The 57,671-nt window shown below is 35.3% G+C and carries 59 protein-coding genes (1 of these 59 running past the window's edge); 39 read left to right on the top strand and 20 right to left on the bottom strand.

Annotated elements, in window-relative coordinates; all coding sequences use genetic code 11:
* Both aroQ and ABS916_RS04150 read left to right on the top strand, forming a co-directional pair.
* Positions 1-280: the 3' portion of a type II 3-dehydroquinate dehydratase gene (gene aroQ, locus ABS916_RS04155; RefSeq protein ID WP_350450717.1), read on the top strand. Its footprint begins 170 nt before the window's first position; only the last 280 of its 450 coding nucleotides appear in the window; its start codon lies off the left edge, out of view; the stop codon is at positions 278-280.
* The gene (locus ABS916_RS04150; protein WP_350450716.1) at positions 277-1,113 is read left to right on the top strand and encodes a prephenate dehydrogenase; all 837 of its coding nucleotides are present in this window, start codon (positions 277-279) and stop codon (positions 1,111-1,113) included. Before aroQ ends, ABS916_RS04150 begins: the two co-directional genes overlap by 4 nt.
* Positions 1,114-1,266: 153 nt before the next feature.
* Here ABS916_RS04150 and ABS916_RS04145 read toward each other — a convergent pair whose 3' ends face one another.
* Positions 1,267-2,127 carry an SDR family oxidoreductase gene (locus ABS916_RS04145; RefSeq protein ID WP_350450715.1) on the bottom strand — a complete coding sequence of 287 codons (861 nt, stop codon included), beginning with the start codon at positions 2,125-2,127 and terminating at the stop codon, positions 1,267-1,269.
* Between the two features lie 158 nt (positions 2,128-2,285).
* On the opposite strand from ABS916_RS04145, the gene ABS916_RS04140 reads away from it, so the two are divergent.
* The 3 genes from ABS916_RS04140 (at position 2,286) to ABS916_RS04130 (ending at position 3,730) form a co-directional block, all read left to right on the top strand.
* Positions 2,286-2,633 (top strand): winged helix-turn-helix transcriptional regulator, encoded by a 348-nt coding sequence (locus ABS916_RS04140; protein ID WP_023179373.1) that lies wholly within the window; start codon positions 2,286-2,288, stop codon positions 2,631-2,633.
* A gap of 33 nt (positions 2,634-2,666) precedes the next feature.
* Entirely contained in the window at positions 2,667-3,059 is a 393-nt protein-coding gene (locus ABS916_RS04135; protein ID WP_350450714.1) for a DUF1398 family protein, read from the top strand.
* A 125-nt stretch (positions 3,060-3,184) separates the two neighbouring features.
* Positions 3,185-3,730 carry an NADPH-dependent FMN reductase gene (locus tag ABS916_RS04130; protein ID WP_023179369.1) on the top strand — a complete coding sequence of 182 codons (546 nt, stop codon included), beginning with the start codon at positions 3,185-3,187 and terminating at the stop codon, positions 3,728-3,730.
* A gap of 188 nt (positions 3,731-3,918) precedes the next feature.
* Here ABS916_RS04130 and ABS916_RS04125 read toward each other — a convergent pair whose 3' ends face one another.
* Positions 3,919-5,265, bottom strand: a complete 1,347-nt coding sequence (locus tag ABS916_RS04125) for an FAD-dependent oxidoreductase (RefSeq protein ID WP_350450713.1) — start codon at positions 5,263-5,265, stop codon at positions 3,919-3,921.
* A 388-nt stretch (positions 5,266-5,653) separates the two neighbouring features.
* Between ABS916_RS04125 and ABS916_RS04120 the strand changes: the two genes are divergently transcribed.
* From ABS916_RS04120 to ABS916_RS04100, 5 genes are all read left to right on the top strand, one after another.
* Entirely contained in the window at positions 5,654-7,498 is a 1,845-nt protein-coding gene (locus ABS916_RS04120) for a beta-glucoside-specific PTS transporter subunit IIABC (protein ID WP_251165837.1), read from the top strand.
* Positions 7,499-7,500: 2 nt separating this feature from the next.
* On the top strand, positions 7,501-8,964 hold the full coding sequence (locus ABS916_RS04115; RefSeq protein ID WP_350450712.1) for a glycoside hydrolase family 1 protein: 1,464 nt from the start codon (positions 7,501-7,503) through the stop codon (positions 8,962-8,964).
* A 23-nt stretch (positions 8,965-8,987) separates the two neighbouring features.
* On the top strand, positions 8,988-9,836 hold the full coding sequence (locus tag ABS916_RS04110; protein ID WP_350450711.1) for a PRD domain-containing protein: 849 nt from the start codon (positions 8,988-8,990) through the stop codon (positions 9,834-9,836).
* Between the two features lie 155 nt (positions 9,837-9,991).
* On the top strand, positions 9,992-10,444 hold the full coding sequence (locus tag ABS916_RS04105) for a MarR family winged helix-turn-helix transcriptional regulator (RefSeq protein ID WP_350450710.1): 453 nt from the start codon (positions 9,992-9,994) through the stop codon (positions 10,442-10,444).
* Positions 10,445-10,458: 14 nt separating this feature from the next.
* Positions 10,459-10,968, top strand: coding sequence for a GNAT family N-acetyltransferase (locus tag ABS916_RS04100; protein ID WP_350450709.1), 510 nt, complete (start codon positions 10,459-10,461; stop codon positions 10,966-10,968).
* 70 nt (positions 10,969-11,038) lie between these two features.
* Here the strand turns inward: ABS916_RS04100 and nrdF are convergent, their stop codons facing one another.
* From nrdF to nrdI, 4 genes are read right to left on the bottom strand one after another with little or no spacing between them, the layout of a single operon-like run.
* Positions 11,039-11,995, bottom strand: a complete 957-nt coding sequence (gene nrdF / locus ABS916_RS04095; RefSeq protein ID WP_301426220.1) for a class 1b ribonucleoside-diphosphate reductase subunit beta — start codon at positions 11,993-11,995, stop codon at positions 11,039-11,041.
* Between the two features lie 39 nt (positions 11,996-12,034).
* Positions 12,035-12,994: a ribonucleotide-diphosphate reductase subunit beta gene (locus tag ABS916_RS04090; protein WP_350450708.1), complete on the bottom strand. Its 960-nt coding sequence runs from the start codon at positions 12,992-12,994 to the stop codon at positions 12,035-12,037.
* Positions 12,995-13,007: 13 nt separating this feature from the next.
* Positions 13,008-15,206 (bottom strand): class 1b ribonucleoside-diphosphate reductase subunit alpha, encoded by a 2,199-nt coding sequence (gene nrdE / locus ABS916_RS04085; RefSeq protein ID WP_350450707.1) that lies wholly within the window; start codon positions 15,204-15,206, stop codon positions 13,008-13,010.
* A gap of 22 nt (positions 15,207-15,228) precedes the next feature.
* On the bottom strand, positions 15,229-15,693 hold the full coding sequence (gene nrdI, locus ABS916_RS04080; RefSeq protein ID WP_350450706.1) for a class Ib ribonucleoside-diphosphate reductase assembly flavoprotein NrdI: 465 nt from the start codon (positions 15,691-15,693) through the stop codon (positions 15,229-15,231).
* Positions 15,694-15,994: 301 nt separating this feature from the next.
* Here nrdI and mgrA point away from each other — a divergent pair, with 301 nt between their 5' ends.
* Complete coding sequence (mgrA, locus tag ABS916_RS04075) at positions 15,995-16,984, top strand: L-glyceraldehyde 3-phosphate reductase (protein ID WP_350450705.1); 990 nt, start codon at positions 15,995-15,997, stop codon at positions 16,982-16,984.
* An 832-nt stretch (positions 16,985-17,816) separates the two neighbouring features.
* The gene (locus ABS916_RS04070) at positions 17,817-19,610 is read left to right on the top strand and encodes a purple acid phosphatase family protein (protein ID WP_350450704.1); all 1,794 of its coding nucleotides are present in this window, start codon (positions 17,817-17,819) and stop codon (positions 19,608-19,610) included.
* A gap of 95 nt (positions 19,611-19,705) precedes the next feature.
* Here ABS916_RS04070 and ABS916_RS04065 read toward each other — a convergent pair whose 3' ends face one another.
* The 4 genes from ABS916_RS04065 to bsh all read right to left on the bottom strand — a co-directional run bounded on the left by ABS916_RS04065 (position 19,706) and on the right by bsh (position 25,039).
* Positions 19,706-20,950 carry an MFS transporter gene (locus ABS916_RS04065; RefSeq protein ID WP_350450703.1) on the bottom strand — a complete coding sequence of 415 codons (1,245 nt, stop codon included), beginning with the start codon at positions 20,948-20,950 and terminating at the stop codon, positions 19,706-19,708.
* Positions 20,951-21,214: 264 nt separating this feature from the next.
* Positions 21,215-22,231, bottom strand: a complete 1,017-nt coding sequence (locus ABS916_RS04060; RefSeq protein WP_350450702.1) for a N(5)-(carboxyethyl)ornithine synthase — start codon at positions 22,229-22,231, stop codon at positions 21,215-21,217.
* Positions 22,232-22,448: 217 nt separating this feature from the next.
* Positions 22,449-23,912, bottom strand: coding sequence for a PTS transporter subunit EIIC (locus ABS916_RS04055; protein WP_350450701.1), 1,464 nt, complete (start codon positions 23,910-23,912; stop codon positions 22,449-22,451).
* Positions 23,913-24,064: 152 nt separating this feature from the next.
* On the bottom strand, positions 24,065-25,039 hold the full coding sequence (gene bsh, locus ABS916_RS04050) for a choloylglycine hydrolase (RefSeq protein ID WP_350450700.1): 975 nt from the start codon (positions 25,037-25,039) through the stop codon (positions 24,065-24,067).
* A 699-nt stretch (positions 25,040-25,738) separates the two neighbouring features.
* Between bsh and ABS916_RS04045 the strand changes: the two genes are divergently transcribed.
* The 3 genes from ABS916_RS04045 (at position 25,739) to ABS916_RS04035 (ending at position 27,878) form a co-directional block, all read left to right on the top strand.
* Positions 25,739-26,371: a TetR/AcrR family transcriptional regulator gene (locus ABS916_RS04045; protein WP_350450699.1), complete on the top strand. Its 633-nt coding sequence runs from the start codon at positions 25,739-25,741 to the stop codon at positions 26,369-26,371.
* A gap of 93 nt (positions 26,372-26,464) precedes the next feature.
* On the top strand, positions 26,465-27,175 hold the full coding sequence (locus tag ABS916_RS04040; RefSeq protein ID WP_350450698.1) for an ABC transporter ATP-binding protein: 711 nt from the start codon (positions 26,465-26,467) through the stop codon (positions 27,173-27,175).
* A gap of 1 nt (position 27,176) precedes the next feature.
* The gene (locus ABS916_RS04035; RefSeq protein WP_350450697.1) at positions 27,177-27,878 is read left to right on the top strand and encodes a hypothetical protein; all 702 of its coding nucleotides are present in this window, start codon (positions 27,177-27,179) and stop codon (positions 27,876-27,878) included.
* A 42-nt stretch (positions 27,879-27,920) separates the two neighbouring features.
* On the opposite strand, the gene ABS916_RS04030 is transcribed toward ABS916_RS04035, so the two are convergent.
* From ABS916_RS04030 to ABS916_RS04020, 3 genes are all read right to left on the bottom strand, one after another.
* Positions 27,921-28,367 (bottom strand): HEAT repeat domain-containing protein, encoded by a 447-nt coding sequence (locus tag ABS916_RS04030; RefSeq protein WP_350450696.1) that lies wholly within the window; start codon positions 28,365-28,367, stop codon positions 27,921-27,923.
* A 327-nt stretch (positions 28,368-28,694) separates the two neighbouring features.
* A complete protein-coding gene (locus ABS916_RS04025) occupies positions 28,695-30,086 on the bottom strand; it encodes a M24 family metallopeptidase (protein ID WP_502880582.1) in 1,392 nt (463 codons plus the stop codon).
* A complete protein-coding gene (locus tag ABS916_RS04020; protein ID WP_350450694.1) occupies positions 30,070-30,855 on the bottom strand; it encodes a DeoR/GlpR family DNA-binding transcription regulator in 786 nt (261 codons plus the stop codon). The genes ABS916_RS04025 and ABS916_RS04020 overlap by 17 nt, the downstream gene beginning before the upstream one ends.
* Positions 30,856-31,213: 358 nt before the next feature.
* Between ABS916_RS04020 and ABS916_RS04015 the strand changes: the two genes are divergently transcribed.
* Genes ABS916_RS04015 through ABS916_RS03995 form a run of 5 tightly spaced genes read left to right on the top strand, consistent with a single transcriptional unit; the run spans position 31,214 to position 33,877 of the window.
* Entirely contained in the window at positions 31,214-31,519 is a 306-nt protein-coding gene (locus ABS916_RS04015) for a rhodanese-like domain-containing protein (RefSeq protein ID WP_350450693.1), read from the top strand.
* Positions 31,519-33,171, top strand: coding sequence for an FAD-dependent oxidoreductase (locus tag ABS916_RS04010; RefSeq protein ID WP_350450692.1), 1,653 nt, complete (start codon positions 31,519-31,521; stop codon positions 33,169-33,171). The genes ABS916_RS04015 and ABS916_RS04010 overlap by 1 nt, the downstream gene beginning before the upstream one ends.
* Positions 33,171-33,467 (top strand): rhodanese-like domain-containing protein, encoded by a 297-nt coding sequence (locus ABS916_RS04005; protein WP_350450691.1) that lies wholly within the window; start codon positions 33,171-33,173, stop codon positions 33,465-33,467. Before ABS916_RS04010 ends, ABS916_RS04005 begins: the two co-directional genes overlap by 1 nt.
* On the top strand, positions 33,467-33,727 hold the full coding sequence (locus ABS916_RS04000) for a metal-sensitive transcriptional regulator (RefSeq protein ID WP_350450690.1): 261 nt from the start codon (positions 33,467-33,469) through the stop codon (positions 33,725-33,727). The genes ABS916_RS04005 and ABS916_RS04000 overlap by 1 nt, the downstream gene beginning before the upstream one ends.
* A gap of 21 nt (positions 33,728-33,748) precedes the next feature.
* Positions 33,749-33,877: a hypothetical protein gene (locus tag ABS916_RS03995; RefSeq protein ID WP_350450689.1), complete on the top strand. Its 129-nt coding sequence runs from the start codon at positions 33,749-33,751 to the stop codon at positions 33,875-33,877.
* Positions 33,878-34,443: 566 nt separating this feature from the next.
* On the opposite strand, the gene ABS916_RS03990 is transcribed toward ABS916_RS03995, so the two are convergent.
* On the bottom strand, positions 34,444-35,070 hold the full coding sequence (locus ABS916_RS03990; protein ID WP_350450688.1) for a trimeric intracellular cation channel family protein: 627 nt from the start codon (positions 35,068-35,070) through the stop codon (positions 34,444-34,446).
* A gap of 373 nt (positions 35,071-35,443) precedes the next feature.
* On the opposite strand from ABS916_RS03990, the gene ABS916_RS03985 reads away from it, so the two are divergent.
* From ABS916_RS03985 to ABS916_RS03960, 6 genes are all read left to right on the top strand, one after another.
* A complete protein-coding gene (locus ABS916_RS03985; RefSeq protein WP_350450687.1) occupies positions 35,444-36,337 on the top strand; it encodes an ROK family protein in 894 nt (297 codons plus the stop codon).
* A gap of 92 nt (positions 36,338-36,429) precedes the next feature.
* On the top strand, positions 36,430-37,032 hold the full coding sequence (locus ABS916_RS03980; RefSeq protein WP_350450686.1) for a hypothetical protein: 603 nt from the start codon (positions 36,430-36,432) through the stop codon (positions 37,030-37,032).
* A gap of 407 nt (positions 37,033-37,439) precedes the next feature.
* Entirely contained in the window at positions 37,440-37,631 is a 192-nt protein-coding gene (locus tag ABS916_RS03975; RefSeq protein ID WP_350450685.1) for a hypothetical protein, read from the top strand.
* Between the two features lie 33 nt (positions 37,632-37,664).
* Positions 37,665-37,850, top strand: a complete 186-nt coding sequence (locus tag ABS916_RS03970; protein ID WP_350450684.1) for a hypothetical protein — start codon at positions 37,665-37,667, stop codon at positions 37,848-37,850.
* Between the two features lie 144 nt (positions 37,851-37,994).
* The gene (locus tag ABS916_RS03965; protein WP_350450683.1) at positions 37,995-38,717 is read left to right on the top strand and encodes an EAL domain-containing protein; all 723 of its coding nucleotides are present in this window, start codon (positions 37,995-37,997) and stop codon (positions 38,715-38,717) included.
* A 221-nt stretch (positions 38,718-38,938) separates the two neighbouring features.
* The gene (locus ABS916_RS03960) at positions 38,939-39,874 is read left to right on the top strand and encodes a GGDEF domain-containing protein (protein WP_350450682.1); all 936 of its coding nucleotides are present in this window, start codon (positions 38,939-38,941) and stop codon (positions 39,872-39,874) included.
* 50 nt (positions 39,875-39,924) lie between these two features.
* Here the strand turns inward: ABS916_RS03960 and ABS916_RS03955 are convergent, their stop codons facing one another.
* Positions 39,925-40,527 carry a Rho termination factor N-terminal domain-containing protein gene (locus ABS916_RS03955; RefSeq protein WP_350450681.1) on the bottom strand — a complete coding sequence of 201 codons (603 nt, stop codon included), beginning with the start codon at positions 40,525-40,527 and terminating at the stop codon, positions 39,925-39,927.
* Positions 40,528-40,761: 234 nt separating this feature from the next.
* Between ABS916_RS03955 and ABS916_RS03950 the strand changes: the two genes are divergently transcribed.
* From ABS916_RS03950 to ABS916_RS03895, 12 genes are all read left to right on the top strand, one after another.
* The gene (locus tag ABS916_RS03950) at positions 40,762-41,436 is read left to right on the top strand and encodes a response regulator transcription factor (RefSeq protein ID WP_350450680.1); all 675 of its coding nucleotides are present in this window, start codon (positions 40,762-40,764) and stop codon (positions 41,434-41,436) included.
* Positions 41,433-42,674: a sensor histidine kinase gene (locus tag ABS916_RS03945; RefSeq protein WP_350450679.1), complete on the top strand. Its 1,242-nt coding sequence runs from the start codon at positions 41,433-41,435 to the stop codon at positions 42,672-42,674. Before ABS916_RS03950 ends, ABS916_RS03945 begins: the two co-directional genes overlap by 4 nt.
* Positions 42,675-42,884: 210 nt before the next feature.
* Positions 42,885-44,264 (top strand): glycoside hydrolase family 1 protein, encoded by a 1,380-nt coding sequence (locus ABS916_RS03940; protein ID WP_350450678.1) that lies wholly within the window; start codon positions 42,885-42,887, stop codon positions 44,262-44,264.
* Between the two features lie 295 nt (positions 44,265-44,559).
* A complete protein-coding gene (locus ABS916_RS03935; protein WP_350450677.1) occupies positions 44,560-45,309 on the top strand; it encodes a polyphosphate polymerase domain-containing protein in 750 nt (249 codons plus the stop codon).
* Entirely contained in the window at positions 45,306-45,989 is a 684-nt protein-coding gene (locus tag ABS916_RS03930) for a DUF4956 domain-containing protein (protein ID WP_350450676.1), read from the top strand. Before ABS916_RS03935 ends, ABS916_RS03930 begins: the two co-directional genes overlap by 4 nt.
* A complete protein-coding gene (locus ABS916_RS03925; RefSeq protein ID WP_350450675.1) occupies positions 45,989-47,890 on the top strand; it encodes a carbohydrate-binding domain-containing protein in 1,902 nt (633 codons plus the stop codon). The genes ABS916_RS03930 and ABS916_RS03925 overlap by 1 nt, the downstream gene beginning before the upstream one ends.
* Positions 47,891-48,358: 468 nt before the next feature.
* Positions 48,359-49,021, top strand: coding sequence for a deoxynucleoside kinase (locus tag ABS916_RS03920; RefSeq protein ID WP_350450674.1), 663 nt, complete (start codon positions 48,359-48,361; stop codon positions 49,019-49,021).
* Positions 49,018-50,196: a NupC/NupG family nucleoside CNT transporter gene (locus ABS916_RS03915; protein ID WP_350450673.1), complete on the top strand. Its 1,179-nt coding sequence runs from the start codon at positions 49,018-49,020 to the stop codon at positions 50,194-50,196. The genes ABS916_RS03920 and ABS916_RS03915 overlap by 4 nt, the downstream gene beginning before the upstream one ends.
* 141 nt (positions 50,197-50,337) lie before the next feature.
* Positions 50,338-51,087 carry a sulfite exporter TauE/SafE family protein gene (locus tag ABS916_RS03910; protein WP_350450672.1) on the top strand — a complete coding sequence of 250 codons (750 nt, stop codon included), beginning with the start codon at positions 50,338-50,340 and terminating at the stop codon, positions 51,085-51,087.
* Positions 51,088-51,186: 99 nt separating this feature from the next.
* Positions 51,187-51,561: a hypothetical protein gene (locus tag ABS916_RS03905; RefSeq protein WP_350450671.1), complete on the top strand. Its 375-nt coding sequence runs from the start codon at positions 51,187-51,189 to the stop codon at positions 51,559-51,561.
* A gap of 54 nt (positions 51,562-51,615) precedes the next feature.
* Positions 51,616-51,873 carry a hypothetical protein gene (locus tag ABS916_RS03900; RefSeq protein ID WP_350450670.1) on the top strand — a complete coding sequence of 86 codons (258 nt, stop codon included), beginning with the start codon at positions 51,616-51,618 and terminating at the stop codon, positions 51,871-51,873.
* Positions 51,874-52,123: 250 nt separating this feature from the next.
* Complete coding sequence (locus ABS916_RS03895) at positions 52,124-52,540, top strand: cupin domain-containing protein (RefSeq protein WP_350450853.1); 417 nt, start codon at positions 52,124-52,126, stop codon at positions 52,538-52,540.
* A gap of 122 nt (positions 52,541-52,662) precedes the next feature.
* Here ABS916_RS03895 and ABS916_RS03890 read toward each other — a convergent pair whose 3' ends face one another.
* From ABS916_RS03890 to ABS916_RS03875, 4 genes are all read right to left on the bottom strand, one after another.
* Positions 52,663-52,953 carry a hypothetical protein gene (locus ABS916_RS03890; RefSeq protein WP_350450669.1) on the bottom strand — a complete coding sequence of 97 codons (291 nt, stop codon included), beginning with the start codon at positions 52,951-52,953 and terminating at the stop codon, positions 52,663-52,665.
* Positions 52,954-53,262: 309 nt separating this feature from the next.
* Entirely contained in the window at positions 53,263-53,871 is a 609-nt protein-coding gene (locus tag ABS916_RS03885) for an alpha/beta hydrolase (RefSeq protein ID WP_350450668.1), read from the bottom strand.
* Positions 53,872-53,908: 37 nt separating this feature from the next.
* The gene (locus ABS916_RS03880; RefSeq protein ID WP_350450667.1) at positions 53,909-54,901 is read right to left on the bottom strand and encodes a ring-cleaving dioxygenase; all 993 of its coding nucleotides are present in this window, start codon (positions 54,899-54,901) and stop codon (positions 53,909-53,911) included.
* A 42-nt stretch (positions 54,902-54,943) separates the two neighbouring features.
* The gene (locus tag ABS916_RS03875) at positions 54,944-55,879 is read right to left on the bottom strand and encodes a ring-cleaving dioxygenase (RefSeq protein WP_350450666.1); all 936 of its coding nucleotides are present in this window, start codon (positions 55,877-55,879) and stop codon (positions 54,944-54,946) included.
* Positions 55,880-56,240: 361 nt separating this feature from the next.
* Here ABS916_RS03875 and ABS916_RS03870 point away from each other — a divergent pair, with 361 nt between their 5' ends.
* Complete coding sequence (locus tag ABS916_RS03870) at positions 56,241-56,891, top strand: NADPH-dependent FMN reductase (protein WP_350450665.1); 651 nt, start codon at positions 56,241-56,243, stop codon at positions 56,889-56,891.
* A gap of 134 nt (positions 56,892-57,025) precedes the next feature.
* Here ABS916_RS03870 and ABS916_RS03865 read toward each other — a convergent pair whose 3' ends face one another.
* Positions 57,026-57,343, bottom strand: coding sequence for a hypothetical protein (locus ABS916_RS03865; protein ID WP_350450664.1), 318 nt, complete (start codon positions 57,341-57,343; stop codon positions 57,026-57,028).
* Positions 57,344-57,671: the final 328 nt, after the last annotated feature.

Genomic DNA, 57,671 nt, shown 5'->3' with positions numbered 1-57,671 from the left:
CGACCGGATTCAACAAGCCCATATGGATAAGGCAGATGGGATCGTCCTCAATCCGGCAGCGTATACCCATTACAGTTATGCTATTCACGATGCAGTGAAGTCAATAATGATACCAACTGTTGAAGTGCATTTAAGTGCGATTCATGCCCGTGAATCTTTTCGTAAAGAGTCTGTTATAGCATCAGCTTGTATTGGACAAATTTCAGGTTTTGGAGCAACAGGTTATTTATTGGCAATCCAAGCATTAAAAGAAGTCAGGAATAAAGGTGGGGAAAGATGAATATTGCAATTGTTGGGTTAGGAGCCATTGGAGGCTCTTTTGCTAAAGGATTTCAAGCAGCCGGATACACAAATGTCTATGGGGTAGATGTCAACGAAGCAACAGTGAAAACAGCTGTAAATCAAGGAATAATCAAACAGGGATTTGTAGAAGCTAACGACATTTTGCAGGATATGGATGTCATTATGATTTCTCTTTATCCAAATCAAATTGCGCCATTTGTCGAACAATATAGAAATGTCTTGAAAGATGGAGCCATTTTAACCGATGTGACAGGTGTTAAAACAGCCATTATAGAAAAAGTTTCTAAAGTACTTCCTTCAACAGTCGATTTTGTTTTTGCCCATCCCATGCGCGGCAGTGAGAAAAAGGGAATCATTGGTGCGGATCATACGCGTTTTATAGGAGCCAATGCTTTAATCACTACGATTCCTACAAATAAAGAAGCTTCTCTAAAACTCATTGAAAAGCTCTATAAAGAAGTAGGATTTGATCAAGTAACACGGGTTTCTCCCGAAAAACATGATGAACAAATCGCATATGTCAGTCAATTGATACATGTTTTATCTGTAGCGGTCGTAAATAGTACACAAGCTTCAGAAGAAACACTGATGTTTGCTGGAAATAGTTTTCAAGAGCTCACAAGGATCGCTGATATAAATGCTGATTTATGGAGTGAATTATTTTTAAATAACCGAACAGCCTTGTTGAAATCGATTGAACACTTCGAAATTGAATTGGATGCTTTGAAGTACACGCTAGAAGAGAATGATGATAAAGAGCTGAAAACAATCTTTAGTCGAGCCGCCAATAAACGAAGAGAATGGTATTGAGTGAATCCGTTGCAGAAGATATATAGTTAGCTTAAGAAATAAATAGTAAAAGAAAAAGTTGCCCTAAAATGAAATATGCCCTAAAAGTTAGAGTACTAAATCTAACTTTTAGGGCATATTTCTTTATAACAAACGATTAAATTCTACTTATAGTTATTTTTTCAAAAATTCTTTTAAAGCATCAACAAGTGGAGTTAAGGATTTGCCTAATGCTTTTTCAAAATCCTCCGATGTTACATTTAATTCACCGTTACGAATATCATTTTGAATCATTAAAATGAAACTCACTGCTGCCTCAGGAACACCGTTGCTGATTAATGCAGCTTGATAATCTTCATCATTCATTGCAACAACTTCAAATTCTTTACCACTAGCAGTTTTAAGAGCTTCAGCTAGTTCTGCATAAGTAATTGGAGTACCTGATAATTCAAGTATTTCTGGTGCAGCTGCTTTTTCCGTTAACACATTGATAGCAGCCTCAGCAAATTCACGTTTTAATGCCCAACCCGTTTTTCCGTTTTCAGCAGAGTACGTAAATGCATGGCCTGCTACTGCTGCATTGAGCGTGTCTGCTTCATTTTCCAAATACCAATTGTTGCGTAAAAAAGTGTGAGAAATGTGAGATTCAGAAATTAATTTTTCAGTGAGGATATGATCTTGGGCTAATGGGCTGTTTGAGGTAGCGCCTTTAGGAAAACTGGTATAAGCGATAAATGAGACACCGGTTTCTATAGCAGCATTGACGACATTTTTGTGTTGTTCATCGCGTGAAACCACTCCACCTGGTTGTGAGGAAACAAAGAGCATGCGATCGACACCGTTGAAAGCTTTAACTAAACTAGTATAGTCACTAAAGTCAGCAATCCGTACTTCAATCCCTTGTTCACGAAGTTTAGCAGCTTTTTCTTCAGTTCTTGCCAGAGCCACAATATCAGTTAAATCAATTTGTTCTTTCAAGTAATGTAAGGCATAAGTTCCTAATTCTCCAGTTGCTCCTGTTAACAAATAGTTCATCTTATATCAACCTTTCTATTCGTGAGATTTGGTTTATAAAAGCTTGTTTTTTTCAAGTTCTAACACTATGATAGGAGTCTAAGTAACTAATGTAAAGTTAGTACTTTTAAGTTACTTAGTAACAAAAAAGTAACTATTGCGAGAGGACGAGGTTTTTAATGCGAGATAAATTATCGGCTTGCCCAGTAGAGACGACACTTTTGGTGATAAACGATCGTTGGAAAGTGTTGATATTAAGAGAACTACTAGATGGGACTAAACGGTTTGGAGAATTAAGAAAATCGATTGGTACTGTTTCACCAAAAGTATTGACGTCACATTTGCGTTCTATGGAAGAAGATGGGTTAGTTGACCGCGAAATTTTTGCAGAAGTCCCGCCACGCGTTGAATATACATTGACAGAATTAGGAGATAGTTTAAAGCCCATTTTAGATGCAATGAAAGACTGGGGCACAGATTATCAAGCAAAGGTTAAACTTAAGTTGAAAGAAACAAATGAAGATTAACATACTAACGAATATAAAAAGGAGCTAATTTAAATGAGTCTAAATTACCAAGAGATTGAAAAAGTAATAAATGCAGAAAAGAATGCTGGCGAATTCGCTCAGTTAATGCACGAACTACAGAAATTAGGTGTGAAGCGATACGATTATTTGGTTACTGAAGGGACGTATCGATATTTTGATGAGGATAATTCTGTCGACTTAAAATTGAATGGGGTCCCAAAAGTAGTTTCTGATCAAAGTGACTCTAAAGCTATCAAATCGGCTATTAAAAGAGCACAATCAGGAGAGTTTGATTTTGAAAAATTTTGTGAACTAGCTGGAGCAGCTGGCGTGCCAGTTTGGACAAGTGATTTAGTAACGAAGCAAGTCACTTATTACGATGCTTATCATCAGGCATTATTAGTAGAGCCGATTCCGGGACTATAAGGTAAAAAATGTGAAATTCATATAGAAGTAAAAGTATTTTAGTTTTTTACTTGTAAAAAGTAAGTGTAGGGTGTAGGATGTATTTATAAGGAAAAATAAAATAAATCATTTGGAGGTAATTATTCATGTCAAAAAATATTGGGATTTTAGTAGGAAGTTTACGTAAAGATTCTTTAAATAAAATTGTAGCAAAAAAATTAGCTGAGTTATTCCCAGCTGATGATACTGTAACATTTATTGAAATTGGCGACTTACCAGTTTACAATGAAGATTTAGAAGAAAATGCTCCAGAAAGTTACACTCGTTTCCGTAAAGAAATGAAAGAACAAGACGCATATGTATTCATAACTCCAGAATACAACCGTGGTATGCCAGCTTCATTGAAAAATGCTATTGATGTTGGTTCTCGTCCATGGGGAGAAAGTGTATGGCCAGGAAAACCAGTTCTCGTTGGTTCAGTATCTCCAGCAGGTATTTCTGGTGCATTAGCTAACCACCAAATTCGTCAATCACTAGTATTCGGTGACAGCCCAGTTATGGCTCAACCAGAACTTTATATTGATGCATCTAAAACAATTGGTGAAGACGGACAAGTAGTTCCAGGATCAATTGAATTCTTACAAACTGTTGCAGATGCATTCGTAGCATTCATCGACAAAAACTCTAAATAATAGATAAAATTTAAAACTGTACGAAGAAGCTGAGACATCATCTAGCTGAAAAGCGTGTATAAAACTTCAGCTTTAGAAGCACAAAAACAGCTTCACAATAGGAATTTTCCCTACTGTGAAGCTGTTTTTTATTGTATTAGTTTTTTAAATTTAGCAACTTTTTTATTTATCGTTTGTATGAAAAAGTACTATAATTTTTCACTATCAAAGTTATCATCTAAAGCTTTTTGAGCAAGAACATTTAGGTAGTTCCATGGACGGTTGAATCCTGGTTGGAAGAAGAAATCAGCAAAGGCTAATTTTTCTAAAGTCCAACCTGAAGAGATAGCTACCGATAGTACATTGATAGAAGCTGTAACGTCATAAGTTGACATCAATTGAGCACCCACAATGCGGTGACTGTCTTTTTCAAAGTGAATTTTCATCATGACTTTTTCGTCATCAATAAAAGTCGGACGAATATTTTCTACTACGAATGTGCTAGCTACTTCAGCGTCAATGGAGTCTTGATCGATGTCTTTCACACCTGTAGAAGCTAATTTGTAGTCGAATAATGTTAAACCAGATGTCCCAGATACTTCAGGCATTTTAACTTTTTTCTCTAAAATGTTTTTAGCTGCAATCACTCCTTGACGACGAGCATTAGATGCTAAAGCAATTAGTTTTGAACCATGATTTGGCGCAAAGGGAATTTTTGTAGCATCTCCCATTGCAAAAATATCTTTTTCAGAGGTTTCTAGGTAGTCGTCAATAACAACAGTTCCGTCAGGGTTTAATTCAACGATTCCTTGAAGCCATTTCGTATTTGGACGAACACCAACAGCCATAATTACCGTGTCTGCTTCGTATTCCCCTTTATCCGTTACAACTTTTTTAACGGTTCCGTTTTCGCCAACAACTTCTTTAACCATTTCGCTTGTGCGAACAGTCAATCCATTTTGATCCATATTTTCGTTCAATACATCAACAAATTCTTTATCTAGGTACGTATTCAATACGCGGTCTAAAGAATCAATAACCGTTGTCTTAATACCTACTTTAGCAAATGCTTCAGCTACTTCAATACCGATGTAACCTCCACCGACAACAACCGCTTTTTTCGATTGACCCATACGTGTTTTAACTTTTTCAGCCCAATTACGGCCACGTACATAGAAGATATTATCTAAGTCAGCACCAGGAATTGGAATTTTTACAGGCGCTGCACCAGGAGAAAGAATCAATTTATCATAGCTTTCTTCAGTTTCTCCGTCAGTTGTTTTAACAGTAATGGTTTTAGCTTTGGGGTTAATCCCAACAACGTCACTATTCATATGAACATTTACATGTTGTTCGATATACGAATCCTCTGTTGCATAATGTAAACTATCTAAAGACTCAGCAATGCCTTCTAAGTAACTTTGAATTCCACAAGATAAGAATGATGCGGTATCTCCACGTTCATACAAATGCAATTCAGCATCTGGTTGCTCCTTCAATAATGTTTGAATGGCTTCATAGCCAGCATGTGATGTTCCTACGACAATAATTTTCAAAAAAAAGGCCCCCAATAATAAGTATTTGTTACAAAATGAACTTTACCACTTATTTTGATTTTTATGAAGTAATCTGCCTATAGGGCAACTTAGGAATATTAATATTTCCGGTGTCTACTGTGTATAGAGTAGATTAGTATACCAAATTTTAAATAAAATTTATTGGAAATAAGTTACTTGAAGGAATAATAAAATTGATTTCAAATTATATGTTGACGGTTTCAAATACCTGTAGTATAGTAATGGTAACTTAATCAGGCATGTGACTGGTAATGCAGGCAGGACCTAAAACAACGAATCATTAGGAGTAAAATCCTATGAACCGTTTTTTAGGTCCTTTTTTGTATACTAAAATCTCATCTGCCACAATAAAAGGAGGAATTCATAGATGAACTATCAACAAATAGCTGCAGAAATTGTTAAACAGGTAGGTGGGAAAAAGAATATTTCGCATTTGGAGCATTGCTCTACTAGGCTTAGATTTACGTTAAATGATGATTCTAAAGCGGATGTTAAAGCATTGGAACAAATTGATGGTGTAATGGGAGTTAGGCAAAATGTTCAATGTCAAGTGATTATTGGCAATGAAGTTGTAGAAGTTTACGATGAAGTTTTAAAAGTAATTGGAGATATTCCAGCATCGAACGAACCTGGAAATAAACCTAAACAAAAATTAAGTAGTTTAATAATGGATTTCATCATTAGTATTTTTCAACCTTTAATTCCTGCAATTGCAGGTGGTGGAATATTGAAATCTATGTTGTTACTCATTTCAATGTTTGGTTGGATAGACCCAGCTTCTCAAACATATCAAATATTAGATCTTATTGGAGGAGCACCTCTTTATTTCTTACCAATACTTGTAGCTATGACAACAGCTAATAAATTAAAAGTCAATTCACTTGTTGCAGTATCTGCAGTTGGAGCGTTGATTCTTCCGAGTATGACTACATTGATTTCAGAAGGTACTTCGTTATTCTCAATTGGTGTTCCAAACGTAGCTTATGCTTCACAAGTTTTTCCAGCAATCTTATGTATTTTACTTTATGCTCAAATGGAGAAACTATTTACAAAGTACTCTCCTAAAGCTATTAGAATTTTCTTTGTTCCTATGATGTCATTGTTAATTACTGTACCAATAACGTTATTAGTATTAGGTCCAATTGGCATTACTGTTGGACAAGGATTTGCAAACGTTATCTTATTCCTCTTTAATCAATTTGGATGGGTTGCGACTGCTGCTCTTGCTGCTTTCTTACCGTTTATGGTAGTAACTGGGATGCACAAAGCGATGATTCCATATGCAGTAACTTCTATAAGTGAAATGGGTCGTGAATTGCTTTATTTACCAGCTTCTTTAGCTCATAACCTTGCTGAGTCTGGCGCCTGTTTTGCAGTTGCTGTCAAAAGCAAAGATAAAAGGTTGAAATCTACTGCATTATCAGCAGGAATCTCAGCGTTGTTTGGAATTACAGAACCAGCACTTTATGGAGTCACAATTTTGCATAAAAAAGTCTTATATAGTGTCATGCTCGGAAGTTTGATAGGCGGAGCATTTATAGGCATTATGGCGGTTGAAGCTTTTGCACTAGTTGGACCAGGTTTGGCTAGTATTACTATGTTTGCTTCTCCAGATAATAATTTGAATTTAGTTTATGCTTTTGTAACATTAGGTATCTCATTTGTAGTCTCTTTTGTTACTGTACTATTTTTATGGAAAGAAGAAGTAACTGAATCGGAAGAACAAGCTTTTGCGGAGAACGTATCAGGAAGTACAAATTTTTATAGCCCAGTTGAAGGAGAAGTCATTCCTTTAGCTGAAGTAAACGATGAAGTATTTTCGACTAAGTTAGTAGGAGAGGGCATTGGTATTATTCCTGAAATAGGAGAATTACATGCTCCTGCTGATGGAACGATCACTATGTTATTTGAAACGCATCATGCAATAGGAATGAAAATGAGAAATGGAGCTGAAGTTCTTTTTCATATTGGATTAGAAACCGTGCAATTAGAAGGGAAATACTTCACACCACACGTTAAAGAGGGTAATGTCGTTAAAGCAGGTGATAGTTTGATATCATTTGATATAGAAGCTATCAAAAATGCTGGATATGATCCGACGGTTATAGCAGTTGTAACCAATAAAGAATTGTTCAAGATCAATCAAATGATTACACATGAAAAAGCAAGCCAAAATCAAACCGTTATGACGGTAGCACAGATAGGAGAATAAACATGACTAAAACAACAAGTTTTCCAAAAGGATTTTTATGGGGCGGTGCAATTGCAGCCAACCAAGCAGAAGGAGCATGGAATAAAGATGGTAAAGGGCTATCTGTAGCAGATGTTGCAACTTATAAACCCAATTTAGATGTGAAAAATTTTGCAGGACATATGGAAATAACAACAGAAAGCGTTATAGAAGCGATGGAAGATCCTACTGATAAAATCTATCCTAAGCGTCGTGGGATTGATTTCTACCATAGATATAAAGAGGATTTAGCTTTATTCGCTGAGATGGGCACAAAAGCTCTACGCGTATCAATTGCTTGGTCTAGAATCTTTCCTACAGGAGAAGAAGCTGAACCTAATGAAAAAGGGCTAGTTTTTTATGATAATCTATTTCAAGAAATGAAACATTTGAATATTGAACCAATAGTGACATTGTCTCATTATGAAATGCCGTTAGCATTAAGCTTGGAATACAATGGTTGGGCTGACCGTCGAGTGATTGATGATTTTGTTCGTTTTTCAAACGTCTGTTTTGATCGCTATAAGGATTTGGTTAAGTACTGGCTGACATTTAATGAAATTGATAGCATTCACCGTCATCCATTTACGACAGCAGGAATCATTCCAGACAAATGTCCAGAAGGTAAAGAAGAAGAAGTTATTTATCAAGCACTGCACCATCAATTTGTTGCATCAGCTTTAGTGACAAGAGATTGTCATGAAAAAATAAAAGGCAGTGAAGTTGGCTGTATGATTACGAAATTAACAACATATCCAAGAACTTGTACACCAATTGATGTAGAGCTTACTTTGAAAAAGAATCTAGAAAACCTGTTTTATGCAGATGTTCAAGTTTTTGGAGAATACCCTAAGTTGATTGAACGTCAATTAGAAAATAAAGGGATTCATATTAAAATGGAAGGAAATGATCGAGCTATTCTAAAAGAACATACGGTGGATTTTGTATCCTTCAGCTACTATATGTCTATGACTGAATCAGGCGATGAAAATGCTGAACGTACAGCAGGAAATACTGTTTTAGGAGTGAAAAATCCTTATCTTCCATCTACTGATTGGGGCTGGCAAATTGATCCAAAAGGATTGAAAATTTCTTTACTTGAATTATATGATCGTTATCAAGTACCATTGATGATAGTAGAAAACGGCATGGGTGCAAAGGATGAAGTCGTTGAAGGAAAAATTCATGACCCTTATCGGATCAATTATTTTAAAGAACACTTTAAACAAATGGGTGAAGCCATTGATGAAGGTGTAGACCTAATTGGGTATACCAGCTGGGGTGCAATTGATATTGTGAGCGCAGGAACTTCTCAAATGTCGAAACGTTATGGATTTATTTACGTTGATCAAGACGATGAAGGTAATGGGACACTGGATCGATTGAAAAAAGATTCCTTTTATTGGTATAAAGACGTTATTGAATCAAATGGAGCAAGTATAGACTAAAAAGTAAACGGGAGTGATTTTCTTTGACACATATAAAAAAAGTACTCAACTCAAGTGTGGTACTAGTAGAAAAAGATGGAAAAGAAATGGTTGTGTTTGGAAAAGGGATTGGGTATGGTAAGAAACCTGGAATGTCTATTGAAGATAACCAAGTGGATCAATCCTTTCTTCCTGTAGAAAACATACAGACTCAACAACTTTTAGACTTGGTTGATGCAATCTCTCCCGTTTATTTTGATATCACTCAAGAGATTGTTCAGTACGCAGAACAGTATTTAGGTTCTCCATTAAATCTTAGTATTTACTTCACACTAATGGATCATTTGAATTTTGCAGTAGAGAGAGCAGAAAAGGGAATTAACATTACTAATCGAGTATATTGGGAAATAAAGAGCTATTACCCAAAAGAATTCCACATTGGCGAGTATGCTTGTACCTTGGTAAACAAGGCTTTAGAAACTAATTTACCGGAAGAGGAAGCTGCGAATATTGCGTTTCATTTGATCAATGCACAGAATTCAGATAATCAGAATGCTGATGGTATGAAATACGCTAAAATGGTTGGTAGCATCGTTAATTTGATTCGGTATAGTTTGAATACAACGGTCAATACTGAATCCATTCATTATGTACGATTTATTACTCACGTTAAATTTTTTGTAGAGCGTTTTTTTGCAGATAAATTGATGGAAAAAGGCGATAAAAATTTGTTTGAGCAAATTGCAACTCTTTATCCTCAAGCTATGAATAGTGCCTTTAAAGTTAAAGAATATGTGGAAAAAATATATGGTAAAGAAGTACCGGATGATGAATTAACCTATTTAGCGGTTCATATCAATCGATTATTAAATTATAATGAATTAGATGGCTAAAAAAATGAGCTAATGGTAGTAATGCTACTCACTTAAGCTTGTATATTAAAAAAAAAGAAGAACAACACTTAAAAAGTGTTGTTTTTCTTTTTTTGTTGCAATTGCAACAAAAATAGTTATAATAGGAATTGTTAAGAACGAAAAGGGGGAACGAAATGATAGATATTCTTCGTGACATTGGCGTGATCGCAAGAGCTTTAGACTCTATTGCTAATATAGAATTTAAAAATCACAATCTTACAAGAGGTCAATACCTCTACTTAATGAGGATTAAAGAAAATCCAGGAATTATACCGGATAATTTAAGTGAAATGATAAAAGTAGATCGTACTACTGCATCGAGAGCTATTCAAAAACTTGAACAAAATGGATTGATTGAAAAAAGAGCTGATTCAGTGAATAAAAAAATCAAAAGACTATTTACTACGCCTCAAGGTGATAAATTAGCGGAATATATTTTGAAAGAAAATCTTTATTCTAATGAGGTTGCTTTAAAAGGCTTGTCGGACGAAGAAATCAAAAATTTTTCTCAAATTTTAAACAAAATAAAACAGAATACAGAAGCTGAGTGGGATTTTGTGAAAAAAGGAAATAGACGAAATTACTAAAGGAGACTGATACTATGGAATTGAAAAAATGCACATTAGAAGATTTAGAATTACTTCAAAAAATCAGCATAGAACTGTTTACGGATACCTTTAAGGATCAAAACACTGAGGAAGACTTAAAAAATTATTTGGAAAAAGCCTATAATAGTACACAACTCAAAAAAGAACTTACAAACAAAAATTCTACTTTTTTCTTTCTATCAGATAACGAAGAAATAGCCGGTTACTTAAAATTAAACATAGGTGATGCACAAACAGAAGACATCGCTGAAAATGCTGTAGAAATCGAAAGAATCTACATTCGAAGTAACCGTAAAAGAAAAGGGTATGGAACAGTTTTGATAGAAAAAGCTGAACAATTTGCAAAAGAAAAGAATAAAGAAGTGATTTGGTTAGGCGTTTGGGAAGAAAATCTAAGTGCTCTTTCCTTTTATAAAAAGAAGGGGTTTATTCATATTAGTTCACATTCGTTCTTCATGGGTGATGATGAGCAAACTGATTTGATCATGACCAAGACAATTTAATATGGATGCAACTAGTTAGAGCAAAAATAAAGAAGAACCGTCTATTACAAGCACGGTTCTTCTTTTTGTATTAAAAATCGTAGTCTTCATCTACCATTGATTCAGCATCGCCCATAAGATATCCTGCTCCAACTTGTGAGAAGAAGTCATGGTTTGATGTTTCAATTGAAATACCATTCATCACAATCGGGTTAACATCATCTAAATCAGCATGATCATAATAAGCTGGGAAACCCATATTTTGTAATGATTTATTAGCGTTGTAACGGACAAATGTCTTAACATCTTCGGCTATACCTATTGGACTATAGATTTCTTCAGTGTAAGCTAGTTCATTTTCCATCAGATCTTCCAACAACGGGTACATCCAATCTAGCAATTTCTTTTGTTCTTCTTCAGGCAATTCATTGTAAGTTAATTGGAATTTATACCCTAAGTAAGTACCATGTACTGATTCATCACGGATAATCAATTTAATAAGCTCAGCTAGATTAGCAAGTTTATTACTGCCGCGGTACCATAATGGGGCAAAGAAGTTACTGTAGTATAAAATACCTTCTAAAAAGATACTTGCAATCTTCTTTTGCAAACCATTACCAGTTTGATAGATATCATTAATCCGTTTTGCTTTGTATTGCATCCGTTCGTCATTATTCATCCAATCATAGATCTCATTGATACTTTTGATACTGTTCAAAGAAGTTAGAATTGTTCCATAACTCTTCGCATGTATGGATTCCATAAACAAAAAATTATTAAGAATAGCAGCTTCTTTATGGGTCCGAACGTCCTCCCGCATAGCGTTAACACCTTTTTCAGATTGTAATGTATCTAGCAATGCTAGACCTCCAACGACCTTTTTAATAACTTCTTGTTCAATAGATGAAAGTTCTCGCCAGTCTGCTAAGTCGTTTGAAATAGGAACACGAGTATCTAGCCAGAATTGTGAGGTTGCCTTATCCCAAACATAATCGTCTAACTCATCTTCAATTTTATTCCAATTGATTACTTTATGTTTTGAAGTCATAATTTTTTCCTCCTTAAAATGAAATTCCGGATTTATTTGTTAAAAGTCATAGTCTTCTTCATTCATGGTATCTTCTTTATCAAATTGGAAGCTGATACCTGATTGTCTACCGACTTCATGATGAGTTACTTTAGTTAAAATAACGTTGATGGAATCAATATGGGAATTACTTGCACCTGTTTCAGGGTACAAAGGGTCGAATCCCAAACTTATAAGTGCTTTATTAGCCTGTTGATGAACAAAATCTTTAGCCTCCTCAAGCCAATCGGTTTTATAGTAAATTTGTTCTATAGAATTTAATTCATTGTTTACTAGATCAACAAACAAATCAAAAGTCCAATCTCTCAATTCTGTTTGTTCTTGTTGAGTTAATTCAGAAAAACCTGATTGGAATTTGTGACTAATATAGAAGCAGTGTAAAGATTCATTCGTGAGAACTAACTTAATCATTTCAGCAACGCTAGTGAATCTTTTCTGTGTCCAATACAGCAACGGAGTAAAGAATCCACTATAGGTTAGGACTCCTTCCAAGAGTAAGTTTGCAACTCGCTTTTGGAGTGGAGTTCCTGTCTTGTAGACTTCCAGAATTCGATCTAATCTGTATTGAAGTTCTCTATTGTTATCTGCCCAAGTTAAGAGATCATCAACTTCTTTTGGTTCGTTAAATCCTATTAGGATTGTGTTATACGCTTTAGCATGAACAGATTCAATAAATTGAATATTATTATAAATGGCAGCTTCTTGCTGAGTGTGTTTTCCTTCATTGATTACTAGGTAACCTTTTTCTGATTGAAATGTAGCTGCTGAAGCTAGTCCAGCCAACGACTTCATGAATGCTTCTCTTTCATTTTCTGGAAGAGCTTCCCATTGCGATTTTTCATTTGTAACAGGGATTCGAGTATCTAACCAAAATAATGACGTTAATTTCTCCCAAGTTGAATGATCTAAAAGATCTTCGATTTCGTTCCAGTTGATTGCTTTGTAATGTAAGTAAGACATAATTTCCCTCCTATTAAATCATGCAGGATTCACAAGTATTGGCCATTGTAAATTCATCATCTTCGGTATACGTTCTAATATAGTAAAGTGACTTTATTCCTTTGGTCCAAGCGTAATTTCTCAGACGATTCAAGTCTCTAGTTGTCAGTTTTAAAGAATCTCTTGTTTTCCATTCGTATAAACCTTCAGGAAGAGTTGAGCGCATAAATAAAGTTAAGCTCATACCTTGATCAATATGTTTTTGAGCAGCGGCATAAATATCAATAATTTTACGCTGATCATAGTCATAAGCTGATTTGTAATAGGAAAGAGTTTCATTTGAAAGGAAAGGTGCTGGATAAAAAATCGAGCCTACTTTTTTCTCTTGGCGATTCTCAATAAGTTGAGTAATCGGATGTAGGGAGGCGCTCGTTTCATTTACATATGAAATAGAACCATTGGGCGCAACGGCTAAACGGTTACGGTGATACAAACCGTGCTTAGAAATTTTTTCTTTTAGGTCTTTCCAATCTGCAACTGTTGGCAATTGGACGTTAGTAAAGATGTCCTTTACTTTTTCATTTGCTATTGTGAATTCACTTTCTAGGTAGGGTTTGAAGTATGCGCCATCAGCATATTTGGATTTCTCAAATCCGAAAAAAGTTTCTCCTCGTTCTTGAGCTATTTCGTTACTTGCTGCCAAAGAATGATAATTTAAAGCTAAGAAATAAGCTTCAGTGAATTCAATCGATTCTTCTGAACCATATTCAATCTGTTGCAAGGCTAAAGCGGTATGCAATCCCATAGCACCTAAACCAATTGTGTGGTACATAGAGTTGCCTTTGCTAACAGTAGGTACTTCTAGCACATTGCTTGAATCTGTGACAGTTGTTAACGCACGAACTGCCAAATGAACGGATTTAGCAAAATTAGGAGATTGCAGCATATTCATCATATTGCTCGAACCCAAGTTACAACTAATATCTGTGCCTGTTTGTTCATAAGATAAGTCAGCATTGAGTGTAGAAGGTTCTTGCGGTTGGAGAATCTCTGAACATAAGTTACTCATAATAATTTTTCCGTCAACAGGATTTGTGTTATTGGCTGTATCAATATTTAAAATATACGGATAGCCGGATTCTTGTTGCAAACGCGAAATCTCTTGCTCCAATTCACGAGCATTGATTTGAGTTTTTTTGATGTTCAAATTCGCAACCATATTGTCATATTCAGCAGACAAGTCTATGTATGAGAACGGAATACCATATTCTTTTTCTACACTGTAGGGGCTAAATAGATACATCGGTTTATTTGTTTTTATTAATTCATAATACTTATCAGGAACGACTAACCCTAAAGAGAGTGTTTTAACTCGTATTTTCTCATCTGCATTTTCTTTCTTAGTTGACAAAAAGCCTAAGATATCTGGATGGAAAACATTCAAATAGACTACGCCTGCGCCATTACGTTGCCCAAGTTGGTTACTATAACTAAATGCATCTTCTAGCAGCTTCATTACTGGAAGGACACCAGAAGAAGCATTGGCGATATCTTTAATTGGATCGCCAGCTGATCGGATATTTGATAGGTTAACTCCAACTCCACCACCAATTCGAGAAAGTTGCAAAGCAGAGTTTACTCCTCGGCCAATAGAAAGCATTGAATCAGCAACATCAATTAAGAAACAAGAAATCATTTCCCCGCGTTTCTTTTTCCCGGCATTTAGAAAAGTAGGAGTAGCTGGTTGATAGCGTTGAGAGATAAGTTCCTCAGCAAGTTGGACAGCTAATGTTCTGTCCCCATTGCCTAGGTATAAAGCATTAAAAGCAATACGATCTTCAAATTGTTCTAAGTATTTCGAATGATCATTTGTTTTTAATGCATACTGTGAGTAGAATTTATAAGCACCCATAAAACTTTTGAACTTAAAGTTAGCAGCATAAATTTGTTTGAATATTTTTTTAATAAATGCAAAATCATAGTCATTACTTTCACCCTGCTTATAAAGGTTTAAGACGTCTAAGTCAATGTAATTGTTATCCACCAAGAATGCCAATTTTTCTTCTAATGAAGGAAATGTTAAGGTATTGGGAATGATTTCTTCTTTAAAGTAAGCTTTTAATGCTTCCTGATCCTTTTGTAAAGGAATTTCACCATTGACTGGAATATTAACCAAGTTATTAAGGTAAAAGTAAGTTTTAGCACTTTTGATAGTAGTTGTTTGATTTGGCAAAGTTATTCACTCCTAAGTTTTTCTAAAGTTCGTTAAGAAACTCTTCTTGGTGATTAATGATTAAGTTGGCAATTCGTTTTACATCTGACTGCGTCCCACGTAATTCAAAGACATCGATTAATGGAAACCCAAATCTTTCTTTATATTGTTTAGCACTTAGGCAGAATTGATTATTGAAATTCCGATTCCCACTTCCAATAATTCCGTAACAGAGTTTAAAGTTATCGTTAGATGCTATAAAATCTCCTAGTCTAGTGGTTAATACTTCCTTATCTCCTGTATGGATTCCATTTCCACCATTTAAATAAGTCGGCAAGAAACTGACAAAGGGTTCATCCACTGGAAAAGTTTCTCCTTTTAGATCTTTAATATTCAGCGATTTTACAACTATGTCCTTAGTTGCTTCTATGTATTCGCTTAAACACTCAACAAAGTATTTCGTATTGCCGTTTAAACTGATGTAAATAATGTTTATTTTATTTGCCATTAAAAGTCTCCTTCTGGTTATTATATTTTGTTCTGTATTTCACATACATGAAATCTACATGTTGTGCTTACGAAAATATGATAACACAATATGTAGTGATTAAGGAAGTTTTTTATGGAAAAAGATAAACCCTATGTTGTAGTTGATCTAATGTCAATGTAGAGCTTGACAGAAGTGGGAATTTAAAATAAAGGTCCTGAATCAAATTATATTGGAAACTCTTACAATAGATTGTTTCCTTTGTTTGAAAGCGCTATAATGGGAAGTGGAAGAAATATACCAAAAAAACTGGAGTGGTTGAATGTATCAAGCAGCAGAAAATCGTTATGATAATATGATTTACAATCGTGTGGGGAATAGTGGATTAAAATTGCCAGCATTATCTTTAGGAATGTGGCATAATTTCGGTGATGTAGACTTATTCGAAAACAGTCGTAAAATGGTTCATCGTGCATTTGATTTAGGAATTACACATTTTGACTTGGCCAATAACTACGGCCCTCCAGCGGGTAGTGCCGAAGAAAATTTTGGGCGTATTTTAAAGAAAGATTTGCTTCCTTACCGTGATGAATTGATTATTTCAAGCAAGGCCGGCTATGATATGTGGCCAGGCCCGTACGGTGAATTTGGTTCTAAAAAATATTTGACTGCTAGTATTGACCAAAGTTTGAAGCGCCTTGGATTAGATTATGTTGATATTTTTTACTCTCATCGTCCAGATCCGGATACACCTTTTGAAGAAACAGCACATGCATTGGACTTAATGGTTCGCCAAGGCAAAGCTTTGTATATTGGAATCTCTAATTACTCAGCCGAACAAACAGCTGAAATTTCAAAAATATTTAAAGAATTAAAAACGCCTTTCATTATTCATCAACCTTCTTACAGTATGTATAACCGTTGGATAGAAGATGGTCTACAAGATGTTTTACAAGAAAACCAATTAGGAACTATTGCGTTTAGTCCCTTAGCGCAAGGTATGTTGACAGACCGTTACCTGAATGGTATTCCAAAAGATTCGAGAGCTGGTCGGACAACAAGTCAATTCTTGAATGAAGAAAAAGTAAATGCTACCATAGAGCAATCAAGAGCAATAAATGAAATTGCGAAACGCCGAGGCCAAACATTAGCTGAAATGGCTGTTTCGTGGATTTTAAGGGATGGAAAAGTCACAAGTGTATTGATTGGAGCCAGCAAGGTAAGCCAAATTGAGGATAATGTCAAAGCATTAGATAACCTTGATTTTTCTTCTTCAGAATTAGCCGAAATTGAAAAGATTTTAAAACGTTAGACAATTGTGCTTTTTTTGCTAATTACCATCTAAGAAAGATATTCTATTCAGTATCTGATCCTAGTAGGTAAAATGGGAAAAGTTGCGCAATATTTAGTTCCTTTAAATACTAAAGGCTTAAGAAAATAACCTAATACTAAAAAAGGATTGCACTTTATAAGGGCAGTTCTTTTTTTTGATATCGGTGTTATTGCCAGAATAGAAGGTAATGATCTCAAACTTACAAGAGATCAATCAATACTTCTAGTGAATGTGGTAGTCTAAAATCAGTTGAAATAAATCATCAATCATGACTTTTTGGCTGTGGCTAAAAGGATCCAATCAGATGGGATTGAATTCGGTGGAAAAGGTTGAGTGCATATGAAGGATGGAATGGCACTCATGTGGTACATAAGAACAGAGTATGATAAGACCCAACTCATAGGGTACGCAAGAACAAATATGGACTATATGTGGGGGATAAGACTCAGCACACGGTACGCAAATTATTCTTGATGACAGTAAGGTTGAAAATCTCTAACCATACAGTAGATAAAAAATAGTGCAGACTATATGGATATAAATACTAAAGGTGATGAGAAGTTAACTCAAAAAGAAATAGTAAAGGAGTAATTTCTTGATGGATTTTACAACTCATACTAAAGAGCAAGTACTTTTTTGTATGAGTTTAATAAAATTAAGAAGATTTTATTTTTATAGTTACTGTAAGATGCCATTTTTACTAGAATTTTACTTAATATTGACCAACAATAAATATTCGTCCTATAGAGTAGGAGTATAGGTTTTAACTGATGGAAGCCTATAAATCTATTTTTATTTGGGAGGAAAAGAATTGTATTTAAAAAGAAAGATAAAAAGGTTTTCTGTTCCAAGTATCGCTGTGGTAGCATTATTAGCACCTTTTATATTAGCTGGATGCCAATCCAATGCTGCATCTAGTACGGTTGATTCTTCTTCAGCGTCTAGTTCTTCAAGCAACGAGGTAGAGTTACTTGAAAGTAAGCCAGAGGTAGCTGAAGTTGAAGCAAATAATACACCCAACAGGATCATTACCACTTTGAATGGGGATACCCAAACACAAATGGGATTCAATTGGTATACGACTGATAAATTTGATGATGCAAAAGTATGGGTAAGTACTTCAGAAGATTTAAGCGACCCATTAGTCTTTGAGCCTGAAGTAGCTGAAGTTACGAATCAGTATGCAGAAAGAACAGAAGAAGGCTATTACATCTATGCAGATTTAGAAAAAGATGATGAAGGAGACCCAGTGGAAGGGGAAGATGGCGAACCGATTATCAATGGTTACTACACAGATGAGAACGTCAGTGGACCAGAATGGACCAGCGGAGACGCAGTCGGATCATTGGATTTGGTCGATGCGACAGAATATTCCTACAAAGCTTTAGCAACTGATTTAGAAGCTAGCACTACATATTACTACCAAGTGGGCAGTGAGTCTGGTGAAAAGAGTGAAATTGGAACCTTCAACACTTCAGGCGAATCAGGAGATGAGTTTACGTTTGTTCAATACACGGACACTCAAAATGCTTATTGGAATGAGCATGTATTCAATGAAGCAGCATATGGTGCAGATACGATCAAACAAGCTTTGGAAGTGGCAGATGCTGACTTCGTGCTACATACGGGTGACGTAGTCGAAACAGCTGAAGTAGAAGATGAATGGGTAGATATCTTTTCGCAATCCGAAGAATCCTGGCTACAACAACCTTTAGTAGTAGCGTCTGGAAACCACGATGAATATGCCCTGAATTATGGTGATTCGCAATTGACAGAGAAGTTTAATGAACATATTAATGTTCCTGTGACAGATGAAAAAGTTGATGGTGGATCGTACTACTCGCTGGATTACAATGGGGTACATGTAGTCGTCGCAAACACAAACGACAATAAAGAATCCGAAGACAACCCTGAAGGAAAAGCGATTGGTACAGAACAATTAGCTTGGATTGAAGAAGACATCAAACAAGCTCGTGAAAACGGTGCTAAATGGGTCGTTTTAACCTACCACAAGCCGTTGTATTCAAAATCTTATCACTCTCTTCAAGATGAAGATGTCCAAAAAGTAAGAGAAGAATTTATGCAGATGATTGATGAATTAGATGTAGATCTTGCTTTGCAAGGCCATGACCATGTTATCTCTAGAACAAAATCGTTAAATTTTACGCCAACGGAAGAAAATTTCTCTAATGCAACAATTGACCAAGCAGAAGTTGTTCTTGGCGAAGATAATGTCGAATACTACAAAAATCCTTCTGGGACAGTATTTGTCTTGCCAAATACTGGTGGAACGAAAGCCTACGATGATCTCTACGGCAAGTCATTGGAACATGTTCATGAAGTGAGACCTGATCTGAGCTGGATGACACAAGAAAATTTAGATTACTACAACAATCTCTTTGCTTTCGGTGGACAACCGCAAAAAGATGGCGTATTTGCCAATTCACATTCCAACAATCGTGATTCCACTGTGCAAAACTTTGCTGTTTACAATGTAGATGGAAATGAACTGACAGTAGAGATCTACCAAATTTTTGGTGAATTGGTAGAAGGTGAAGAACGTGCAGTTGAAAAAGTACATGAATTTGGAATTGTTAAAGAGTGAGAGAGCTGTATAAAAAAAGTGAATAAAGAAAAAAACTCGACGAGATAATCGTCGAGTTTTTTTGCTACTAGTCCGTAATATAAGATACATGTATCTTATACGTGTTTTTGAGAAGTTCGATATGCAGCAACCCATGATAAACCAACTAATGCTGAGGCAATAGCTAAAAAGATCCAGGAAACAGTATACGTGCCAGTGAAGTCAGCAATCGATGCAGCCACTAAAGAGCCTACTGTCATCCCTAATTGAACACCACTTTGTACATAACCATATGCCTTTGGAAAATCATCCGCTGAATAGATGGCAGAAGTAATTAAAGGAGGGGAAACAGTCCCTATCGCATTACCTAAACCAAACAAAATCGCCATGATAATCGCAAGAACGAAATTTCCAGCAAAAATCATTACAAGATAAGTTAGAACCAAAAGTACACTAGCATAAATCGTACTTGCGACGGTACCATAACGGTCATTGATATTTCCTAAAATGATTTTTCCTGCAATCCCAACTGCGGAATATATGGAAATAATAAGCGCACCTTGAGTAGCGCCGTGTAAGCTATTTAATACGGGAGGAAATTGACCTAAACCGCCATTATTAACGAGTCCTACTAAGACAGCTCCAAGCATTAATAGAATAAAGAAAGGTGTAATACCAGTTTTTGTTCCAGTTGCTTGTTTGCGTTTTGCTTGAGTTTGTTCTTTGTCGCCTTTGTTGCTAACGTTAAGTTCTTCTGTACCATATGCTTTTAAGTTCATCAACTCTGGTCTCGGTTTAAAAACAAACAAAACAATGGGTAAAGTAACAACCAACATAATGACACCATATATCAGATAAGTTTGACGCCAGCCAACATTATTGATTAGCGGAGTTAAGATTTGGCTGAAAATAACGCCTCCGATACCTAAACCAGATAGCGAAAGACTCAAAGCCAAACCGCGTTTTTTAACAAACCAATTATTCATCAGCATACTGACAGGAATAATGGTTGTCGTTGTATATCCAAACCCTACGAGTAAAGATAAGAGATAAAAAACATAAATATTTGGTGCAAATCCAAAGCCCATATAAGCCAAGGCGTAAACAATAACGGCAATAGAATAAATTAATCTGAAATTTCCGGTTGCTAATTTTTTAGAAATAATCGGAGATAGAAAGATTCCAACACCTAGTACAAGTGAATTACTGATCGCGAATTGACTATTGCTAATGCCAAACTCTTCTGTAACAGGTAATTGGAAAAGGTTTGCTACCGCTACAGAAGCTGGCCCCATTACTGCTAATACGATAGCTGCACCTAAAACGATCCACCATCCATAAAATACTTTACTCTTCTTCATTTTTTTTGTTCTCCTTTCAAAAGTCCTCTTCTATCATTACATATAAAAAGTAAGGAAGTCAATTTTTTTTGAAAACTATTATGAAAACGTGTTTTATGTACGTTTATGTTACTGCTTTCATTATATAAGTAAGCGATTAAGTGAAAAATGAGCTGATGTGAATTCAGAAATAGAAGGAATTCGCATCAGTTCACTGATTGTTTATCTTCATAGATTAGTTTTAAGAAGTAGAACGTTCTTGAAGAATATTTTCAATTAAAGCATTTAAGCAGGATTTCTTTCATCAGAATCGATAAATTGAAGAGACGTTGTTCTATTTTGGAATTGATTGATGCGTTCATCTATAATATGGCCTCGTTCAATGATCAGAGCATCTTCTAAGATTACGTTAGGACGACCTTCAACTAAGTCATCGATATACTTATAGGTTTCTTTTGAGATTGCACGTGAAGTAGAACGATAAAAAATAGTTGGTGTATGATCGACTGCGTAGTGTATAACGTCATTGATTTCGTAAATTGGTTTTTCCAAAGTAGTAGGTACAGTCGTTTCTACAGCGCCATTTTCGTCACAACTGACATCAATAATCAATGTTCCTGGTTTAAATCTTTTTAAATCTGTTTGATAAATCAAATGATCTTTACGTGAAGTATCCCATAAGATAGCATTGACGATTACATCAAACTCGGTCATTTCTTTTTGGAAGAGCTTTTCTTGATTACGATTATAGACTCTAACGTCTGCACCCAATCCGATTAAAGTTCGTTGCGCGCCGCGTGCTGTATTTCCACGTCCTAAAATAGCAACTTTCGTATCGTATGGCATAACCCCGTTTAATTGATAAGCGTGCATAACAGCAGCTTCCCCAGCTAATTCATTATTGCGCCAATAAGAATGGCGATTGTCTTCATACATATCTTCCCATGCGTAAGCAGAAAGTTCATTATCTACTAATATATCGGTCACTTCTTTGCTTTGTACAGCATGAACCCATCCGAATAGTGTTTGTCCTGGACGTAGGCTTTTTATAAAAGTAGCGTCTCCAATTTTAGGATCACAGATAATATCTTGTTCCAAAGCAATATTTCTTGGAACAACTTGACAACCTAATGCAGCATATTCAGTATCAGAGATATTTAAATCACTTCCATAGCCTTCCTCAAAAAATAAAGCTTCTCTGTGATTTATCCGTGTAATGTCTTTAGGCAATAGGGCGATTCGTTTCTCACCAGGTTTGTGACTGTTGACAAATCCAATCGTTTTTAATTTTTTGTGGTGCATGTTCGTAACCTCCTAATTGATTATGTGCAGAATAACTGGACATATCACCTTATTATCGCATTAATTGCAATCGGTTACAAATTTTGTAGATATAAGGAGTTGAAAAATGACTAAAATTTTGAATGATTTGACACGCTAGGTTTAGTTTTTAGTTAAATAAAATTCTACAAAAAAATCTTCAGAACCGCAAGTTAAACGGTTCTGAAGATTTATTGGGTCAAGCGATAGTTTGTTTTGCTGGATTTTTAGGTTTAGCCCGCTTTTCTTGCATAACCATAGAATCGTTATATCCCCAAAAATACGTAAGAGCAAATGCTATAAACAATGTAACAGCAGTTACAAGAACGGCATACCAAAAGTTTGCTGTGATTCCATTTGCAGGATCAATGAAAGAAGGCAATCCGATAACGGATCCAATAATACTCCACATATTGACTTGGAATAAACCTGTCAGAAATCCACCCACTGCACTCGCAATGCTGGCACACACAAATGGTCTGCGGAAACGCAAGTTGATTCCATAAATTGCTGGCTCAGTAATGCCACAAAAAGCTGAAACTGCTCCCGCGTAACCCAGCTCCTTTAAGTCGAGTTTCTTCGATTTTACGGCTACCGCTAGTGCTGCTCCTCCTTGCGCAACAATGGTCATACTTACCATAGCTGACAGGTAACTGTATCCTAATGTCGCAAAGTCGTTGACATAGATAGGAATAATTCCCCAATGTAAGCCGAAAATAACTAATATTTGGTAAAAACCATTAATAACAGCTCCAAAAATAGGGGCGTTTAGGCTTAGTAAAGCTTGTAGGCCATTTGCTAAACCAAACGAGAGCCAAGTAATAATGGGTCCTGTAATCAAGAAAGTTATTGAGGCTACGATTCCAATGATGAGAATGGGAACCAAAAGAGCTTGAATAAACATTGGAATCCAGCTTTTTAGCCAACCTTCTAATTTTTTTACCAACCAAGCAGCTAGTATCATAGGAAAAATAGAGTACGTATACGCAACATAAGGGAAATTAAAAGTTCCAATAGATAAGATGTTCATACCACTATTAGCAGCTTCAAGAACGGTGGGGTGAATGATGATTCCACCAATAACAGCCGTTAAAAGAGGATTTCCACCTAAACGCTTGGCAGCATTAAAACCGATAAGAATAGGTAGAAAGTAAAAGACGGCATCGGCCATTGCGCTAATGATTAAATAAGCATTTCCAGTATCAGATACTAGATTTGAGGCAGTCAATACAGCTAAGAGACTCTTTATGATTCCTGAAGCAGCAAGCAAATTGATGATGGGCATCACTGAACCGGTAATAATCCCAATCAGTTGATTTCCACTATGTTTAATTTTTTCAAAAGAGGTAAGATTTTCAGAAGGAGGAGCTGCAGTTTCTGTTTGTTGTGATTGATTATCAGAGATATCTAGCTGAGAAACAACTTCTTTATAAATGTCTTCAACAGCTGTACCGACGACTATTTGGTATTGGCCACCAGCGTTTACTACACCTAAGACGCCTTTTAAACGAGTTAGCTCTTCCTCGTTTGCTTTAGTATCATCTTTCAAATAAAAGCGGAGACGCGTCACACAATGGATGACGTTTGTGATGTTTTCTTCACCCCCAACTAATTGAATGATAGTAGCTGCTAAAGTATGGTATTCCTCTTTTCTATTGTTCATGATTGATGGTCCCTTCTCCTCAAATGGTATTTAAGAGTATCATCCCATAATCACGCTGATTCTGTCATTTAAAACGCTTTTTTAGACAAAAAAACCTTGAATGAATTAAGATAGTTCTTAATTCATTCAAGGTTTACAGATTAACTGACTACTTAATTAGTGTAGTTGATAGCTTGATCTTTTTCTAATTCGTAAACAAATAGATCAGAACTGTCTAAAGGCAAATCTTTCATAGACACGGCACATATTTGGCTGTTCTCATACGTTTTATAGTAATAAGTTTGCGTTTCAGTGCTTACACAAGAAGAATATTGAGTGATTTCATAAATTCCTTCTGGCGCCATAGCACCACCTCTTGGTTGTGCTACAAAATCTAAAATATGGAAAAATTGAGAAACATTCGCATTTTCTGTTTTATCTGCAACAGAATTTAAACAAGCATATGCTGCACGAACAAATCTTGATGAAGAAGACAGATCTCCAGGAAGACCAATGGCTCCCATTCCTCGACTGTAGACATCTAAATCAACCTTAGAACTTAAGCGGTTTTCTGGGATATTTGACGTAAGGTTTAAGTAATTGCTCATATTGTATTTATGATAGGGGAAAGAAGGGTTATTAGCTAGTACGCCAAATTGATTGACATATACTTGTAATCCTTCAGCTGTTGATTCGACAACAATTGAACTGTCTTTATCTGATATCAACCAATGTAATGGCGATAATTGTAGTTTTTCGCTAAAAGAAATATTAATCAGATTAATATCTTTTAATAATGCTTTAGCTTCTTGGACAGTGGCACATTTGCCTAATAAGTAAGGGATGAATTCAAAAGGGGTAATATTTTTTTTGTCTTTTTGCTCGTCATGATAGACTGCAAAACCATCAAAGTTTAATCCGCCCATTCCAAGACCTTTTTCATTAACTGCATCAAAATATAAAGGGTAATTATCTACTACCATAGCCATACCAATCAACGAATAGTGTGAAGTGAGCTCTTCTTCTTTGCGTAGCTTAAACGTGTAGTCTCTTGGTGTAACAACGACTTTGTTATTTAAAGCATACTCCAGATCAAGATTTCTTCCAAAATAGAACGTGTCATTCGTGTAAGATAAACCTGTGCACATAAACTATTCCTCCTAAATTTTTTAATACATGATTATAGTATAACTACTTATTTTTACTACAAAGATTTAACGGTTCAAGTAGAAATGGTATTCTTCTTAAGAAATAACATTTATTTAAATAGAATTAAGCCTTTGAGTTCATTAAAAAAATGAGTTTTTACAATTATATACATCGAAAATTAGGGTATGAGAAAGTATAATACGACTTGGTTGATAGTAAGGAAACTTAATTGGAAGGAAACTGTCTATTAGAAAATGACTAAAGCTAATAGTGGGGGGGAAAGAGAAGGTGCCAAGCGACTAACAATTGGAAGTGCAATGTCAATAATCATTAAAAACATTGTACCTAGAGTAATAAAGTTTAGTCTAGACAGTATTTCTAAAATCAACAAAAGAATTTCTCAAATTAAAAGTAGTCGTTTTTTATTGGCAAAACCTCCTTACTCTGATACGGAGAGTTTATAATTGTAACAAAAAAAAGTCAATTCGTTTGATTGTAGTTTAGATACCATTTCACTTAAATAGATTAAGTAAGCGTATAATTAAGGTATAAATTACTAAGTTGAAAAGCACTGAAAAAGACAATAGTTAGGATTTTTTTAAAAATATGTTATACAATAATTAATTATTGTTGACATAAATACCAGTGGTATGTATTATGTGGATACATACCACTGGTATTTATGTGAGGTGAGATAGTTGGCAAGAAACAAGTACCCTGAAGAAACGAAGAAGAAAATACTGGATGTAGCAGAAAAATTATTTCTAGAAAAAGGCTATGATGGAACGTCTATTCAAGACATTGTTGATGGTCTAGGGAATATGACCAAAGGGGTTATCTACCACCACTTTAAATCAAAATTCGCTATTCTAGAAACGCTGATGGATGAAGCAGATGAACAAGCTGTCCCTGATAATTTGCATGGAGACACTGGATTAGAAAAATTGCAAAATGTCTTAAAAGATACGTTTAATGCTTATCGAAGACAATCAATCGGTTATTCTGCTGCAGTTGCGTTGAGAAGTCCAAGAATATTGGGCGAACAATATTTGCAAGTCTTCAATGATCTTGTCCCAGAAATGAAAAAAATAGTTGATGAAGGAGTCGCTGATGGATCCATTCAAACGGATTATCCAGAAGAGATTTCAGAATTGCTGATGCTAACGTTTAATTTATGGATAGGATTTCAACTTAGTGTTTTATCAGAAGAAGAACTGCGCCGTAAAATTTTATTCATCCAAAAGATGTTTAATGGAGTAGGTGTTCCTTTATTAACAGATGAAATCGTTCAAGAAAGTTTCAAACTATTTTCTATTTTAAAAAAAGAATAGCTGATAAAAAGCTATTTTTTTATAGATATACATACCAGTGGTATCTATTGATTGCTATTAAATTTGAAAACAATTAAGAAAGGAAGATTAAAAATGACAACTAGTGTTGAAGTCTTAAGTATAGAGAAGAATTATGGAAGAAAAGAAGTGTTGAAAAATTTCAGTTTAACTGTTGAAAAAGGAGAAGTCTATGTTTTACTAGGAAAAAATGGCGCAGGGAAATCGACCTTATTTAAAATTTTGACAGGTTTATCTAAAGCAACCAATGGAGAAATTGCTATTTTAAATGAGAGTAAAGATTTGGAAAAAGTAAAAACAAAAATTGGTTCAAATATCAATGAGCCGGTTTTCTACGAACATTTATCTGCAGATGAAAATTTAAAAATTCACTGTGAATATATGGGAGTCTCTAATAACCGAATTAGTGATTGGCTTAAGATGGTAGGTTTAACAATTGACAATGATCGTCCTGTTAAAGAATATTCGTTAGGGATGCGCCAAAGATTGGTGTTAGCAAGATGCTTAGTTCATAATCCAGAGTTGCTGATTATTGATGAACCATTAAATGGTCTCGATCCTAGAGGAATAAAACAATTCCGTGAACTGATTGAAGAGATTTCATTGTTAGGCAAAACGATTATTATGTCGAGTCATATTTTAACTGAAGTAGAATCTGTTGCTACACGAATCGGAGTAATTTATGATGGTCAACTTGTTTTAAATGAAAGAAAACAAGATTTAGTAGCTAAATATCAAGATGGCTTAGAAAATTTCTTAATCAACAAAATGGAAGGAGTAGAGTAAAATGAAACTTATTCAATTAGAAATGAAAAAAATCGCACTAACCCCTTATCTGCTTGCTAGCATTTTGATACCATTAGTTACATTAGCAATGATCAACTTATTAGCTTATGCTCCGCAGATTGATCCAAGTATTTTGGTAACAGATCCGGAAATGGGGACCTATAAATTTTTGTATATCCTATCATTTATTATTAATGTAGCGGGTTTTTCATGTTTAGGTACGGCAATGCTAGGAAAAGTTGTGATGGAATCTTATAATGACAATTACCTTTACTTGACGTTAAGTTACCCTGTAGCTAGAAAGAAAATATTACGGGCAAAAATTATTTTCTGTGAACTGTTTTGTGGGATTGGCGTTTTTATCGGTATTTTATTAACCAACAGTTTGTTTTTTGTATCAGAGTCTGTTTTTTCTGTAGTAAATGATTCTCTCTCTTTCGCTACAATTATGGGCCAGCTCCCTCTTATGATCGTTGCTGTTATTTTAGTTACGAGTATTAGTTTAATTTCTTTAGCTATCGGATGGTGGAGAAATTCGTTAGCTTTAGCCATCGTTTCAGCTGTAGTCTTTTGTAGCATCCCGAGTAATTTAGTGACAGTTGGCGGGGTTCAAGTAGTCTTAGCTATTACAGTAATTTTGTTAGTAGCAAGTATGCTAGTAATCCTACTCATTACAAAAAAAGTATCACGATTGGAAGCATAAAAAAAAGGAACTCCTAAAAGGGTTCCTTTTTTGTTTCAAAATCTATCTTAAATTCGCATATGAAGCTGTAATCCACAAATCAAAGTTATCTTGTTCTTCGTATTGCATAACGTCATACATTTCTGGACTAACGACTTGGAATTGTTTTTTGAAAGTATCCAAATCAATTTCTTCCATTTGTGTATCACGTTTAACACGACTAAAAACTTTTGCAAAGTCTTTGCTGCTGTATCTTATATCTTTTCTTTTCAGTTCTAAAGGTAAGCCTTTTTTCGTGATACCCATCGCTTGTGCAGCATTAAAAGCTGCTTCTTTTACTGCAAAAACACGGTCATTTGATGCAAGTTTTGTTAAGATATATCTTGATTTTTGACAGTCATAGTTTGCTAATTCAGTAACGGCTTCGAGTCTAATTTTCCAATTGTCTTTTGTATTTGCTTTAGTTTTTAATTCTTCAATATTAGCTGGTTCTGCTTGAATAGTAGTCATAGTTTTGTTGCCTCTTTCTGTTTCGTGTCTTAAAGTCCATACTATAGCGTTTGATAGGCTTTTACAAGGTTATTTCGACAAAACCAGTGATTTCTTCTTGATAAACGGATAATTATTATTTTAGTAGGTAATACTTTGTCGATATCAATTCCTAGGTTGAAATTTCACATGACCAGTGCAACCATTCAAAGTATGGAATTAACCATTATCACACGTTTAGTTGTAACCCTAGTGGTCTGTAAATTTTTCAGCTGCTATTGAACAGTATTTTGTTTTTCAATGAGACATAGAAAGACAGAACAACAAAGATTGTTGGGAGGTTCGTGTTTATGCTTCTTTCGTATAAGCTAATGTCTTATTTAATAAGAACGGCGTGTAAAATGCAACGGTATCACTTAAAGGTAAAACGTCATCCGATAAGTCTATTTGGATCACATTTTTGATGTAATTTCTTCTTTCTTCGATTCGTTTCCACACATCAGGATACTGGTGTTTTAATTCGTCTTGTAATGCTTTGTCAGCAATGGCTACTGGTTCTTCACAACTTGCTCCTGAGTAGCCAGGAACACTCGGAATGATATCTACTTGGAACAGTTGACCGCTCTTCACAACAGCTGTAGAACCTTTAAAGAATGGTGATGACATCCATTCATCGTCTCCTGTGTAGTGTCCTGGATTCAAGGTCCAGCCGTAAACGTCAGCAGGGAAGACTTCCTCTATCTTGTCATAAAAGGCATCTCCAACCGTTCCTACACTAATAGTTTCCAACCAAGTAGCGTATGCAGTAAAGTAGGGGATACCTACTTTTTCTAAATAGTCTGTTTGGTTTTCTGGCAGCTCCTTTTTAGAGGCTGCTACAAAGCCAGCACGGCTACTTAGCCCACCTTTATACCCTACTGTCATAGAATAATTATCGCCTAATAAGGCTTCGTTGTCTCTTGGATAAAGAGTAGCATTGGTAAATCGTTTGCCCGCCGCACTAATCGTCGTCACAGTATTCGGTTGGCCATCTTGAGCGAGTAAAGCACCAATTTCTTTTTCGGTTTTGCCAACTTCTACAGCTTGGATTGCCGCGAACATACCTTTTCCAGCTAGAGTTGCTCCATATTCAAAATGAGCGATCTCGTTGGCGTTATGAGTCGTACGCAATCCGCCTTCTGGAGAGATGAGAGCTGAAGCAAAGTTTTTTAATTGCTTACGGTCTGCAACATAATTGATTAAACTGTCTACGATATAAAAAGGCAAATCGAATAATCCACTATTGTCGTATTGACTAGATGTAAATAATTTCCATCCAATAACACCGATTGTAGCATCAGGAGAAATCTGGCTTTCTTTAAAATAATCTGCTAGTTTTTTTTCTCCATTCATTGGTTGATTCGGTAGAGAGAAATACGGTACATGAATCGCTTGCGCAGGGATACGGGAGTGTGCAGCTAATTTCAAGTTTTCGTTTCCTAGTAACAAATAGCTGTCTCCATTGCCGTGCATCACTAAACAAGCTTCTTCAAAACGAGGAATAAATCCTGTGAAATATTCGAAATTTGCGCCATGCTCACGGTCTGCATAAATAATTGCAGTATCGATAGACTGCTGTTTCATTGTTGCTAAAAAATTTTCCTTTCGAGCGGTCATTGTTTTGTCTGTTAAATAAATCGATTTAAGATTTCTGTGGATAGTTGGTAAAGTTACTTTATTTAAATTAATAATCATGTTTATTCTCCTCATCTTTAATAGAAATAATAGTCGTCAATGATTTTAATTCTTTAAAATTTGTTTGCTGGCTGTCTAAATCAGTCACGATCATATCAACCTCTTCGATATCCCCGATTTTATAAAGGTAAGAGAGACCAAATTTTTTATGATCTGCCACCAGAATAGTTTTCTTCGACTGATTTATGACGGCTCTTTTTGTAAAAGCATCCTCCTCATTGGGTAGAGTAATTCCAGAATCGGCACTGATTCCTTCCGCTCCTATAAAAGCCACATCAAAGTTGAAATTTCTGATGAAATCAGCTGTTTCCAATCCTAAAAATCCTTTAGATAATTCACGGTACTTTCCAGGGACACAGTGCAAATCGATACCTTCATATTTAGATAAAGAATTCAGCACTAATAGGGAGTTCGTATAAAATTTGCAACCTTCGATATTGAAAATCTCTCTTGCCACAGCTAAAGCAGTAGTTCCGGTCTCGATAAAAACAGCACTCCCAGGCTTAACTAAATTTCTGCAAAAATTAGCAATGCGTTTTTTCTCTTGAACACTGACTTCTTCTTTAATCGAAATAGGATTTTCTAAAGTGTTTTCATCTCGATAAACAGCTCCGCCATGAACGAGTTGGATACCTCTCCATGTGGAAATCTCTTTAAGATCGCGATTGATGGTCATCATAGAGACATCTAATTTAACAGCGAGTTCATTTGAAGTTGCTTCTCCGTTAACTTTCAGCAAATCAAAAATCATCTCTTGTCTTTTTAATTGATTCAATAAAACACCTCCAAATGTTTTCTTCTTAGGTCTATCATAACATTATTTAAATTGAAATCAACTTAAAATAACTTTTTTATTGATATATGTTATCTAATGTTAATTTGTAAATGTTATATAAAAATCGGATTATCAGCTTTACAAATTATACCCACAGGGGTATAATCATGAATACGCACGGGGGTATAAAAAGGGTATATTCTTACCTATTATTAAATTTTATCAAAAAGGTTCCCACCGTTACTGCCACCGAGTTGCTGTTAGTATCCTTCCTATTCTCACTATGCTGTTGAAGGAAAAGAAAGGCCAATCAAAAGAGAACATGTAAAAAAAGAAAGCTAACTAAGGAGGAAAAAGAATGTTGTTTAAGAAGATACCTACTATTGCTACACATGAATTAGAGAGTAAATTGGCAGAAAAACCACAAATCATTGACGTACGAGAATCCCATGAATTTCAAAACGGGCATATTCCAGGAGCAAAAAATGTTCCTTTAGGAAAAATAATGCATTATACCCCAAGCGGTAAAACGTATGTTGTCTGTCAATCTGGAATGCGCAGTAAAAAAGCAACTAAAGTATTATTAAAACGAGGATATGATGTTGTTAATGTTCGCGGCGGGATGATGTCATGGACAGGCGCTAAAAGAGGAGGAAAAAAATAGTGAAAATTGTGATCATTGGGGGTGTAGCGGGAGGAATGTCTGCTGCTACACGGTTAAGACGCTTGAATGAAAATGCAGAAATCATTGTGTTGGAAAAAGGACCTTATGTGTCATTTGCAAATTGCGGTCTGCCTTATTATGTTGCTGGTGAAATTAAAGAGCGTACTGATTTATTGGTGCAAACGCCTGAGGCTTTACAAGCGCGATTCAGTTTAGATGTACGTCCGAATAGTGAAGCTGTTTTTATTGATGCTGCAAAAAAAGAAGTGATCGTGCAAACACGAGAAGAGGAATACATCTTAACTTATGACAAACTGATTTTATCTCCAGGAGCAAAACCATTTGTTCCTCCTACAATAGGGTTAGCCGAAGCGGAAAATGTATTTACATTGCGTTCGGTTCCTGATGTAGATGCTATTTCAGCATTTATAGAGAAAGAACAGCCTAAAAAAGCAATAGTGATCGGTGCTGGATTTATTGGTTTAGAAATGGCTGAGAGTCTAGTCCATCGCGGACTGGATGTGACAATTGTAGAAAAAGCTCCACATGTATTGCCGCCTTTGGATGAAGAGATGGCAGCTTATGTCAGTAAAGAATTAACGGCAAATAGTGTGAAGTTGTATACCGGGCTGGCGGCTGACTCATTTGAAGAAAAAGGAAAAGTCATTGTCCTGGAAAATGGGAAACGCTTGGAAAGTGACCTCACATTACTGTCTGTAGGTGTTAACCCGGAGACTTCATTGGCACAAACTGCTTCTATTAAAACAGGAGTACGGGGTGGTATACTGGTCAACGAGCAGTATGAAACCAGTCAAAAAGATATTTATGCTGTTGGAGACGCAATCGTTGTCAAACAACAAATCAATGGGAAAGATACGATGATTGCTTTAGCTTCACCGGCCAATCGTCAAGGCAGACAAGTAGCGGATGTCATCAGCGGATTAAATCGTAAAAATAAAGGCAGCATTGGGACAGCTATTGTGCGTGTCTTCAATTTGGCTGCAGCATCAACAGGGCTTAGCGAAAAACAATTGCAACAAGCAAACGAAACCTATCAAGTGGTTCATATCCAAGGAAAAAGCCATGCAGGATACTATCCAAATGCAAAAACGATTGTATTGAAATTGTTATTCCATCCGACAACTGGAAAAATTTACGGAGCACAAGCAGTCGGAGGAGATGGTGTCGACAAACGCATTGATATTATTGCTACAGCCATTAAAGCAGAGATGACAGTAGAAGACTTGCCGGAGTTGGAATTCACGTATGCTCCACCCTTTGGCTCGGCAAAAGATCCCGTCAATATGGCTGGATATGCTGCTTTGAATCTTATGGAAGGACTGAGTGACTCTGTTCAATGGTATGAATTAGAAGACAAACAAAAAGAAGATCACGTGTTGTTAGACGTTCGAAATGCCGATGAATTGACAAGCAATGGTCATTTAAAAGGAGCAGTGAACATTCCTCTGGATAGTTTAAGAGAAAGATTATCTGAAGTTCCTAAAGACCAACCGATCATTGTGAGCTGCCACAGCGGATTGCGCAGTTATATCGCTGAGCGTATATTAAAAGAAAATGAGTATGAAGTTAAAAATTTGGATGGAGCATTTGCTCTTTATTCAACAGTCAGACCAGAAAAGGTGGAAAAATAATGTATCATTCGATATCAATGCCAGAGTTTGAACAAAAATGGAAAAAAGGAAAACTTCCTTTAGTCGACGTGAGAGAAGACAATGAATGGGAAGAGGGACATTTAGAAGGAGCGATTCATGTTCCTTTAAGCGCTCTATCATCTGTTAAGCAAAAATTAGATAAAAATGAAGAGTATTATGTTATGTGTCACTCAGGAGCTCGTTCTTCAATGGCGTGCCAAGAACTGGCTAAGGAAGGATACAAAGTAACAAATGTCATGGGCGGAATTTCTGCTTGGAGAGGAGAAGTTATCTAATGGAATACAATGCAAAGATAGTAAACCGGTTGAAACGTTCCGATGGTCAATTGCATGGAGTGTTGAATATGATTGATGAAGGAAAAGAATGTGCAGATATCGTGACACAATTATCAGCGGTTCGTTCCAGTCTCGATCGTGCAATTAGTTTAATTGTGGCTGAAAACTTAGTGGAATGTGTTCAAAAAAATATCAAAGATGGCAGCACTGGAGAAGAAAGTATTCAACAAGCAATTAATTTGTTAATGAAAAGTAGGTAATGAGGAATTTTATTAGGTTGTATGACAAATGGTGTGAATGCTTCAAAATTAAATTCTTCTGGAATGGACGGATTTGCTTGTGGAGCATGGACCGCCTGTAAGCCTATAGTCTTACAGACTTTCAAGCTTCAAACAAACCATAATCGCTGAAGCTCTAACGGTTTATAATTCTCATTGAATCCTTTACAGGGCTACAATCCACCCTATTCCTCCAGAATTTTTTGGTAAGTATTTTGAATAATCTATCAACACTAAAAATTATAGACACTTTTATTAGAGGCACAGTGCTGTCACAGCACTGTGCCTCTAACTATCTGAAGGCTTATAAAAATAAAAAGGGAAGTTATAAGAAATTCTTTGCGAAATAAGATTTCTAATTGACTTTAAACTGTAAAGTTTTTTACTACATATAGTAATAGTGCTATACCTTAACTGTTGTAATTGAAATAATAATGGATTAAACTAAGAAATATAATGAATGTAATATCATAGAATAAGTTTATTTATTATTTAATCTTCAAAATAGTAACATGAGTTAGTGAAACCTGTGCTACTAGCCCCGGTACACTTCTGTTATCGTTTTTACTCATACATATATATTCTACAGTTCAATTTTCTTTTCTTAGGTTATCTAGGTTAAATGAATAATCTCATTTTGACAGGTTTATTTCCGAATTCCGAATGTTATTTAAAGTAAGATATCTAATCAAACCTAACTAATCTTTTTTATTTTTTGGATAGAAAGAGTGCGGAAGACTCCAATTGAAGTAAAGGGACATCACTCTTAAAACAACAATTGAAATGAAGAGTATAATCGTTACATAAGAACCACTGACCCAATTTAATCCAATAATCAGCCCAGCGATTGCAGCCCATAAAGCGTAAACATCTGAATGGAAAATCATAGGTTTACGTCCGGCAAATATGTCTCTTAACAATCCTCCACCTGCACCCGTGATAACAGCAGCAAGAACGACTGCGACTGCCGGAACTTCAGTGGAAACAGCATAATTTGCACCTTGAATGGCAAACGCTGCTAAACCAATAGCATCAAAAAACTCGATGCTGTTCACTTTCCAAAGAATATTCCAAATGTTAGGAAAGAGCAATACTAAGGTAATCGCTAAAAAAGCAAACTTAAATAAAGTACTTTGCATCCAAATATTTTGGACAGGAATACCAATAACTAAATTACGAATAAGTCCTCCTCCAAATGCTGTTGTAAAGCCTAAAATATAAACTCCAAGAATATCATAGTTTACTTTGATTGCGATAAATGCACCACTTATTGCAAAAGCAATTGTACCAATGATATTTAGAATTTCCCACGTCATTCCTGCCATTTCAACTACCTCTATTCTATTTACTTTTTTATAAGAGCATAGCATAAATAAAAGATTATAGAAAAAATAAGCGGTTTTATTAGAGTAGATAAGAATCCAGGTTATTTAAAAATAACAAAGGCAGCTCTAGTATCAAGAAAATGGCCTTGAAATAAAAAATTAATAAAAGAATGTTTGTTAATAAATGAGTAGTTCGCTATACTAAATGTAGAGTCTTTTTCGTTTAGAAACATTGATTTAGTTCAATTTACAGAAATAAAAAATAAAGATGCTTTTTTTTTGCATCGTCTTGACTAGTACTTGAAAAATTAAATAATATTTAATAGAGAACAAAATGAAAACGGTGTTATTTTGAATGGTGGGGAGTGACTAGATGAGTATTGTGGTATTTGATATCGGTGGATCAGCAGTAAAATTTGGATTGTGGGAAAATGAAGGGTTAAGCAATAAAGGTTCATTTTATACACCAAAAAATTGGGATGATATGAAAGAAGAAATGATGAAGGTTTATCATAACTTTACGAAAAATCATTCAGTGAAAGGTGTGGCCATCAGTGCCCCGGGTGCTGTTGATGCACTAGAGGGAACTATCAGTGGAATCAGTGCGGTTCCTTATCTGCATTTTTTCCCAATCAAAAAAGAATGGGAAAATTTATTTGGAGTGCCAGTTTCAATGGAGAATGATGCTAATTGTGCTGCATTAGCAGAAGTGTGGCATGGCGCTGCAAAAAATATCCAACACGCTTTGTTCTTAATCATTGGTTCAGGTATTGGTGGATCCGTTGTTATTGATCGTAAGTTATTTAAAGGGAAAGATCTTTTTGGAGGAGAATTTGGTTATATGTTGTTAGATGGTGAACATACGTTAAGTGAAATGGGAAGTCCGGTTCATACTGCAGAACGCTATGGAAAAGAAATGGGATTAGATACAGTTGTGGATGGAAAGTATCTTTTTAAAGAAGCGGATAGAGGAGAACCACTGGCTGTTAAATATGTGGATGGTCTTATTGATGCCTTAGCACGCGGAATTTATAACCTTTCTATTAGTTTTAATCCTGATATGGTTGTTATTGGCGGGGGCATATCTGTCAGAGAAGACCTTATTCAACGTTTGCATGAACGGACTTCCTTTTATTTAGAACGTCAGAGGGCATATGATATAAAATTAAACATTCAAGTTTGTGAATTTCACAATGATGCTAACTTGATTGGTGCTGTGGCTCATTTTGAACAAACGGTGTATGATAAAAATAATATAGCGAATTAAAATTTCCTTTGTTTAAATGAAACTTCAAGCTGTAATTCCGGATACTAAAAGGAGAACTATTATTTTATTTAGAAAAAATGGAGGAACTACGTATGACATTTGAACCAACTGAAAACCCAAACACTGATTATAACGAAAGTCTTTTATCCATTGATAAAAGACTTTGTGAATTGTTAAATGACCGTAAAGAAATTCTGGGGAAAAATACAATTTTTCCACCAGATGAGGTAATTTCTAAATTGGCCGACGAGTACAACCTTCATGAAGAGTATTTACAATCGCTCTTTACGACAATGGCGATGGAGGCTAGTCTTAAGCCAATGGTTGTGCCTATTGAATTCAAAAAATATGTGCCAGTGCTTAAGATTTATGAAAATGATGGAGTCATGTATACGGTAACCTTTATTCGGCAGTATGCTAACGCTAGTGTGTTGTATCTAGATATAGATTGGGAGGAGAGAAATGAGGCTATTGAATCCAACTATTATCCTGATATTTTTGATATGTTCATTGATGATACATATATCTGTCGATCAGAAGGTGGTGGAGGAACAACTGGACATACAAGCTATAGCTATATCATTTCACCCGCTTTGCCAGATGATGTTACTGGAATTGAACTCATTTTTAAAGAACCCGGTAGACCGTTTAATGAAAATCCAACTGGTTTTGAATTTTCAATCAAGCTAGGGTAACTAAATAATACCAGTCATTTTTTGGGCTGTAACAGATAAAAACTGACCTGCTGTTGAAATAGCAGGTCAGTTTTTTTCACTCAACAGTCGGTGTTCTCCTTGAAATTTTTGAATTTTGGTAATGTCTTATGAGCGAGCTTTTTGCTGTTCACTTTCTTATATTATCGCATATTGCTTATCAATTTTAGTTAAATCTAATAAAGCATATCGCCGCCGTTTATTAAGGGAATAATTTTTAAGGTTATCTTAATAATCTAGTAGACTTGTATCATGAAGATAAAAGAGAGTTTAATAAATAGTGGATAAAACGTTATATAGTATTAACCACTTGTGAACAAGATTGACACAATAACTGAATAATAACAAATAAAACTATCAAAACAAAAAAAAATTATCAATACGGTTCGATGTTACTGTTGTTTTTTTCTACAGGTTTAGTTTTATCTGAAAGTAATGGTATGATGTTTATGAATAAGAGCTATGAAAATGAGATACCTTATTTAATAAAAAGCATTACGAAGGACAATCAAGAGTTGAACAACGCGAGTTACCTGATAGTAAGTGCAGATAAAGAAAATATAGACAACTATTATACGTAGTATGTAGGGAAATATTATTTATACTCAAACCAAGTGGATGCGATTGAAAACTTTATTATTTCGGATGAAGAGTTTATAACGACGTTGTCTAATTATGATTATATAGTAGTGATTGATGAGCACTATACATTTAATGCACTAGCTAAAAAAATACTGAATATTAATATAGAGCAACAGATTTATAGTTCTGAGGAATTGCTTGCTCACTACACTAATTAATTAGCTTTCAATTATTCTTAATAAGTGAGCTATGATTTAAACTTTAGCCGTTCTCTAGTTAAATGGTCAAATGAGAGAATAGATGTCTGACTTATCTTTTAATGAAAGTGACCGATTTAACATAATAGTAAGGGAGGCTTTTAAATGGACGAATTTCAATTTTACTTTCAACCTAAAGTCGATGTACGATACAATCGAGTAGTTGGATATGAAGTATTGTTAAGAAATAAAGAACAAAATCCGTATTATCCAGTAGGAAAAATGGCTAATATTTTAAAAAATCAAGAAGAGCACTCCTGTTTTTTGAAATGGTTTCAAGAGGAAATGACGCAAGTGTTGCATTCAGCACCCACAGAAAAATTTTCTATTAATTTTGCACCAAATCAATTACTTTACCCGGAAACGCATGTTTTTTTAGCAAACATGCAACAATTTGCTGAACAATTGATAATCGAAGTAACAGAAGAAGCACCATTGTTTGTTGATTCAATGAATGATTTGGATGCTTTAACAGTTGATCAGCAGCTTCAATCTGCTTTTTTATCAATCAAAGAAAAAGGGTATTACATCGCATTAGATGATGTAGGTTCGGGGAAAAATTCGTTAGATGAGGTTTTGAAATATACTTCTTATCTAGACCAAATTAAATTTTCGATTGTAAAATGCGATAAAAAAGATTTAAATGAAGAGACGTTAAATCTGTTCTTAACTGCTTGGAAACATTTTTCTGAAGATTATCATCTCGATTTCATTGTGGAAGGAATTGAAGATCAAGAGACAAGTGACAGATTAAAAGAACAAGGAATATTCATCCAACAAGGTTACTATTTTGGAAAACCTTCAAAAAAGATAAAGAAGTGTTGTTAAGAAAGTACTGATTTATGTAGTTATTATTTCCTATGTCTGGTTGATGGAAGGAGTTTTGTAAGCTAACATCTATTTTCTTAAATGTTATTGCTAATATCTCGATTCTCACTACAGCATCCTATATATTGGTTAAACTGATTCCCAAAAAGAAAATATATACACTTAGCTTAAGTCAAAGGCTCTGGATGATTGGTTTATCTGGGGTGACGAGTTCTCTTTTAATGCTATTTTCAGTCAGATTACCTGAAAATGTTATTTTAGACTTCAGGCATATTATTTTAATTTTGTTGGTTTATTATTTTGGCAGCTCAGTTTCTATTCCAATGGCTTTATTATTGGCAGCATTGCGTTTACTCTGGGGAATCAATCCTGGTTCGATTCGAACAGCGTCTATATATATTGTACTTGGTCTGGTATTGCCCTATGTGTGTAAAAAACTAATGAAATGGTTTAACCGATATGCTATTTTACTGATGCTTAATGCGATTTGTGTATCAACTATTGCTCTGAACTTATTTCTTTTATATGATGATATTTTAGTGAGTACTTTTATTTGCTTAACCGTACTGATTCTTTCAAGTAGTGTAGTTATTGCCGTTACATTATTTATTGAAGACTTGATAAGAATTCGGTCTTTATTTTTAAAAGAGCAAGAACGTGCAAAAGTGGATTACTTAACTGGTTTATACAATATGAGGGAATTCAATAAAAAGTGGCAATCGATTGCTGCAAATGATTCTGTTGAAACAACAGCTTTCATGATGCTGGATAGTGATCATTTTAAATGCATAAATGATAAGTATGGACATGCAAATGGTAATTTTATCTTACGACAGCTAGCTACAGTTTTAAAGGTAGGAGCTCCAGATAGTGAACTGGTTTACCGTGTTGGAGGAGAAGAATTCTGTTTGATTTTAAACAACTTACCGTATACTGAACAAAAAAAAATTGCCGAAAAACTCAGAGCTAGTGTAGCAGGTAAAGAATTTTTATTGGAAAATGGAGCTGGCATCAATATGACTATATCGATTGGTTTAGCTGCCTCTACTCAAAAAAAAGATATGAAAAATCTGTTTCGGTTAGCCGAACATTGTTTATACAAGGCCAAAAATCAAGGAAGAAACAGAGTAATTGGAGCTACATTGGAAAGTGAGTAGAACGCAAAAACGGAGTAGTTCATTCTACTCCGTTTTTTTGCGTAGCTAAATCAGTATTTCTTTTTAGGATGATGCTCAACAGGTTCAGGATAAGTTAATAACAACTCTTCACCAGATGGAGTGATTTTATACCCTCTGATTTTAAAATGGGGAGCAAGTTGCTCCTCCGTCAATTGTTTTTTAGCCAGTTCCATTAGTTCTGGTTTTTTTAGTTTAGAATACCCCACTATCTCATATTGTTTTAAAATGGCTTTTAATTGTGCGGCATTTAAATATGGTAGTGAATCAGATGCGGAAAGTTCGTTTGCATATCCTTTTTCTTGAATTTCATCTAAGGCTTGAGCACCATTGATGCCATAATCGTATTCAAAATATTTTGGACAACCGCTCGTATTTGTAAATGTACCAAAATTTATACGCCACAATAAAATCAAATGACCAGGCAATAAACCTTCATCATAACGAATCATATTTCTTTTTGGTACAAGCTTTTCAGAGCCAATAGATACTCCAGTTACCCATTTTTCTAAATCACGTTCAGGTGAAATATAAGGAACTTCAGCATAATCTTGATAAAGTTTAAAAACAGCTTTAACCTCTGGATCACTCAAATCCAGATGGCTGTTTTGTTTGTCGATATTAGTAGTATTCACAAAAAAACCTCCTTTTCATTAGTCTATTTTCTTTCCAAAAAACAGAATAAATCGTATATATTAATAGTATAGTATCTTTCAATTTTTCACAAGAAGAGTAAAAAAAACTAAGTATATAAGTGACTTAGCGTGTTCAGTGAGTACTTTCAGCGGTTGTTATTGTTGCAAATTATGTTGCACATCTTAATCGAGTGGCCTATGCTAATCAAAAGAAGCTTTTAAGGAGGTTTTGATATGCGCCTTTTGTTAGCAGAAGATGAACAAGATCTGGCTCGTGCCATTCAAGTGATTTTAGAAAACCAAGGATACACTGTGGATAGTGTTCATGATGGAGAAGATGCTTATGAATATGCTTCCTTAGCTGAATACGATGGGCTTATTCTTGATATTATGATGCCTAAACGCTCTGGGCTAGAAGTTCTAGAAAAGTTGCGAAAAGAAGGTAAAGAAACGCCAATTTTGCTTTTGACAGCAAAATCAGCCATCGAGGATCGTATCAACGGACTGGATCTTGGAGCAGATGATTATTTAACAAAACCATTTGCAATGGGAGAGTTATTAGCACGCGTACGTGCAATGACACGCCGAAAAACAGTCTTACAAGCGAACAATTTAACATTTGAAGATTTAGAGTTGAACAAAGATAATATGCGTATCAGTAATGGTCAAGACGAAATAAAATTATCAAACAAAGAATGTCAAATTTTGCAATTACTAATGGAAAATCCAAAACAAATTTTTTCAGCCGACCAAATGATCGAACGCATCTGGGGTTGGGATGCGGATATCGAAATGAACAGTATATGGGTACATTTAAGTAATTTGCGAAAAAAATTAGCGGAACTAGAAGTTCATGTCAAAATAGTTGCCACTCGTGGTGTGGGCTATTCGCTGGAGGTTATTAAATGATTGAGAAGCTAAGAAAAAAATTTATACTGGTTACTATGAGCACCGTTTTTGTGGTAATGTCTGTCGTATTAATTTCATTGAACGCCACAAATTACTTCCACGCAGCTGAAAGAGCAGATGAAATTTTGAGTGTTTTAACTGAAAATGGCGGAGAATTTCCAGATGAGGAATTCACAGAACAAGAACCAGGAATCTTACCGCCAAATCAAGCGGTGTCAGCAGAGACCCCTTTTGAAACTCGTTATTTTACTGCTGTTGCCAATTCCAATCGACAAGTCATTCAAATCGATACAACACGAATACGGTCGGTCAATTCTGAAACAGGACGGATTTATGCAGAGGATATCTTATCTTCAGATGATACAAAAGGATACGTGGATGTTTTTCGGTATAGAGTTGTAGAGCAAGAGGATGAAACTTTTTTGCTGCTGTTTGTTGACAGCCAACGGGAGCTGCAGACGGTGAGAACCTTCTTTCAAAATTCATTATCCATTGGGTTCATCAGTTTAGCACTCATTTTTTTGTTGGTAGTTTATTTTTCAAAAAAAATAGTGAAACCTGTTCAAGAAAGTATTGATCGCCAAAAGCAATTTATTACCGATATGGGTCATGAGATAAAAACTCCCTTGGCTATTATTTCAGCTAATAATGATGTGCAGCAAATGCTTAACGGAGAGAATGAATGGACAGAAAGTACTGGAAAACAAATTCGCCGTTTAAATGGTTTGATGGAAAGTATGATTCAACTTACACAAATGGAAGAGGAGTCCTATAAACCTAAGATTGAACCGGTTAATTTTTCGAAAATCTTGCGCGAAACGTGTGAACCTTATGTTCTTATTGGTGAGCAAAAAAAGGTTACTGTTGCTCTAGATATTCAACCGGATTTATTTATTCAAGCAGAAGTAGAGTCGATTCATAAGTTGTGTTCGCTATTAATGGATAATGCAAATAAATATGTTCGAGAACCGGGAACCATTCAAGTTCATTTAAGTAGACAACAAAGCAATAAAATCAAATTGCTCATTTCTAATACGGTTAACGAAATGCCCCAAAAATTTGATCGATTATTTGACCGTTTTTACAGAGAAGATCAAGCAAGAAAACACACAGCTGGAGGTTATGGCATCGGGCTATCTTTGGCAGCTGCCATAGTAGAAAATTACCACGGACAAATTAGAGCCATCTCAATAGATGATGAAACCATTGCTTTTGAAGTTGTATTGCCAATAAAATAAAAAATAGCTGGGCAAGTCACTGATATAAATCAGAAGACTTGTCTTTTCTTTGTCCAGTTTAAGTATCTTTATTTCGTCATTTTTGTCAAAAAGAAAAACTATACATGATTCGTATTATAATATATTCCGGTCTTTACATAAAAATAAAACTTTGCTAGAGTATGAATATAAACCGATTACATTTTAATTCAAAGACGAGGAGACTAGACGATGACTAAATTTTTTTGGGGTAATTCAGTATCAAGCATGCAAACTGAGGGAGGATGGGATGAGGGTGGAAAGAGCCCGTCTGTTTACGATGTAAGAGAAGCGACGGAAGATACAAGTGATTGGAAATTTGCGAATGATAATTATCATCATTTTGAACAAGATCTAGATTACATCAAAGACTTAGGCATGAATATGTATCGGTTCCAGATTTCTTGGTCACGAGTGATTAAAAACGGTAACGGTGAATTGAATGAAGAAGGCATTGCTTATTATGATCGATTCATTGAGGGATTGCTTGAAAGAGGTATCGAGCCGATGATCTGTCTGTATCATTTTGACATGCCCTTGCATTTAGCAGAAAAATATAATGGGCTAGTTTCAAAAGAAGTACTGAATGCCTTCGTCAGATATGGAAAAGAAATGGTCGATCGTTATGCGGATAAAGTGAAGTACTGGATTGTATTCAATGAGCAGAATCTCTACCATGTCCCAGAAGCATTTAGAATCAGTGGATATTTACAGGGAGAAAAGACGACAAATGAGTTATATCAAATTTTACACAATGTCATGGTGGCTCATGCTGAAATTGCCAATTATCTTCACGAAACAACAGATGCTCAGATTGGTGGAATGCTAGCTTATAGTGAAGTTTATCCAGCAACTTGCAAGCCTGGAGATATTCTAGCAGCTAGAAAATGGGATGAATTTGTAAACTATACGTTACTTGACGCTTATACAAAAGGAACGTATTCAAAAGAAATGATGCAGTTTGTGAAAAACAACGAAATTGATATGAACATATTATCTGGAGAATTAGAAACAATTCAAAATCAGAAGAATGATTTTATCAGTTTTAGTTATTATGCTTCGTCAACCATCAGCGCTGAAAAGATTCCAGCGGGAACAGTTCCAAATGAGTATATGCATTACGGGAGATTAGACAATCCACATTTAGATACTACAGAATGGAACTGGCAGATTGATCCACTTGGATTCCGAGATGTGTTAAACAAATTATATCAACGCTATCAGGTACCTGTCTTTCCAATTGAAAATGGTATTGGAGTGAAGGAAGAGTGGGATGGATCGAATCTAATAGAAGATGACTATCGCATCGACTATCATAAGAAACATTTATTAGCCATGTATGACGCTATGTACATCGATGGAGTAGAAGTAATGGGCTATCTTGGATGGGGCTTGATTGATATTTTAAGTTCACAAGGAGATATGCGTAAACGTTATGGATTAGTGTATGTGAACCGTGATAACCATGATCTGAAAGACATGGAGAGAGTTCCTAAGAAAAGTTACGAATGGTTCAAAGAAGTCATTAAAACAGATGGAAAGTGTCTGACTGAAGGTCTTGACAGAACCTGATAGAAGAAGCATCAGAGTTAGGAAAACATGATGAAAACGGGGTTTGAAACAATAAAAAGTATCAGCCCTAAATTTAATAAAGAATGGCCCAATTTTCTTTAAGAAAATTGGGCCATTCTTCTTTTTATGTCATCGGTTCAGTGTTTTTTTACATAGTTGCCATGAAGAGCAGATGAACTTCTTTAGTTGCCTTAGCGTTGCCTCTGACATACAAAGTTGCTTCTAAATTTTAAACTTAAGGTTCAATTAAGGTTCAAGTTTTATATTGTATCCATCGATCAAGGAGGTAATGGATATGGCTAATTATCAAAGTGTTTTTGAACGAAAGGAAACAAAGTACTTAATTACTTATGAGCATTGGAATAAATTGCTTATAGAACTTAGACCGTACATGGAACTGGACCAATACGGCAAGCATTTGATCACAAATATTTACTATGATACCCCGAGTTGGTTTTTGATACGTCACTCAATGAGTAAACCGCTCTATAAAGAAAAAGTTCGATTGCGTAGTTATGGTGTTCCAACAAAAGAAGATTCAATTTATATCGAGATTAAGAAAAAGTTTGATGGGATTGTCTACAAAAGAAGAACAAAGATGCAATTGAAACATGCGGAAAGATTTCTAACACATCAAAATGAGCTTGAATCTGTCAGTGATAATCAAAAAGTACGTGAATTTGAGTCCGTCCTTTCTTTTTATCCGGACTTAGAGCCAGCTATGTATTTGTCTTATAGAAGACTAGCGTACTTTGGAAAGTTGGATGACGATATCCGAATCACTTTTGATCAAGAAATTTTATACCGAACAGAGGATCTTTCATTATCATCTGGATCGTATGGCAAAGCAATTTTACCGGAAAATCACTTGTTGATGGAAATAAAAATTTGTGGAGCAATGCCTGTATGGCTCGCCCGTATTTTATCTAACCAACAAATTTACCCAACCAAATTTTCAAAATATGCTAATGGGTATCAAGATTATTTAAAGAAACAAGAAGAACCAACAATGGAAGTAAACGAAAGAGAGGTTTTTAGTGTATGAGTGAATTATTTAATAGTTTATATATGGAAAGTACGTCTGCGTTTTCAATTTCAAGTTTTATTTTTTGTACACTAGCAAGTTTGATTTTAGGTGGGTTTATTTCATGGACCTATATGCACCAAAATCAATATTCTAAAGGATTTGTAGGTACGTTATTTCTATTGCCGGCTATGGTGCAAATGGTCATTATGTTGGTTAATGGGAACGTTGGAGCCGGAGTTGCTGTGATGGGAGCATTCAGTCTAGTACGATTCCGATCGGTTCCGGGTTCGGCTAAGGAAATCAGTAGCATATTTCTGGCTATGGCTATAGGTTTAGCAACTGGTATGGGCTATATAGGAGTTGCCGTAGTATTTGCTTTGGTTATTTGTGGTGTGATGGTAATACTAAATCTTTCCAACTTCGGTGAAATGGGTGAACAGGTCCGTATGTTAAAAATCACTATTCCCGAAAACCTAGATTATAGCACGATCTTTGATGATGTTTTCGAACGATACCTATCTAGTTATCAAATGCTGAGAGTGAAAACGACCAACATGGGTAGTCTATTTCGTCTTGAATACACCATTGAGTTGAAAGATCCAATGCAAGAAAAACAACTGATTGATGCTTTGCGTTGTAGGAATGGAAACTTGGAAATTATTTGTGGCCGCTCGTTATCTGGAAAGGAAGAATTATAATGAAAAAAAAGATGAACTATACGAAAATCACCCCATTCTTGTCACTAGCTGTTTTAGTCATGTTAGCTGGATGCCAAGCAACTTCTTCTGATACTGCCCAAAGTGCAGAATCTACTGTAATTGCTGATTCTGGCACTTCGGAAAGTACAGTGGACTATGACTTAGAATTCAGCTCAGATGATCTTGAAGTCGGGTATGACGAGTCGGAAGCAACCACTGTTCAACTGACTGATGATCAAAGTACGAGTGATGGAGAGGGAGCGACGATTGAGGATAATATTGTTACTATTACTACAGGAGGAACTTACTTAGTCAGTGGAACTCTCTCAGATGGTCAAATCAAAGTAACTGCACCGGACACTGAAGAGGTTCATTTGATTTTTGACGGAGTAGAGATCACCTCTTCAAGCAGTGCGCCGCTGCTTATTGAAGAAGCAGAGAAAGTTTTTGTGACTTTAGCAGAAGGTTCAGAAAATACACTGACGGATAAAGCTGGAAGTACAGCATCTATCGGAACAGGTGATGATGCAACAACTATTGATGGAACAATTTTTAGTAAGGCTGATTTAACAGTGAACGGCTCTGGAAACTTAACAGTAAATGGAAATACAAATCATGGCATTGTATCAAAAGATGATTTGATTATCGTAAGTGGAACGTATCAAATTACTGCTGTTGGACAAGGTCTGTCAGGAAAAGATGCAATCAAAATCAAAGACGGAACATTCACGTTTAACACAGGTACTGATGGTATCCAATCTGACAACGATCAAGAAGAAGGAAGAGGATTTGTTTATATTGCAGGTGGAGATTTCGTGATAGATGCTGAGCAAGACGGTATTCAAGCTGAAACACTGCTTCAAATTGATGGCGGGACTTTTGACATTACAGCAGGCGGCGGAAGTGCCAATGCAGTAGCGAAAACATCGGAAGGTATGGACTTCTTTAATCAAACTGCAGAAACAGAAACAGAGGAAAATTTGGATACGGACGATACTAGTTCGACAAGTACAAAAGGGTTAAAAGCCACTGGCGAGTTGATAATCAATGATGGAACAATCACTATTAATGCGGCTGATGACACAGTTCATACTGATGGCAACATGATACTCTCAGGTGGGACATTATCATTAGCTTCTGGTGATGATGGCTTACATGCGAACAATGATGTGCAATTAAACGGTTCAACTGTTGCGATTACAGAAAGTTATGAAGGTATTGAAGGCAAGACGATCACGATCAGTGACGGGGAGATAACGGTTTTAGCTAGTGATGATGGGTTAAACGCATCTAGCGGTACTTCCACAACTAGCGAACAAACTGGTCCCGGTGAAACAGCTGGTAGTAGTGAAAATGCATTAATCATTTCTGGTGGTACACTGACAGTGAATAGTAGCGGTGATGGATTAGATTCAAATGGAACAATTGAAATTTCTGGAGGATTAACGACAGTTAGTGGTCCAGAAAATGACGGAAACGGAACAATTGATTCAAATGGGGATACTATTATTACTGGAGGAACATTAAAGGCTGCTGGTAGTTCAGGTATGGCTGTAACTTTTTCAGAAAGTTCTAGTCAAGCAAGTGTGTTATACGGATTCGAAAACACTTATGAAGCAGGGAGTGAAATTGAATTAAGCGATGCAGACGGTACTATTCTTTTGTCATGGACAGCAGATAAAAGTTTCACTTCTGTGCAGTTTAGTTCAGCTGATTTAGCAGTAGATGAAACTTATACCTTATCCGTTAATGATGAGACGTTTGAGGTCCCAATTTCATCAATTTCAACAACTGTAGGTACTATAACGGGTCAAATGGAAGAAGGCATGCAACAGCCTGGTAATGGCGATATGCAAAAACCAGGTGAAGGAGAACCGGGTAGTATGCCAGAGCTCAATTAAATAATAGAAATAGGTGGAAAAATAGACAAATCATGTGGGATAATCCAGTGATTTGTCTATTTTTTTGAAAAACTAAGTGAAAAATCAATTAGACTTCCTAATATTCATAGCTAAATATGATACAATAGGTTGTCTTTCTAGTCTTAGAGCATAACAGTTAAATGAAAAACATAAATTTAGCGACGACACAACATGTTGTGTTTGTTTTTATTTAAAATGGTATATATTGTGTTTTTGTATTGAAAAATTTGGGAAATAGTAGTATTATAACTAAGGTGCTGTTGGATGAGATTGTGGCTATTTATAAAATAAGTAGTTTTAAATGAATGGAAGATTACTCTGAAATTTGTTTAGCAAACCAATATGAACTAAAGCAACAAAGATGATCAAGATCACAAATGTTTAACTAAATAGAAAAAGGGTAGCTCAATGGGCTACTCTTTTTCCTTGAAATAAGGAGAGGGGTAGATGGCGATTTTAGTAATTGGTGGAATGATCGGAGCAGGAAAAACAAGTGTGGCTGAACTTTTAGGAGGTTCTTTAGGTACTGAGGTCTTTTATGAAAATGTAGAGGATAACGAAATCTTGCCTTTATTTTATACAGCAAGCGAAGAGGAACAAAGAGTCAAACGTTACCCATTCTTACTGCAATTAGAGTTTTTGAATAGTCGGTTTAAAAGTATTAAAGAAGCGCTACATAATCAAAATAATGTTTTAGATCGATCAATCTATGAGGACTGGTATTTTGCGAAAGTAAATACTGAACTAGGGCGTATTTCTGAAACGGAATTTAGTATATATGAAAAGTTGCTTAATAACATGATGGAAGAATTACAAGAATTGCCAAAAAAATCACCTGATTTAATGATCTATTTGCAAGGGTCTTTTGAAACGATTCTTTACCGTATTGGTTTGCGTGGCAGAGACTTTGAGCAGGATCAAGGGTTGCTAGATTATTATAGAGCACTTTGGAAGGGCTATGACAATTGGGTTGCCAAACATTATGACGCCTCTGAGGTGTTGATTATCAACATAGATAAGATTGATGTAGTCAACAACCCTGCAGATGCCTATACGGTTGTAACAATGGTTAAAGATAAATTAGCAGAGATGGAGATAGGGAATAAATGAATAAATTGATCACGATTTTAGGAATTATCGTTATGTTGGGGATTGTTTATCTCCTATCTGATAATAAAAAAGCTATTAATAAAAGAACAGTCTTTACTGCTTTAGGAGCGCAAATTGTTTTGTCATTATTCTTAATTAAAGTTCCTATTGGTAGTTGGATTATTGAACAATTAGCAAGCGGTGTAACAAAGCTGTTTAGTTTTGCTAATGAAGGGCTAACTTTTGTGTTTGGAGATCTATTTGGACAAGGGTATTTCTTTATTGATGTACTGGGAGTCATTATTTTCTTATCGGGCTTAACAGGTATCCTAGGTTACTTAGGTGTAGTAGGTTGGGTAGTGAAAATTATTGGAGGTGGTGTAGGTAAACTGCTAGGTACAGAGAAAGCAGAGTCGTTTGTAGCGGTAGCAAATATGTTCCTAGGCCAAACAGAATCTCCTTTCTTAGTAGCCAAATACCTGCCAAATATGACGAAATCAGAGCTCATGACGGTTTTGGTTTCAGGAATGGGCTCAATGTCAGCTTCTATTTTAGTAGGGTATAATTTGCTAGGTATTCCTATGAAATGGTTGCTGATCACAACTGCTTTGGTGCCATTTGGGTCAATGCTAGTTGCAAAAATTTTGACACCTGAAACAGAAGTCAGCCAAGTGTCAGACGTAACACTAGACCGTAAAGGATCTAATACGTCAATTTTTTCTGCAATGTCTGAAGGAATCAATAATGGGTTACAAATGGTTCTAGGTATCGGTGCTAGTTTGATTGCCGTGATCTCGATTGTGGCCTTATTAAATAGTATTTTAGGTTTAGTAGGAACGAGTTTTACAGAGGCTTTAGGCTATGTCTTTCTACCGATTGGTTGGTTGATGGGGCTAAATGGCTCTGAAGCAATGATAGCTGGGCAAATTTTAGGTACAAAAATGTCTATTAATGAATTTGTTGCTTATGCCGATTTAGCACCTATGATGGCTGAACTATCAGATAGAGCTGTAGCTATGTTATCCATTGCTGTAGGTAGTTTTGGCGCATTTGCCAGTATCGCGATTTGTGTAACTGGATTATCAGTATTTGCACCAACTAGGAAAAATGATTTATCTAAACTTGCTCTAAGAGGAATGCTAGGTGGATTTATTGTTCCTATCTTATCTGCTATGTTTGTTGGACTGTTTTTATAAAAACTCAGTATACTTTTTATATTGATCTAAAAAGTCATTAACTCTAAATAGTTAATGGCTTTTTTGTTTAATATAAAGGTTTGAAATTTAACTATGATACAATAAAGATTAACTATTTAATTGTAAAAGGAGTTTTTTTTAATGCCTATTTCTGTCATTATTTTAGTGATTTTAATCGTTTTTTTAGGTTCACTGACACGTTCTACTTTTGGGTTCGGGGATTCAGTTATTTCTATGCCTTTATTAGCGTTACTTCCACTTTCTATTCATACAAGTGTTTCTCTTATTGGCTTAACTGGTTTGTCTGTGGGACTCATGGCCATATTTTCTGCATGGAAGTATATTGATCGTCGCATTCTTATTCTTCTTTCAATTAGTACTTTTGTCGGAATTCCTATTGGACTTTATCTAGTCAAAAATATGCCTCAAGAAAGAGTAACACTAATTTTAGGGGTTTTCCTTCTTTTTTACGGTGTTTATTCATTGATAAAACAACGATTTCAACTGGAGTTACCCAAAAAATGGAAAGAAAGTAATTTTTTACCTTTGCCTTTTGGTCTTCTTTCAGGTGTTCTTGGAAGCGCCTATAACATGAACGGAATTCCTATTGTAATTTATGGAACCTTCCGAGATTGGGAAATGAAGACTTTTCAAAGTACTCTACAAAGTCATTTTATTATTTCAAGTCTTTTAATAGTTACTGGACAAGCGTTAGGGGGATTGTGGTCAAAAGAGTTATTTATTTTTTATATTGCTTCGCTTCCAGCGATTTATCTAGCCCACAAAATTGGCAAGGGAATTCGACAACGACTTCCGGTTCACCGATTTGAAACGCTCTTATTCTTTTTTATTATTTTTTTAGGCATGATGCTCTTATTAAGCGTATCCTAAAAGAGCGCTTTCGAAATAAGGGTAATAACGTTATAATTGTTTTATAATTAACTAATTCATTTAACACCTAGATGTTGAGAAGAAAAGGGGGCTTTAAAAATGAGTGATCGCGATAAGCAAAATAAGTATAATCAACAGAGTAATATTTCAAATTCTTTATACGCTAGAGTAAATGTCGGTCAAGATGCCGACAAAAACTCACTTGATAGTGCTGAGCCTGTACACACAGGCGGGAGTATGAACAATGAGGATGAAAGAGTGATCGATAATAATACATTTACTCATACTTTATTATTTTATGTTATTGGGTTATTAACATCTGCTATCATCGGATTTGGCATTTTTAAGTTATTCCAAAATTATTTTTATGGTGAGGGGCTAAGCCAAGCGTTACCATCATTTTTTCTGATTGCTGGGTCTCTTTTAATCGGCTTTATTATCTCAGCGTTAGTTCTTAAAAAAATAAAAGTTTAGTTAGTAATCGAACATGTTTTTGACAAAATAATAAACTGAAGAGGAGATTATTTTATGAGGAACATATCATTGCTCATTTATGCCTCACTTATTTTTTTATTAACCGGTTGTTCAGTGATGTCCGAAGACAAGGCTGAACAGTACATTATAAAAGAGTACAGCAATCAGTTAGGTGAAGCTAAGATTATTTCGACAGTAGAAATAGATAGCGAGTACTTAATCGAATGGGAAAATAAGAGAGATAAGTCTAGAGGAATAAGCAAGGTTTCAGCAGATGGAGAAATAACAATGATAGAAGTGGAAATTGAATAGCAGCAGCTAGAGTCTATTCTTCACTTGTGGGTAATCAGTTAGAATACATAAAAAGTAAAAGTTAAACGAGCAATTTTGCCATTCTTCATTGGCAAAATTGCTCGTTTGTTAATGAATAAATTGAAAGATGGATTGGTAATTTAGTTCAAAGTGTTTAAAGATGACTTTTTAATTTGGAAGCGCTACAATAAACGTGGAATCCTGTGTAAAGAAGTAGACAACTACCCAAAACTAGATCAAAAGGAGGGAAATAGCAATGGAATTTAAAGATCATGGCAAAAAGCCTTATATGTTTGACATTGAAGAGGCAACTATCCAAAACAATAATTTCCGTACCACGATTTGGACAGGTGAAAATTTACAACTGACGGTGATGTCCATTAAGGAAAATGAGGAAGCTGGATTAGAAGTTCATGAAGGCATTGATCAGTTCATACGTATTGTAGAAGGTCAGGGCGTATGTAAAATTGGTGAAACCAAAGATAATTTAAACTTTGAAAGAGCCATTACCAAGAATGATGCTGTAATGGTACCTGAAAATAGGTGGCACAACATCATCAACACCGGTGGCAAACCCTTAAAGCTGTATACATTATACTCTACACCAGAGCACAAAGAAGGAACGATTCATATTTCGCGCGAAGATGCACCGCCACATTGGGATTAAGAATAGCTAACTTTCATAAATATAAAGTGAAAAAATAGATTAGGTGCTGCAATCAACTACGCACCTAATCTATTTTTTAAAACTATTTTAAAAGAAGTACGGACTAAGCTAAGACAATAAACTTAATTACGTCCAATAAACCTTTTATTGGCTAATACTTTAGCAGCGTGTTTGTCTGCCGGTACATAACCTTTTTCAAGTAAGTCGTTGATGTACAATCTATTGTAGATGAAAGCAAAAATTAGGCTGGAGAAATCCAATGAAAGGGCAGCACAAACGAGTTGAATAGAAAACCACTTAAAGTCTCCACGAAAGAGAGCAGGCATAAAAGCAAAAAATAAGGTAGTCCATGAAAAACCGACTTTTATGTGCTTTATTTGGTGAGTATGCGGATGAGTTAAAGATATTTTCATCAGTATCACGTTCCTTTCGTTTATTATAAAGTATAACATATGTCTAAAAGCAACGTGGCTAACAGAACTTAGAGTGATTTTTCTTTTAATTGTTCAAAAAAGAGAATACTATCTCTAACTTTGTCTTGTTCGCTTAATTTCTCAAATCCTTCCTCTGCTTGAGTTAACTAGTTTTTTTTAAGTGCCTTATGGTTAATTTGTGAACTCATTGAACTAAGTTACTAATTAAAAAATAATAAGCCTTAAGCGAAATAAATCATTCGTTTAAGGCTTATTTTGTTCAGGTTAAGTTAATTAAAACAGTATTTATCAAGCGTAAGTTAGTTGGTACCATTTAGCTGCAGCAGCAACTTCACTATACGTTAATTGATGTTGGTTGCTTTCCCAATGAATCTCAACTTTAGCGTGTGCTTTTTCCAGTGTAACATACAATTCTTCTGATTCTTTTGAAGGGCAGATTGGATCGTTTGTTCCAGCACTGATAAAGACAAACTTACTTGATAAATCAGGTAAAGAAATGCCTCTTAGAGGGACCATTGGATGATGCAAAATAGCTCCAGACAATGCATCACCATAATGAAAGAGAAGACTAGCAGCAATGTTTGCTCCATTTGAATACCCTATAGCTAAAATGTTTGTGCGGTCAAACTCATATTGATTAGCAGCTTCATCAAGAAATACATTTAATTCTTTTGTACGGAAAATTAAATCCTCTTCATCAAAGATTCCTTCAGCAAGACGGCGGAAAAAGCGTGGCATGCCATTTTCTGAAACATTTCCTCGGACACTTAAAACATTTGCATCTGGATCGATTTCTGCTGCAAGAGGAAGAAGGTCACGTTCAGTGCCTCCAGTTCCATGTAGTAGAAGCAAAGTCGGTTTCGTTTGATCTTTTCCTTTAATAAATAAATGTTTCATACTATTCCTCCTTTATTATTTGCCCCTAAAAGGTCACTTAATCTAAATACTCTTTTTCAAATACTTTTGTGCTGCGTACAGTATCAATAGGACGTACCAATGATTCAATACGACTACGGTCATTTCTAAAAGCTGGCGGTAAAGCAAGTGTCTCACCTAAAATTTCAATGGATTCTTCATCATCAATAAAGCCAGGTTCATCCGTAGCTAGCTCAAATAAAATACCAGGATAGATATTTGTATACGTGGATTCAAAATAGAAACGATCGACATATCCTGAATTTGGCAGCCCAAAACTTTGCATCCGTTCCGTCCAATAATCAAGATTCTCACGATTTTTTGCACGGAAAGCAACATGATGTACGCTGCCGTATCCTTGTCTTCCACGTGGCATACTCGTATTTGATTCAACAATGATTTGAGCGCCGTTACCACCAAATTCCCCAACTTCAAATTGGTGGTAGTCCCCCTCAACTGCGATTTCTTTGAATAAAAGAACTTTTTCAAGAATTTGCTTCATATAGTCAAAATTTGAAACTCTAAAGAAAATAGGACCTAAACCGGTAATGGCAAATTCGTCAGGGACAGGACCTTTATGCCAAGGTTTTCCGGAAGCCACTCCAGTATCTTTTTCATCCGAGATCAATTGATATTGTTGTTCATCAAAATCTTCAAATTGTAAAGTATTGACCCCAAACATTTCTTTAATCTCTCCATGTTTAACAGCATATTTGTTGAATCGTTTAACCCAATAATCTAGCGCTGCATCACTTGGTACACGAAAAGAAGTTCTTGAAATGTCATCCGTTCCTTTTGATCCTTTTGGAATATTTGGAAAATCAAAAAAGGTCATATCTGTTCCTGGACTGCCGCTTTCATCTGCGAAGAATAGGTGGTAAGTGTGAATATCATCTTGATTGATGGTTTTTTTAACTAAGCGAATACCTAAGACATTTGTATAAAAGTCATAGATTTTTTCAGCGCTACTTGTTATTGCGGTTACGTGGTGAATTCCTGCAAATTCGTTCATAAATTATTCCTCCAATTAGTTGATGTAGTTTTAAAATATTGTTTAATCCAATTCTCTGACTTCAATTGGAATCAGGTTAGTGGTTAATTTTTCTCGTGCACTTTCATATTGAATTGGTAGTTTCAAGCTTTGTCCCATTGTCTCATAAGATTCATCATGTGCAAAACCAGGAGTATCGGTTGCTATTTCAAATAAAATATCGCCATATTCTCTAAAATAAATAGCGTTAAAATAGTTGCGGTCTTTTATTTCTGTTACACCGTACCCTTTGTTATAAACATAGTCTTGCCAATCAACGTGATCGGCTTCATCTTTTGCGCGCCACGCAATATGGTGGACCGTTCCAACGCCCATTATCCCTTGAGCAAGTGCACTTTGTTTAACATCGATAATATTTCCAATTTCTCCATAAGCTTTCAACCGAATAAGATCGTCTTCTTCAGCTATTTTTTCCAAACCCATCGTTTCTTGAAGTGTTTCAATTGTTGAATTTGGATCAGTGGAATACAATATTGCTCCGCCAAATCCTTTTATTGCTACATCAGAAGTTACTTCTCCAAAAGTCCAATTGTTAAGTTGACCATCTGCACGTTCAACTAATTCGAGTTGTAAACCATGGTAATCTTCAAATTGTAAATAGGTTTCACCAAAACGATTTGCTTTTTTGTAACGAATCGCAAATTTATTTAATCTAGTTTCCCAATAAGATAAGGAACCAACTGGAATAGCGTAAGTGGTCACACCAACTTGACCTCCGCCGATTTTTCCCTGTGCAGCTCCAGCCCAAGGGAAGAAAGTAATAATAGTACCAGGTTTTCCACCGTCATCTCCAAAATAGAGATGATACGTACCTGGATCATCAAAATTGACCGTTTTTTTAATAAGTCGCAAACCTAAAATACCGGCATAAAAATCAATGTTTTCTTGAGGGTGTCCAACGATAGCTGTAATGTGGTGAATACCTGCTGTTTTCTTCATATCAATCGCTCCTTATAAGTTTAATAGTTGGATTACAGAATTTAAATGTTATAAAGCTACATGTAATGTTTGAAATTAATTACGAATTAATATATTACTAATTCGAGGTAATTGTAATACGTTTATTTTATTTTGTCAAATAGAGTAAACTATTCTTTTATTTTACTAACCTGCTATAGAGAAACCTTTATTTAAAGGGAAAAGAAATAAATTCACTTATTTTTAGTAAAAATCTCTAATTAATAATAAATAGACTTGTAATAAATTTTTGTCTATGGCATACTAGTAAATGTACTTACGAAATGTAAGTGTTAATTGGTGGGTGACCTTCAATTAAATGATCTGTAATGGAGGAAACACATTGACTAACAAATCTGTATTTACTCGAATGAGCGAAGCATTATTCGGGAAGAATGAACAAACAACAAAAATAGAAGAAAAGAGGAATAAAATTATGAAAATCGGTATTATCTCAGGAAGCGTACGTGTAGGAAGAAACTCAGCAGCTGTAACAGAATGGATTCATGAATTTGCAGTAAACAGAAACGATGAAGGTGTCGAATATGAAATGGTTGCTTTAGCAGATTACGATCTACCATTATTGGGAGCTGAACTATCTGGAGACCGCCAAGCATCAGCAGGCGCAGCAATTCAAGCATGGTCAGAAAAAATGGCTTCATTTGATGGATATGTCTTTATCACTCCAGAATACAATCATGCTGTTGGTGGAGCATTGAAAAATGCTTTAGATTTCTTAAAAGTAGAAGTTGCGAATAAAACAGCAGCACTAGTTGGATATGGTAGTTTAGGTGGCGCACGTGCTCATGAAAACATGCGTGTGATTTTAGGGGAACTAAGTGTAGCTTCTGTACACACAACAACAAACTTCTCTCTAATGACTGATTTTGAAAACATGAGTGTTTTCAAACCAAATGACTATAATAAAGTTAATGCACAAGGCATGTTTGATGACTTATTGTTATGGACTAAAGCTCTTAACACAATTAGATAAGAATACAAATTAAAAACAAGCCATACCAGAATAAATCTGATATGGCTTGTTTTTTTGTACGATTGTATTAAAAGAATTCCTACTATTTTTTATAAAGGTAATCCCTAAAATGTCAAAAATTAGGTTCAATGCTTTTAGTTTTGTATTTGTTGAAGATAGATAAGAAAACTCACTATAGTTAGCACAATCAAAATAGCTAATGTAATCAAAGGTTGATTGCTTAAAGAAGTAACATCTTGTTTTTCTAATTTGTAATGAGGATTAACTCTTTTAATATTGTAGTCGGTATTTGTACTTATAAAACTTCCACTGGGGAGATTAAACAAAAATAAAATAATATAAAATATACCTGATAGTAAACTTATAGGAATATCCCAAATAAAGTTTATTAGAAATGCTATAAAAATTGGAATAATACTTAGTAAAAATAATTTCATTAGCTTCTTTTTCAATATAACTCCTCCATATAAATAGATTAAAGTTTAACAAAGACCTGTGAAGTAGTAGATGTATTGGAGCAGAAGAAATACTACTGTTTCGAAAATGATAGATTTAACAATGAAAAAGGAATCGATTATCAAATTAACGTAAAATCTCATTTGAATAGACAAAATAAGTCTGAATTCGGTTAACTCAAAAGTGCTTTTCAATTGAGTTGAATCAACAAGTCTGAATTCGGTTAACTCAAAAGTGTTTTTCATTTGAGTAGAAGCAATAAGCCTGAATTCGGTTAACTCAAAAGTGTTTTTCATTTGAGTAGAAGCAACAAGCCTGAATTCG

The sequence above is a fragment of the Carnobacterium sp. genome (assembly GCF_040274945.1).
GTDB lineage: Bacteria > Bacillota > Bacilli > Lactobacillales > Carnobacteriaceae > Carnobacterium_B.
Note: the sequence above shows the minus strand (reverse complement) of the source record. Positions and strands in the feature narration are given on the sequence as shown.

What these genes read in the sequence shown, in the direction of transcription:
- ABS916_RS04150 (WP_350450716.1), top strand. Translation starts at nt 277, where the DNA reads ATGAATATTGCAATTGTTGGGTTAGGAGCCATTGGAGGCTCTTTTGCT.
- ABS916_RS04145 (WP_350450715.1), bottom strand. Translation starts at nt 2,127, where the DNA reads ATGAACTATTTGTTAACAGGAGCAACTGGAGAATTAGGAACTTATGCC.
- ABS916_RS04140 (WP_023179373.1), top strand. Translation starts at nt 2,286, where the DNA reads ATGCGAGATAAATTATCGGCTTGCCCAGTAGAGACGACACTTTTGGTG.
- ABS916_RS04135 (WP_350450714.1), top strand. Translation starts at nt 2,667, where the DNA reads ATGAGTCTAAATTACCAAGAGATTGAAAAAGTAATAAATGCAGAAAAG.
- ABS916_RS04130 (WP_023179369.1), top strand. Translation starts at nt 3,185, where the DNA reads ATGTCAAAAAATATTGGGATTTTAGTAGGAAGTTTACGTAAAGATTCT.
- ABS916_RS04120 (WP_251165837.1), top strand. Translation starts at nt 5,654, where the DNA reads ATGAACTATCAACAAATAGCTGCAGAAATTGTTAAACAGGTAGGTGGG.
- ABS916_RS04115 (WP_350450712.1), top strand. Translation starts at nt 7,501, where the DNA reads ATGACTAAAACAACAAGTTTTCCAAAAGGATTTTTATGGGGCGGTGCA.
- ABS916_RS04105 (WP_350450710.1), top strand. Translation starts at nt 9,992, where the DNA reads ATGATAGATATTCTTCGTGACATTGGCGTGATCGCAAGAGCTTTAGAC.
- ABS916_RS04100 (WP_350450709.1), top strand. Translation starts at nt 10,459, where the DNA reads ATGGAATTGAAAAAATGCACATTAGAAGATTTAGAATTACTTCAAAAA.
- nrdF (WP_301426220.1), bottom strand. Translation starts at nt 11,995, where the DNA reads ATGACTTCAAAACATAAAGTAATCAATTGGAATAAAATTGAAGATGAG.
- ABS916_RS04090 (WP_350450708.1), bottom strand. Translation starts at nt 12,994, where the DNA reads ATGTCTTACTTACATTACAAAGCAATCAACTGGAACGAAATCGAAGAT.
- nrdI (WP_350450706.1), bottom strand. Translation starts at nt 15,693, where the DNA reads ATGGCAAATAAAATAAACATTATTTACATCAGTTTAAACGGCAATACG.
- mgrA (WP_350450705.1), top strand. Translation starts at nt 15,995, where the DNA reads ATGTATCAAGCAGCAGAAAATCGTTATGATAATATGATTTACAATCGT.
- ABS916_RS04065 (WP_350450703.1), bottom strand. Translation starts at nt 20,950, where the DNA reads ATGAAGAAGAGTAAAGTATTTTATGGATGGTGGATCGTTTTAGGTGCA.
- ABS916_RS04060 (WP_350450702.1), bottom strand. Translation starts at nt 22,231, where the DNA reads ATGCACCACAAAAAATTAAAAACGATTGGATTTGTCAACAGTCACAAA.
- ABS916_RS04055 (WP_350450701.1), bottom strand. Translation starts at nt 23,912, where the DNA reads ATGAACAATAGAAAAGAGGAATACCATACTTTAGCAGCTACTATCATT.
- bsh (WP_350450700.1), bottom strand. Translation starts at nt 25,039, where the DNA reads ATGTGCACAGGTTTATCTTACACGAATGACACGTTCTATTTTGGAAGA.
- ABS916_RS04040 (WP_350450698.1), top strand. Translation starts at nt 26,465, where the DNA reads ATGACAACTAGTGTTGAAGTCTTAAGTATAGAGAAGAATTATGGAAGA.
- ABS916_RS04035 (WP_350450697.1), top strand. Translation starts at nt 27,177, where the DNA reads ATGAAACTTATTCAATTAGAAATGAAAAAAATCGCACTAACCCCTTAT.
- ABS916_RS04030 (WP_350450696.1), bottom strand. Translation starts at nt 28,367, where the DNA reads ATGACTACTATTCAAGCAGAACCAGCTAATATTGAAGAATTAAAAACT.
- ABS916_RS04015 (WP_350450693.1), top strand. Translation starts at nt 31,214, where the DNA reads ATGTTGTTTAAGAAGATACCTACTATTGCTACACATGAATTAGAGAGT.
- ABS916_RS04005 (WP_350450691.1), top strand. Translation starts at nt 33,171, where the DNA reads ATGTATCATTCGATATCAATGCCAGAGTTTGAACAAAAATGGAAAAAA.
- ABS916_RS04000 (WP_350450690.1), top strand. Translation starts at nt 33,467, where the DNA reads ATGGAATACAATGCAAAGATAGTAAACCGGTTGAAACGTTCCGATGGT.
- ABS916_RS03995 (WP_350450689.1), top strand. Translation starts at nt 33,749, where the DNA reads ATGACAAATGGTGTGAATGCTTCAAAATTAAATTCTTCTGGAATGGAC.
- ABS916_RS03990 (WP_350450688.1), bottom strand. Translation starts at nt 35,070, where the DNA reads ATGGCAGGAATGACGTGGGAAATTCTAAATATCATTGGTACAATTGCT.
- ABS916_RS03985 (WP_350450687.1), top strand. Translation starts at nt 35,444, where the DNA reads ATGAGTATTGTGGTATTTGATATCGGTGGATCAGCAGTAAAATTTGGA.
- ABS916_RS03980 (WP_350450686.1), top strand. Translation starts at nt 36,430, where the DNA reads ATGACATTTGAACCAACTGAAAACCCAAACACTGATTATAACGAAAGT.
- ABS916_RS03975 (WP_350450685.1), top strand. Translation starts at nt 37,440, where the DNA reads ATGTTACTGTTGTTTTTTTCTACAGGTTTAGTTTTATCTGAAAGTAAT.
- ABS916_RS03965 (WP_350450683.1), top strand. Translation starts at nt 37,995, where the DNA reads ATGGACGAATTTCAATTTTACTTTCAACCTAAAGTCGATGTACGATAC.
- ABS916_RS03960 (WP_350450682.1), top strand. Translation starts at nt 38,939, where the DNA reads ATGCTATTTTCAGTCAGATTACCTGAAAATGTTATTTTAGACTTCAGG.
- ABS916_RS03950 (WP_350450680.1), top strand. Translation starts at nt 40,762, where the DNA reads ATGCGCCTTTTGTTAGCAGAAGATGAACAAGATCTGGCTCGTGCCATT.
- ABS916_RS03945 (WP_350450679.1), top strand. Translation starts at nt 41,433, where the DNA reads ATGATTGAGAAGCTAAGAAAAAAATTTATACTGGTTACTATGAGCACC.
- ABS916_RS03940 (WP_350450678.1), top strand. Translation starts at nt 42,885, where the DNA reads ATGACTAAATTTTTTTGGGGTAATTCAGTATCAAGCATGCAAACTGAG.
- ABS916_RS03935 (WP_350450677.1), top strand. Translation starts at nt 44,560, where the DNA reads ATGGCTAATTATCAAAGTGTTTTTGAACGAAAGGAAACAAAGTACTTA.
- ABS916_RS03930 (WP_350450676.1), top strand. Translation starts at nt 45,306, where the DNA reads ATGAGTGAATTATTTAATAGTTTATATATGGAAAGTACGTCTGCGTTT.
- ABS916_RS03925 (WP_350450675.1), top strand. Translation starts at nt 45,989, where the DNA reads ATGAAAAAAAAGATGAACTATACGAAAATCACCCCATTCTTGTCACTA.
- ABS916_RS03920 (WP_350450674.1), top strand. Translation starts at nt 48,359, where the DNA reads ATGGCGATTTTAGTAATTGGTGGAATGATCGGAGCAGGAAAAACAAGT.
- ABS916_RS03915 (WP_350450673.1), top strand. Translation starts at nt 49,018, where the DNA reads ATGAATAAATTGATCACGATTTTAGGAATTATCGTTATGTTGGGGATT.
- ABS916_RS03910 (WP_350450672.1), top strand. Translation starts at nt 50,338, where the DNA reads ATGCCTATTTCTGTCATTATTTTAGTGATTTTAATCGTTTTTTTAGGT.
- ABS916_RS03905 (WP_350450671.1), top strand. Translation starts at nt 51,187, where the DNA reads ATGAGTGATCGCGATAAGCAAAATAAGTATAATCAACAGAGTAATATT.
- ABS916_RS03900 (WP_350450670.1), top strand. Translation starts at nt 51,616, where the DNA reads ATGAGGAACATATCATTGCTCATTTATGCCTCACTTATTTTTTTATTA.
- ABS916_RS03890 (WP_350450669.1), bottom strand. Translation starts at nt 52,953, where the DNA reads ATGAAAATATCTTTAACTCATCCGCATACTCACCAAATAAAGCACATA.
- ABS916_RS03885 (WP_350450668.1), bottom strand. Translation starts at nt 53,871, where the DNA reads ATGAAACATTTATTTATTAAAGGAAAAGATCAAACGAAACCGACTTTG.
- ABS916_RS03880 (WP_350450667.1), bottom strand. Translation starts at nt 54,901, where the DNA reads ATGAACGAATTTGCAGGAATTCACCACGTAACCGCAATAACAAGTAGC.
- ABS916_RS03875 (WP_350450666.1), bottom strand. Translation starts at nt 55,879, where the DNA reads ATGAAGAAAACAGCAGGTATTCACCACATTACAGCTATCGTTGGACAC.